We start from the raw sequence: 56,088 nt of genomic DNA on the forward strand, positions 1-56,088 counted from the left end.
GATCCACCGCCTTCGCGAGCAAGCCCGCTCCCACAGGGGGATTGCATCAACCCAAGGCTGTCAGCTCAACAGCACTTGGGCCCACCCTTGCCACCGTAACGGGCTTCTTGACGTTCGCGAAAGAACATCTCGTAGCTCATCACCGGTTTGTCCGGGTGTTTGGTTTGCATATGCTCGACGTAGGTGTCGTAGTCGGGCATGCCGACCATCAGGCGCGCGGCCTGACCGAGGTATTTACCGAGGCGACTCAGGTCATTGAACATGGTGCAATCCTCTGGTTACGCATCCGGCAGGGCCTGGAATGGCGATTCTTTATCCGTACGCTCTTTTTTGCCCCAGGCGGCGATGCCAACCTTGAGCGCGTAGAACAGGATGCTGAACACCACGAACAGGAACAGCGTCGTGAGCGTTGCGTTGGTATAGGCGTTGAAGATCACGTGCTGCATCTGCTCGACGCTTTTTGCCGGTGCCAGCACCTGACCGTTGGCCAGCGCATCGCTGTATTTCTTCGCCAGGGACAGGAAGCCGATCGCCGGGTTGGCGTCGAACAGTTTGATGAAGCCTGCCGTTGTGGTGCAGATCAGCAGCCAGGTGGCCGGCAGCAGCGTGACCCAAATGTAGCGCTGGCGCTTCATTTTGATCAGGACCACGGTGCCGAGCATCAGCGCAATACCGGCGAGCATCTGGTTGGAGATGCCGAACAATGGCCACAGGGTGTTGATGCCGCCCAGTGGATCGATCACGCCCTGATACAGCAACCAGCCCCACATCGCGACACAACCGGCAGTGGCGATCAGGTTGGCAGTCCAGGATTCGGTACGCTTGAGCGCCGGTACGAAAGAGCCGAGCAGGTCCTGCAGCATGAAACGTCCGGCACGGGTGCCGGCGTCAACAGCGGTGAGGATGAACAGCGCTTCGAACAGGATCGCGAAGTGGTACCAGAACGCCATGGTGTTTTCACCCGGCAGGACACTGTGCAGGATCTGCGCGATACCCACCGCCAGGGTCGGCGCACCACCGGCGCGAGCCAGAATGGTGGTTTCACCGATGTCATTGGCCACCGCTTGCAGCGCATCCGGTGTAATCGCGAAGCCCCAACTGGTAACGACCTGCGCGACCGAAACAACGTCACTGCCGACCACGGCTGCCGGACTGTTCATGGCGAAGTACACGCCTGGCTCGATCACCGAAGCGGCAACCATGGCCATGATCGCCACGAACGACTCCATCAGCATGCCGCCGTAACCGATGTAGCGGGCGTTGGTTTCGTTATCCAGCAGCTTCGGCGTGGTGCCCGACGAGATCAGCGCGTGGAAGCCCGATACCGCACCGCAGGCGATGGTGATGAACAGGAACGGGAACAGACCGCCCTTCCATACCGGGCCGGTGCCGTCGACAAACTGCGTCAGCGCGGGCATTTTCAACTCGGGCATGGTCACCAGAATGCCGATCGCCAGCGCAACAATGGTGCCGATCTTCAGGAACGTGGAGAGGTAGTCACGCGGCGCCAGAATCAGCCAGACCGGCAGCGACGCAGCGACAAAACCGTAACCGACCAGCATCCAGGTAATCTGCACGCCGGTGAAGGTGAACGCCTTTGCCCATACCGGATCGGCGGCAATCTGCCCACCCAGCCAGATCGAACCCAGCAGCAGCAACACGCCGACCACGGAGATCTCGCCGATGCGGCCCGGGCGGATGTAGCGCATGTAAATACCCATGAACATCGCGATCGGAATGGTCGCCATCACGGTGAAGATGCCCCACGGGCTCTCGGCCAACGCCTTGACGACGATCAGCGCCAGCACCGCGAGGATGATGATCATGATCAGGAAGCAGCCGAACAGCGCGATGGTACCGGGAATCCGGCCCATTTCTTCACGCACCATGTCGCCCAGGGAACGGCCGTTGCGTCGGGTCGACATGAACAGGACCATGAAGTCCTGCACCGCGCCCGCCAGCACCACACCGGCAATCAGCCAGAGCGTGCCGGGCAGATAGCCCATCTGCGCTGCCAATACCGGGCCGACCAGTGGCCCCGCGCCAGCGATGGCCGCGAAGTGGTGACCGAAAAGAATGTGTTTGTTGGTCGGCACATAGTCCAGACCATCGTTGTTGAGCACGGCGGGGGTGGCCCGACGCGGATCCAGTTGCATCACATGGTTGGCGATGAACAGGCTGTAGTAACGGTACGCAACCAGATAAATGGCCACGGCAGCGACCACAATCCACAAGGCGTTGATCGCCTCGCCTCGGCGCAATGCCACTACGCCCAGGGCGCACGCTCCTACGATTGCCAGCACTAGCCAGGGTAAGTGGCGTAGCAGGCTATTATTATTTTTCATTTTTTTATTCCAGCCAGGGTGGACAAGAAAGACAGCCACCCCGAGTTTAGCGCTTACGGCGCCAAAGGCCATACCCCGACATTGGTCTATTCGGCCCGCCTGCGCTGGCACGCTTGAACAATGCGGGTCTATAGTCAGCGAACCTTCGGAGGATTGCGCCATGAGCGAGCACCCAGACAATCGTCGCCGCTTTAAACGTATCGAGTTCGATGCCAAAACCGAGCTGAGGCAGGGCGAGTACATCTGGCAGGTGAAGCTGATCGACCTGTCGCTCAAAGGGTTATTGGTCGAGAGACCGGAGCCTTGGCTGGGCGATAAGCAGGAGGATTTTTTTGTCGATATCCAGTTGAGCAAAGACGTCGATATCGAGATGGAAGTGCACCTGACTCACGAAGAGAAAGGCCATCTGGGCTTTGTCTGCAAACATATCAGCCTCGAATCTATCCAGCAGCTGCGACGGTTGATCGAGCTGAATTTGGCGGATGAGGCCGAGCTGGAGCGGGAGTTAGCGGCCCTGATCGAGATCTAGCGGCGCCCCAATCCCAATTTGAAATGAACCCTGTGGTGAGGGGATTTATCCCCGTTGGGGCGCGCAGCGGCCCTGAAAAGCGGGTCTGCTGCGCAGCCCAACGGGGATAAATCCCCTCGCCACAGAGCTTCGGAGTTCACTCAAACAATGCATCGAGGGCTTGTTCGAGGCGCGTCACTGCGATGATCTGCAACCCCGCCGGCGCTTCCTTCGGGGCGTTGCCCTTGGGCACGATGGCGCGCTTGAAACCATGCTTGGCCGCTTCCTTCAAGCGCTCCTGCCCGCTCGGCACCGGGCGCACTTCGCCGGACAAGCCGACTTCGCCAAACACCAGCAAATCATGCGGCAACGGCCGGTTGCGCAAGCTCGACATCACCGCCGCCATCAACGCCAGATCGGACGCGGTTTCCAGCACCTTGACGCCACCGACCACGTTGAGAAACACATCCTGATCGTGGGTCGGAATGCCGCCATGACGGTGCAATACCGCGAGCAGCATCGCCAAACGGTTTTGATCCAGCCCCAGCGTCACCCGCCGTGGATTGGCCAGATGGCTGTCATCGACCAGTGCCTGCACTTCGACCAGCATCGGCCGGGTGCCCTCCCACGTCGCCATGACCACGCTGCCCGGGACTTCCTCCTGGGCGCGGGTGAGAAAAATCGCCGACGGGTTGGAGACTTCTTTCAGGCCTTTGTCGGTCATGCCGAATACGCCCAGTTCGTTGACCGCACCGAAACGGTTTTTCACCGCACGCAACAAGCGCAGCCGGCCATCGGACTCGCCCTCGAAATACAGCACAGTGTCGACCATGTGCTCCAACACGCGGGGACCGGCCAGCGCGCCCTCCTTGGTGACGTGGCCGACGAGGAAAATCGCCGTGCCGCTCTGCTTGGCGTAGCGCACCAGCAGCGCCGCACTCTCACGCACCTGGGACACGCCGCCCGGCGCCGATTGCAGCTGCTCGGTGAAGATCGTCTGGATCGAGTCGATCACCATCACCTTGGGTTTTTCCTGGCGGGCGGTGGCAATGATGGTTTCGATGCAGGTTTCGGTCATCACCCGCAACTGATCCTGGGGCAGCCCGAGACGGCGTGCGCGCATCGCCACTTGTTGCTGGGATTCTTCGCCGGTGACGTACAGCGCCGGCATGCTCTTGGCGAGGTTGCACAAGGTCTGTAGCAGGATGGTCGACTTGCCGATCCCCGGGTCACCGCCGATCAACACCACCGAACCATCGACCAGACCGCCGCCCAGGACACGATCCAGTTCACCGGAAGCGGTGGAAAAACGTGGAATTTCTTCGATGCTGACTTCGGCCAGCGTCTTGATCTGCGCCTGCTGCCCGGCCCAACCAGTGCGCCCGGTGGGTGCCGTGGCGCCGCCGCTTTCGATCATGGTTTCGGTCAGGGTGTTCCAGGCACCGCACTCACCGCACTGGCCGGCCCACTTGGGAAAGGTTGCGCCACACTCGGTGCAACCGTACATGCGCTTGGCCTTGGCCATCTCGATCCCCCGGCAAAAACCGCGATGATAACGCAGCCATCGCCGATCAGCGCGGCGCAGCGCTGCGGATTTCGCCGCTGGCCAGACGTGCGGCGCTGTTGCCCAGCGGATCTTCGGCATTGAGGTCGGCACCTTTGGCTTTCAGCGCGTCAAGCAGCTCCAGGCGCTTGAACAAACCTGCATACATGGCAGCGGTCTGCCCCGCGCCGTTGCGCTGGTCAGGGCTGCAATCGGTGGCCATCAAACGTCGGGCAATCTGCACCTCGCCTTTGAAGATCGCCCCCATCAGCGCCGTGTTGCCGCGCTGATCCTGGGCGCAGGCATCCGCTCCGGCAGCAAGCAAGCGCTCCACCGCTGGCGCCTGACCGTGATAGGCCGCGAGGATCAACGCGGTGTAGCCCTTGCTGTCGCGGGTGTCGAGGGGATAACCGGCCTCGATAAACGTCTCGAGCATCGGTACGTCGCCGCGCCGGGCGGCATCGAACAGATAATCCTGCAACTGCGCCTTGACCGCCTCGGGACTCTGTCCGGCCAGCGCCGACCAGGACAGGCTGCCGAGCAGCAATAACAGATAAATACGCATACGCCGTCTCCTTGAACAGAACGGGGCCCGATTCAGGCCCCGCATGGCATGGCCGCGACAATCAGTCGGTGAGTTTTGCCGCCAGTGCCTTGACCCGGCTCAGGTCGCCCTTGGCCACTTTGGTCACGCCGCTGCCGTATTCCGGATCGGCCTTATAAAGGAAGGACAGGATGATGTGCTTGCTCTCATCATCGGTGGTGGCCAGCGAGCCGCCGAAGCTGTCGATCAGGTCACGACGCTCCTGCTGGCTGAACGAGCGATACAGATCACCGGCCTGCTTGAAGTTCTGCTCGCGCTGGATCTTCGCCTGCTGGGTGCTGCCCGTCAGTGCCAGCTGGCTGTAACGTGCCGTCTCGGTCTCTTCCCGTGGTTGCAGGCGGCTCGGCTGGTAATTGACCCCGGAGCGGCTGGCCCCGAAGTTCATCGCGCCATCCTGATTGCCGTTATTAACTGCAACTTTTGCGGCATTGATCGGCAATTGCAAAGCATTGGCGCCCAAGCGGTACATTTGCGTATCGGCATAAGAGAACACCCGACCTTGCAACAAACGATCTTCTGACGGCTCGATGCCTGGAACAATATTGGCCGGTGCCATCGCCACTTGTTCGGTTTCCTGGAACACATTGGCCGGATTACGGTTCAATACCATTTGTCCAACTTTTCGTTCTGGAACACCCGGCCATATCTTGGTTGCATCCAGCGGATCAAAATCAAACTTGGACAAATCTTGTGGCTTCAATACTTGAACGTACAAGTCCCACTTCGGAAAATCGCCCTTGTTTATATGATTCACCAAGTCGTTGGTCATATGACTGTAGTCCTGACCCTGAACTTTGCTGACTTCTTTCGGCGTGAGGTTATTGATCCCCTGCAAACTCTTCCAGTGGAACTTCACGTAATGCACTTCGCCCTTGGCGTTGATCAACTTATAGGCGTGAACACCGTTACCGTCCATTTGCCGATAACTGGCTGGCGTTCCCGAGTTGGAATACAACTCGGTCAGCGTGCGCGTGGCTTCCGGCACGTGGGAGAAGAAGTCGAATCGACGCGAGTCATCGTCGAGGTTGGTGCGCGGGTCGGGCTTGAACGCATGCACCATGTCCGGAAACTTGATTGCGTCGCGGATGAAGAAGGTCGGGAAGTTGTTGCCGACCAGGTCCCAGTTACCGTCGGCGGTGTAGAACTTGGTGGCAAAACCGCGTGGGTCGCGCAGCGTTTCCGGGGAGTGGTTGCCATGCACCACCGCCGAAAAGCGCACAAACACCGGGGTGCTCTGGCCTGCGGCGAAGACCTTGGCCTTGCTCAGATCGCTCAGGTCGTTGGTCACGGTGAAGGTGCCGTGGGCACCGGTGCCGCGCGCATGCACCACGCGCTCCGGAATGCGTTCACGGTCAAATCGCTGCAGCTTCTGGATCAACTGCACATCCTGCAGCAGCACCGGGCCGTTGGCACCGGCGGTTTGCGAGTTCTGATTGTCGCCGACCGCAGCGCCGTTATCGCGCGTCAGGGGCGCGGCATGCACGGAGAACGTCAACAGGCTGGCGGTGAGTACGCCAAGGGTGCGGCGATGGGGAAAAGCCCCGAGGCCAAGAGTGGGAGTCATATCAGGTTCCTCTGGTTGTTTTGGGCGCATCCAGGTGCGCCAACCAGAGGCTAGAGGGCTGAGCCGGCAAACATAAATAGAAAGTTCGTAAGGTCATGATTGAAAAAAATAGCTACCCGATCAGCCGGTTACGGCGTATTTCGCGCGCGATTAGTGGCACTTTGCAAACTAATCGAAAATTAATGTGTCGATAAAAACGGGCATTGTAAGGAGGTGTTTCGCGCAGGACGCGTTTGGCTGATTTACACTGCTACACCAACCTCATCTGTAACAAGGAAATAACCTATGGGCGTGCTAAGTGAGTTCAAGGCCTTTGCGGTCAAAGGCAATGTGGTCGACATGGCCGTCGGTATCATCATTGGTGCCGCCTTCGGCAAGATTGTTTCGTCGTTTGTCGGTGACGTCATCATGCCGCCAATCGGCCTGCTGATCGGCGGGGTCGACTTCAGTGATTTAGCCATCACGCTCAAGGCTGCCGAGGGTAATGCGCCCGCGGTGATGCTGGCCTACGGCAAGTTCATCCAGAGCGTTCTGGACTTCGTGATCGTGGCTTTCGCGATTTTCATGGGCGTCAAAGCCATCAACCGTCTGAAACGCGAAGAGGCGGTAGCCCCAACGCTGCCGCCGGTGCCGACCAAGGAAGAGGAACTGCTGGGCGAGATTCGCGACCTGCTCAAGGCACAGAACAATCGGCCCTGAACATCGTCACAACCGCTAACGGCACCCGCGAGGTGCCGTTTTTCTACCAGTAATTTTCCACTGCAATCTGTCCGGGCCGACGGGTCAGACTCAGGCTCATGTGGCGCTTTTTCAGCAGCGCACGGGTGTCATCGATCATTTGCGGATTGCCACACAGCATGACCCGCGAATGCTCAGGGCTCAGCTCCACGCCAGCGACCCGCTCCAGCTCGCCGTTTTCGATGAGTGCCGTGATACGCCCGTTCAGCGCCCCCGCCGATGCCTCTCGCGTCACCGTGGGGATGAACTGCAATTTGTGCGCATACTCACTCAGATACTCGCGCTGCTTCAGCCCGGCGATCAACGGCTGATACGCCAGCTCCCGGGCTTCGCGTACGCTGTAGACCAGAATAATGCGCTCAAATTTTTCCCAGACTTCGAAGTCCTGCAAAATCGACAGAAACGGCGCCACCCCGGTACCTGTGGCCAATAACCAAAGGTCCCGACCATCGTTGAAGCGATCCAGGGTCAGGTAGCCGAACGCCTGACGATCCACCAGTAGCGTATCGCCCACCTGCAGCCGAGTCAGCTCACTGGTGAACTCACCGCCCGGCACCACGATGGAGAAAAACTCAAGAAACTCGTCAAATGGCGACGACACCATCGAATACGCCCGCCAGACTATGCTGCCATCAGCCTTGGTCACGCCAAGCCTGGCGAACTGTCCGGCGCGAAAACGAAAACCCGCATCGCGGGTGGTGCGCAGGGTGAACAGGCCCGGTGTCAATGGCTGCACATCGAGCAAGGTCTGAATGGTGTATTTCTCTGCACTGGCGGTCATGGGCGTCTCCTACGAAGATCTGCCTACAGTGTCCCGCAAATTGGCCGGCCTAAACACCGATGATTGGTAATGGCATTCAGTACAGCGCCTGCATCGTTTGTGATTAGCAGTGAATGGACTTTAATCCTGAGCTTAAGATGACAGGTTAAATATTAACGAAAGACTCATAACCTTTAAGCCAAACGGCAGTAGTTTCAATTGCGAAAAAATCCACAGCTACTCGCAGGAAACATCCTACACTCCGTTGCGTGCCGCTTAATGGATCCAAGATGCAACTGTAAAAAATGGAGAGTAGGTATGGAAACGTGGAAAGAATCGCAGCTGAAACTACTGTCTTATGCCAAGGGAATAGATGCCGCTTACCCGATCCTGCAGAGATTCGCCGAAAACCTCGGTTTCGACTATTGCGCAATTTCGGTCACTTCGCCCCGTCGGGAAGTACTTCTGGACACCTTGCGAATCAACAACTACCCCAAAGAGTGGAACTTGCAATATGACAAACAGAATTTTAAATGTATCGACCCAATAGTAGCTCATTGCAATCATTCAACGCTGCCCATCGTCTGGGAGCAGTCGGCTTTTTCCGGCACGCCTGAACTTTGGCAGGCATTGCAGCAACATGGCTTGCAGCATGGCTGGTCACAGGCCTTTCATCACGAAGAAAGCGGGTTGTGCAGCGTCATCAGCCTGGCCCGACACAGCTGTCCGATCAGTGCACTTGAGCTGTATGAACACTTCGGCTACATCTTTTACGCCGCCAGCCACGTCAGTGAGCTGTTTATGCGGTCGATGCCAAAATGTCCCGCCAGGCCCTGCCATCCACGCCTGTCGCCCAGGGAGCTGGAGGTCTTGCAACTGTCAGCCGTCGGCAAGACTGCCTACGAGATCGCAAAGATCCTCAACCTGAGCGAGCGTACGGTGAATTATCACGTGAAGAACCTGATGGACAAGCTCGACGCCTGCAACAAGATTTCCGCAGTCCTCAAGGCTGCCAAAGCCGGCTTCCTCTGATCCCCTGCGCCTGGCATCGAAATAAAAACTTGCGGGTATTTACCAGGAAAAAAAAGTAACATTTACGCCCTCTCCGAGTGATGACGCACACCGCTTGCATCGCAGTCCACTCGGCCAGGTTGCGCCGCGCCACAGCCTGGCTGCGCGAACCCGCCGATTATCAGAGTCCCCGCCCCATGCCTTTGCTCGATACGCCCTTCGCCCAGCTCGATTTGATCCGCCAACCCGAACAGCAGAACGAACCGCTGCAGGCGTTCGATGCGGCCGATGAATACTTGCTCAACTATCTGGCGGCGCAGCAACCGCCGGCCAGCATGCGGGTTCTGGTGCTCAACGACAGCTTCGGCGCGTTGGCGGCAAGCCTGCTGGGCAAGGTCGACGTCAGCAGCAGTGGCGATTCGTACCTGGGTTTTCTGGGGCTGGAAAAGAACCTGCAGCGCAACGGTCACGCGTTTGATGCAATCCGCCCGATTCCTGCCAGCGAGCCCTTGGTCGGGCCGTTCGACCGCGTGCTGATCCGCGTTCCGAAAACCCTGGCGCTGCTCGAAGAACAATTGATCCGCCTGCATGGCCAACTGGCCCTCGGCGCTGAAGTGATCGCGGCGGCCATGGTCAAACACCTGCCACGTGCGGCCGGCGATCTGCTGGAGCGCTATATCGGACCGGTACAAGCCTCACTGGCGGTGAAAAAGGCCCGTCTGCTGATCGCGACACCCGAAGCCAAGGCACCGGCCGTTTCGCCCTACCCTTCTACCTATCGGCTCGACGAACCGGCAATCGAACTGCGCAATCATGCCAACGTGTTTTGCCGGGACGGCCTGGACATCGGCACGCGGGCCTTTCTCGCGCATTTGCCGAAAAACCTTGGCGGCGCTCGCGTGGCCGACCTCGGCTGCGGCAACGGGGTACTGGCAATCGTCAGCGCGCTGGACAATCCTCAGGCGCACTACACGCTGGTCGACGAATCGTTCATGGCCGTGCAATCGGCCGCAGAAAACTGGCGGGCCGTGCTGGGTGATCGCGAAATGATCGTGCGGGCTGACGATGGTCTGGCCGGGCAAGCACCGCAATCGCTGGACGTGGTGTTGTGCAATCCGCCTTTTCATCAACAGCAAGTGGTTGGCGACTTCCTCGCCTGGCGCATGTTCCAGCAGGCGCGTGAGGCGCTGGTGGTGGGCGGTGCGCTGTACATCGTCGGCAACCGTCACCTGGGTTATCACAGCAAACTGGCGCGCCTGTTCCGCGGTGTCGAACAAGTCGCAGCCACGCCCAAATTCGTCATTCTCAAAGCGCGCAAGTAACTCACGGACAAAAAAAACCCTCCGCAAGGAGGGTTGCAAAGCCGTTCCCGAAGGCGCCGGGACGGGGTGTTTCAGTGCGTGGTCAAGCCGGCCGCGTTCATGAACAGGCGCATCAGGCTGGCGGCGATAAACAGCACGCCCACACTGCCGACCCAGATCAGCGCCAACCAGCCGAGCCGCTGCCACAGCGGTTTTTTTTCGGCTTCTTCAATGTCGTGCAGGGAATGTTTGCCGGTCATTGCATCGTTCTCCGTTAAGCAGAGGCGTCACTGAGGACGCCTTCGCGAGCAGGCTCGCTCCCACAAGGGAAGCCCAGCAGCAGACTAGTGATAACCGTCTTCATGGGTGACCTTGCCGCGGAACACGTAATAGCTCCAGAAGGTGTAACCCAGGATGAACGGGATGATGAACAGCGTGCCAACCAGCATGAAGCCCTGACTTTGCGGCGGTGCGGCAGCGTCCCAGATCGAGATCGACGGCGGCACGATGTTCGGCCACAGGCTGATGCCCAGGCCGCTGTAGCCGAGAAAGATCAGTACCAGCGTCAGCAGGAATGGTGTGTAGTTGGCATTGCGTGCCACAGCCCGGATCAGACCGTACAGGGTCACCAGCACCAGAATCGGCACCGGCATGAACCAGAACAGGTTCGGCATGCTGAACCAGCGTGAGGCGATTTCCGGGTGCGACAGGGGCGTCCACAGGCTGACGATGCCGATCACCGCCAACAGCACGAATGCCAGTGGCCGCGCCAGATCATGCATTTGCTCTTGCAGCTTGCCTTCGGTCTTCATGATCAGCCAGGTGCAACCGAGCAAGGCGTAGGCCACCACCAGCGCAGCGCCGCAGAACAGCGTAAACGGTGTCAGCCAGTCCAGCGAACCACCGGCGAACTGCCGATTGACCACGGGCAAACCGTCGATGAATGCACCGAGCGCCACGCCTTGAAAGAAGGTCGCCGCGATCGAGCCGCCGATGAATGCCTTGTCCCACAGATGGCGTTTTTCATCTTTGGCCTTGAAGCGAAACTCAAAAGCCACGCCGCGGAAGATCAGGCCCATCAGCATGAAGATCAGCGGCAGGTACAGCGCCGACAGCACCACCGAATAGGCCAGCGGAAACGCCCCGAACAACGCAGCGCCGCCCAGCACCAGCCAGGTTTCGTTGCCGTCCCAGACCGGGGCGACGGTGTTCATCATCACGTCGCGGTCGGTCTTGCCGGGGACGAACGGGAAGAGAATGCCGATGCCCAGGTCGAAGCCGTCCATGACCACGTACATCATGATGCCGAAGATGATGATCACGGCCCAGATCAGCGGAAGATCAATACCCATGAGTCAAATCTCCTTGGTCAAGCGAGTGTTGTCTTCGTGTTCGCCGTCGCCCGGATCGTCGGCCGCAGACAATGGACGCGCCGGTGTACGTTTCTGGCCCGGACCACCGTCCGGCGTATCGCTGCCTTCGCTGATCTTCGGCCCCTTGCGCACCAGGCGCATCATGTAACCCAGGCCCGCGCCGAACAGGGCGAAATACACCACGACGAACATGATCAGGGTGATGCTCATCTGCATGAAGCTGTGATTGGACGAGGCATCCGCCGTGCGCATCAAGCCGTAGACCACCCACGGCTGACGGCCGATTTCGGTGGTGAACCAACCGGCAAGTATCGCAATCAGGCCGGACGGCCCCATCCACAACGCCAGGTGCAGGAACGGACGCGAGGTGTAGAGCGCGTCACGCTTGCGCAGCCACAGGCTCCACAGTCCAGTGAAAATCATCAGGAAGCCAAGGCCGACCATGATCCGGAATGACCAGAACACGATGGTCGAATTCGGCCGGTCTTTGGGCGGGAATTCCTTGAGCGCCGGTACTTGTTTGTCCAGCGAGTGGGTGAGGATCAGGCTGCCGAGGTAGGGAATCTCCACGGCAAATTTGGTGCGCTCTTCTTTCATGTCCGGCCAGCCGAACAGAATCAGCGGCGTGGCTTCGTCGCCAACGTTTTCCCAGTGGCCTTCGATCGCAGCGATTTTCGCCGGCTGGTGTTTGAGCGTGTTGAGGCCATGGAAGTCGCCAATGACCGCTTGAATCGGCGCGACGATCAGCGCCATCCACATCGCCATCGACAACATGGTGCGAATCGCCGGGTTGTCCCGGCCGCGCAGCAGGTGCCAGGCCGCTGAAGAGCCGACAAAGAACGCCGTCGCGATGAACGCGGCGGTGGCCATGTGCATCAAGCGATAAGGGAATGAAGGGTTGAAGATAATGGCCAGCCAGTCGGTCGGAATGACCTGGCCGTTGACGATTTCAAAGCCCTGCGGCGTCTGCATCCAGCTGTTGGACGCCAGAATCCAGAACGTCGAAATCAGCGTGCCCACGGCCACCATCACCGTCGAGAAGAAGTGCAGGCCGCGCCCGACCTTGTTCCAGCCGAACAGCATCACCCCGAGGAAACCGGCTTCGAGGAAAAACGCCGTGAGCACCTCATAGGTCAGCAACGGTCCGGTGACCGCCCCGGCAAAATCCGAGAAGCGGCTCCAGTTGGTGCCGAACTGGTACGCCATGACCAGACCGGAGACCACGCCCATGCCGAAATTGACGGCAAAGATCTTCGACCAGAAATGGTAGAGGTCACGGTAGGTGTCGTTGCGGGTCTTCAGCCACAGGCCTTCGAGCACCGCCAGGTAACTGGCCAGGCCGATGGTGATCGCCGGGAACAGGATGTGGAACGAGATGGTAAACGCGAACTGAATTCGGGCGAGATCGAGAGCCTCTAAACCGAACATATGGCTTCCTCTGTCAGGTAGTACGGGTGGCGGACCCGGAGGCCTGCACCACTGCCCCCACGGATATGGAGTGCGGCGAATTCGGATTCGTTCTTTTTTTACAACCATCGCAACGCAGGGAGTCTGGCCAACTGGCCGTCAGATCAATTGCGCGAGCGGTCTTGATCTGGATCAAGCAACGTTAAAAGAGTAGTCCCATTTTCGCCGATGAACTGCGTGGTCGTTTGCCGCGTGACAAGTTGTCTCATTGCTTCAGTGGTGAGGGGATTTATCCCCGATCGGCTGCGCAGCAATCGTCGCTTCGAGATTTGGGGGCCGCTGCGCGACCCAACGGGGATGAATCCCCTCGCCACAGGGTCGATTGTCATCAGGAAGAGATCGGTGTCGGGCTAAGTGAATTTCCGCCCAGTAGCAACTTCCTGTTACAGACTGGTGATAATCTCGCCGTTCCTTCGCCCAAGACCTGCCTTCAGATGCCCACTCAAGCGCCGCTGCTGTTACGTCATCACCGCCCCTTCCTGGCTTTCTGGCTGGCGCGGATTTTCACCGCCAGCGGCTTTCAGATGCTCACTGTGGCGATTGGCTGGAATCTCTACCAACTGACCGGCAACGTGCTGGATCTGGGCCTGGTCGGTCTGGTCGAGTTCGCTCCACGGGTGCTGTTCATGCTGCACACCGGGCACGTCGCCGATCGCTACGACCGGCGCAAGGTCGCTGCACTCTGTCAGTCATTGCAGGCCATGATTGCCCTGGCACTGGCCATTGGCAGTGCGACCGATCACGTCACGCGCGAGTTGATCTTCATTCTCGCGTTTCTGCTCGGTGCGGCGCGATCGTTCGAGATGCCAACGACCCAGGCGTTGCTCCCAAGCATCGTTCCCAGCGCCCTGTTCCCGCGTGCCGTCGCGGCCGCACAATCGGCGCAGCAGTCGGCAACCATCGTTGCTCCGGCCCTTGGCGGTTTGCTCTACGCGTTCGGCAGCGTCTGGGTCTACGGCCCGACCGTGCTGCTGTATGTGATTGCCTGCGCGCTGATGCTCAACCTGCCGGCCCGCCAGACGCCGCTGAACAAAGGCAAAGCCACCCTCGACTCGTTGCTGGCGGGAATTCGCTTTATCCGCAGCCGCCCGGACATTCTCGGGGCGATCTCGCTGGACCTGTTTGCGGTATTGCTGGGCGGGGCGACGGCGTTGCTGCCGGTGTTCGCCAAGGACATTCTGCTGACCGGCCCGTGGGGCCTGGGCCTGTTGCGCTCGGCGCCAGCGGTGGGCGCGTTGCTGATGTCACTGTTTCTGGCGCGCTTCGCGGTGGAGCGCAATGTTGGCCGGGTGATGTTCACTGCCGTCGGCATATTCGGTGTCGCTACCATAGCGTTCGGCCTGTCGACATCATTCTGGTTCTCATTGGCGGTGCTAGTGGTCCTCGGCGCTGCGGATATGATCAGCATGGTCATCCGTGCCTCGTTCGTGCAGCTGGAAACCCCGGACGAAATGCGCGGCCGGGTCAGCGCGGTGAACGGCCTGTTCATCGGCGCTTCGAACCAACTGGGCGAATTCGAATCCGGCCTCACCGCTCACTGGTTCGGCACGGTGCCGGCGGTGGTCATGGGCGGGATCGGCACGCTGGTGGTGACGGGAACGTGGATCAAACTGTTCCCGACCCTGGCGAATCGGGACCGGATGCATGTGCCGGTGGAAGAGAAGGTCTGAGGTTTTCAGGCCATCAACTCCCCCGCCACCTTCCCCCGCAACGCCTTGCCACCAAGTTGCTCAACCAGGGTCAAGGCAAACGCCAGCGCCCCGCCCGAGCCTTGGGCGGTGATGCAGTTGCCATCGACCACCACTGGTTGATCAACAAATGTACAGCCCGATAATTGATGGCTGGCGCCGGGCAAGCAGGTCATGCGCCGCTGGCGCAGCACGCCTGCTGCTTGCAGGGCGGTGGCCGGGGCTTCGCCGATGGCGGCGAACAGTCGTCCGGCGCTGGCTTGGTCCTTGAGCAGTTGTTGAAGCGGCTGATGCGCCGCCAAATGTTGTGAACCGACGGCACCGCCGGGCAACGCGATCAGGTCGAAGGTTTGCGCCAGCACATCGACCAGCATGCCGTCGGCGGTCAGGCGTGTACCGCGGGCGCAGGTGAGCATGCGTCGGCCTTCGATGCTGGCGGCAACGACTTCGATGCCGGCGCGGCGCAGCACGTCGATCAGGGTCACGCTTTGCAGATCGTCTATGCCCTCGGCGAGGGTAACCAGTGCTCTAAAAGTCATGGGCGCTTTCCGCTGGGTGATACCTGAAGCGTAGTCAGCTTCACCCGGATCGCGCAGCGTCAGCCGTTACTTGATGTAAAGCTGGGTCGACAGGGTGTTGCGCGGCGCATTGATCGAGGTATTGCTGAAGGAAAACGTGCCTTCCTGCTTGCCGGCCAGATCGAAGGTATAAAGAGAACCGACGGTTTTGCTGCCAGGGCTGCACTCGGTCAGATTGCCGTTATCGAAGGCACACACCGGCGCTCGGGTGCCGTTGACTTCGAAACCATCCAGGGCGACCCGTGGCTGGTTCTGCCCATAGCCGATTTCCAGCACATAAACCTTGATGTTCGGCCCGTTGTGATTGCATTGAGTTTGCGGCTGGTTATCGGCAATGTCTTCCAGACCACAGGCCGGCGATTGCACTTTGATCACCTTCACTTCGCTCAACGGCGGCGCAGACGCCGCGAACGCCGGGACTGCCGCGAGCAGTGCTGCAACCAATCCAGAAACTGTCATCCCGCCGTTGCGCATGCCTGCCCACTCCGAAAAATCAGCGCGCAGTATGGCGCAGTTATTTGCTGCGTAAAACTTCGCCGACGATCGACGCCAACATCCGCCAAATTCCTCACGCTGCTGGTATGATGCGCGGCTTTTTCCGGCCCACTACAATTTTCCAGGCGCTTGCGACGGTCTGTGCTTTGCTGTTGAGGTCGATACATTTACGGCGCCACGCGCGCCACGGGGAGCAGACATGCTGGAAAGGCTGTTTCAACTCAAGGCACACAACACCAACGTGCGCACCGAGATTCTCGCGGGCGTCACGACGTTCCTGGCCATGGCCTACATTCTGTTCGTCAACCCGAGCATCCTCGGCGAGACCGGCATGGACAAGGGTGCGGTGTTCGTCGCCACCTGTCTGGCGGCCGCCATCGGCTCGACGATCATGGGCCTGATCGCCAACTACCCGATCGCCCTTGCGCCCGGCATGGGCTTGAACGCCTTCTTCACCTACACCGTGGTGCTGCACATGGGCCACACCTGGCAAGTGGCGCTGGGTGCGGTCTTCATCTCGGCGGTGTGTTTCTTCCTGCTGTCGATCTTCCGCATCCGTGAGTGGATCATCAACAGCATCCCGCTGCCGCTGCGCTCGGCGATTGCCGCCGGTATCGGCTTGTTCCTGGCGCTGATCGCTTTGCACAACGCCGGCATCGTGGTCAGCAACCCGGCCACCATGGTCGGCCTCGGCGACCTGAAACAGCCGGCGCCGATTCTTGCCACCCTCGGCTTTGCCCTGATCGTCGCCCTCGAAGCATTGAAAGTGCGCGGCGCAGTGCTGATCGGCATTCTGGCGGTGACCATCGTGTCCATTGCCATGGGCTTCACCCCGTTCGGTGGCGTGACCTCGATGCCACCGTCGCTGGCGCCGACCTTCATGCAACTGGACATCAAAGGCGCGCTCGACATCGGTCTGGTCAGCGTGATCTTCGCCTTCCTGTTCGTTGATCTGTTCGACAACTCCGGCACCCTGATCGGCGTCGCCAAGCGCGCCGGCCTGATGGGCAAGGACGGCCACATGCCGAAAATGGGCCGTGCGCTGATCGCCGACAGTACCGCCGCCATGGCCGGTTCGCTGCTGGGCACCTCGACCACCACCAGTTACATCGAATCGGCAGCGGGCGTGAGTGCCGGCGGCCGTACCGGTTTGACCGCCATTGTCGTCGCGATGCTGTTTCTGCTGGCGCTGTTCTTCTCGCCATTGGCAGCCAGCGTTCCGGCTTTCGCCACGGCGCCGGCGCTGCTGTTCGTCGCCGTGTTGATGACGTCGGGTCTGGCAGAAATAGACTGGGAAGACATCACCGTCGCCGCGCCGGTCGTTGTGACCGCGCTGGCCATGCCGTTCACTTATTCGATCGCCAACGGTATCGCCTTCGGCTTCATCGCCTGGACCGTGATCAAACTGCTCGCCGGGCGCGCCCGTGAGCTGAACCCGGCGCTGGTGATTCTGTCGATTCTGTTCGTGATCAAGCTGGGTTGGTTCAACGCATGACATTCGATTCTCAAGCCTACGCCGAACAACTCGCCGCCAAGGTCACGCGCCTGCGTGACTTGCTGGCACCGTTCGCCGCACCCGAGCCGACCGTGTTCGACTCGCCGTTGCAGAACTTTCGTCTGCGGGCCGAGTTCCGCCTGTGGCGCGAAGGCGGCGAGCGTCACTATGCGATGTTCTCTCAGGACGATAAGCGCACACCGATCCTGATCGAGCAATTCCCGATCGCCAGCCTGCGTATCAACCAGTTGATGCCGCAACTGAAGGCGGCGTGGCAGGCCAGTTCGGCGCTGAGCCACAAGCTGTTTCAGGTGGAGTTTCTGACCACGCTGGCCGGCGATGCGATGATCACGCTGTGCTATCACCGTCCGCTGGACGAGCACTGGCACACCGCGGCGAAGCAACTCGCCGCGGACCTTGGCGTCAGCATCATTGGACGCTCCAAAGGCAAGCGCGAGGTGATTGGTCAGGATTATGTGGTCGAACGGCTCGAGGTCGGCGGGCGCACCTTCAGTTATCGCCAACCGGAAGGCGCATTCACCCAGCCCAACGGCACGGTAAACCAGAAGATGCTGAACTGGGCGTACGAAGCTTTGGGCGATCGCACTGACGATCTGCTGGAGTTGTACTGCGGCAACGGCAACTTCACCCTGCCACTCGCCACCCGTGTACGCAAAGTGCTCGCTACCGAAATCAGCAAGACCTCGGTCAATGCCGCCTTGAGCAACCTCAGCGAAAACGCTGTGGATAACGTCACCCTGGTGCGCTTGTCCGCCGAAGAACTGACCGAAGCGCTCAACGAAGTGCGCCCGTTCCGGCGCCTGCACGGCATTGATCTGAAGAGCTACGAATTCGGCAGCGTCTTCGTCGACCCGCCACGCGCCGGCATGGACCCGGACACCTGCGAGCTGACCCGCCGCTTCGACAACATTCTGTACATTTCCTGCAACCCGGAAACCCTGGCGGCAAACATCGCCCAGCTTCACGACACCCACCGCATCACCCGCTGCGCGCTGTTCGACCAGTTCCCGTGGACCCACCACATGGAATCGGGTGTGCTGCTGACCCGGCGTTGATCGCGGGTAGTTGTACGAGAAAGCCGTCGTGACTGACGGCTTTTTTGTGGGAGCTAGGGCGCGATATCGGTTTTACGCGGGCGCCCGCCTTTTTTGCCATTCGCTCGTGCAGCTGCGGTTTTTGCAGCACTGCTTTGACGTCCGTTGCGCGAAGCAACGACCGAAGCCGCCATCTTCATGAGTGAAGGGCTCGCCGAAATCATACCGGCGATTGAAATATCCAGGTCTTTACCCTCATGACAAAGCGCAGTGCCGGCGAAGCCGATCGTCAGGCTTGCATAATCGGCTGCGTCAAACCCATCGAACTCCGGATACAGCTTTACCGGCAGCAAAACACCGCTGCCATCCTCGAAACGAACGACCAGCGAGGATTCTTCGAAGGTCACGGAAACAGCCTGCAAACTGCTGGCTTGTCGTGCCTCGCCAAGTTTTATGGCGTCATCGAGCATTTCCTCCGTCAAGGGGCGATGCTCGGACGGTCTTGCCTTGATGACTTTCATAAATCGATTTCAACTCCTTCCAATTTGCCGAGCAGCGTCAGAAATACCCTGTCTTCTTCTGGGTCATAGCACGCCGATCCGATTCGGTAGGTCGTTTCGGTGACCGGCTTCATCACGGGCACTTCATTTGATTCGCAGTCCCATACCTGATTGTCGAGACAAGCGGTTTGCATGCCCGACCACCAGATTCCGCGTGCGCGACGCAGATGCGCCGATAGTCCGAATGACTGACGCAGGCCTTCAAGCACGGCTTGCGGCGGCCGACGGGACAGCGGCACGACATCCCAGAGATCAACGTCGTTGTGCCAGAAGCTGAAGCGCAATCGCGCACTCCAGGCGCCCGCATCCACATGGGCGTGCGGTGGGCAGTGCTCATCTCGCAACATGATGCATATCGACAATCCCTTGTAACTGCATACCTTCATGCTAACCCATCCGTTAGGTTTATAGATTACAAAACTCGATTTTCCTTTCGAGTCCGACGACCGGTGTATGAGAACAGATCTTCCGGAAGTCACAGAAGGCTAGCGGTTTCGTGGTAATCGAGGCCGCAGAAGGAACGGAAAAAACGTAAGCAAAGCTGTCGTTACACCTTGAAAAAGATGGATCGCCATAAGTTGGCGTGCGATCACCGAACAAAAAACATTACTGCCTAAGTAGTTCAATTGACCAATGTAACCAACTAGTACATTTTATCTCCACAGGCTGAAACCCCTCGGCCCAAGCCAAAAACAATAAGTGGAGTTCTTCCCCATGCGCCCTATCGTTCTGGTGCTTAACGGCCCGAACCTGAACCTGCTCGGCACTCGCGAGCCGGCGACTTACGGTCACGAGACCCTGGCTGACATTTCTGCGCTGTGCGGTCGCGCCGCTGAAGAATTCGGTCTGAGCGTGGAGTTTCGCCAGACCAATCACGAAGGCGAGTTGCTTGACTGGATTCACGCCGCTCGCGGCCGTTGCGCCGGGATCGTGATCAACCCGGCCGCGTGGACACATACCTCGGTGGCGATTCGCGATGCGTTGGTGGCCAGCGAGTTGCCGGTCATTGAAGTGCATTTGTCCAACGTTCATGCCCGTGAGCCGTTTCGCCATCACTCGTTCGTCTCGGCGATTGCCACGGCGGTGATGTGCGGGTTCGGCAGCCACGGCTATCGACTGGCGCTGGAATACTTCAGCCAGCGACTCAAGGGGTAAGCGCATGTCCGGATGCAACGCGATACTCGCCGGGCTGATCGGCGCCGGCATTCAGGCCTCGCGAACGCCCGCGCTGCATGAGCGCGAAGGCGATGCCCAAGGCCTGCGTTATCTGTACCGGTTGATCGATCTGGATCAACTGCACCTCGACAGCAGCGCCCTGCCCGACCTGCTGCTGGCGGCCGAGCGGATGAATTACACCGGGCTGAACATCACCTTCCCGTGCAAACAGGCGATCATCCCGCTGCTCGATGAACTGTCGCCGGAAGCCCGCGGTATCGGGGCGGTAAACACCGTGGTGCTGAAGGACGGCAAGCGTGTCGGCCACAACACTGACTGCCTCGGTTTCGCTGAAGGTTTGCGCCGGGGTTTGACGGACGCCGCCCGTGAAGGCGTAGTCCAGATGGGCGCTGGTGGCGCTGGCGCGGCAGTGGCCCACGCGCTGTTGGGTGAAGGCGTACGGCAACTGACTATTTTTGATGTCGACCGCGAGCGTGCGGAAAGCCTGGTGAACAATCTCAACCAGCATTTTGGTGTGGGGCGCGCGCAGGCCGGAGGGGATTTGCCCGGCGCGCTGGCGCGGGCCGATGGCCTGGTCAACACCACGCCGATGGGCATGGCCAAGCTGCCGGGCTCACCAGTGCCGGCCGAGTTGCTGCGCAAGGAATTGTGGGTCGCGGAGATTGTGTATTTCCCGCTGGAAACCGAGTTGTTGAGTAACGCCCGCGCCCTGGGCTGCCGAACCCTGGACGGCGGCAACATGGCGGTATTTCAGGCAGTGAAGGCGTTCGAATTGTTCAGCGGCGTGGTGCCGGATGCGCAGCGGATGCTGGCACACTTTCAAAGCATGAATGGTTGAACCCTGCCGCCACCCTGTAGGAGTGAGCCTGCTCGCGATAGCATTCCGTCAGCCGATACATATTTTTCTGACACACCCTATCGCGAGCAGGCTCACTCCTACACGGGGATGGCGTCAGGCCTGCAGGTAGCGCAACACCGATTCGCAGATCATCTCGCGATGACGCTGTTTGATGGCATCGTCCGGCAGATCGATCTGAAAAATCTCACCCAGCGTATGGCGGTTCGACACGCGATAAAAGCAGAACGAGCTGATCAGCAGATGCACATCCAGCGCATCGATACCACGGCGGAACACGCCCTCGTCAGCACCTCGCTTCAAGATCGTGCCAAGGGTATCGAGAATCGTATTGTTCAGTGCCTTGATCGCATCGGAACGCTTCACGTATTCGGCGTTATGGATGTTTTCGATGCTGACGATGCGCACGAAATCGACGTTGCGATCGTGGTGATCAAAGGTGAATTCCACCAGGCGCCGAATCGCCAGCTCCGGTGGCAGTTCGTCCAGGTGCAGGCGGTTTTCCGTGCTGCGGATATCGCCGTAGAGTTTCTCCAGTACCTCGACGTACAACTGCTCCTTGCTGCCGAAGTAGTAATAGATCATGCGCTTGGAGGTGTGGATGCGCTCGGCAATCGCGTCAACGCGGGCGCCGGACAAACCTTGCTGGACGAACTCGACGATCGCCTCCTGCAGGATGTTCTCGCGGGTCTTTTCCGGGTTGTTCTTGCGACTCTTGCGCGGCTCGGCGCTGGACTCGACAGCAGCAGCGGATAGTTCTGAATTCGTTGTCATTGCGGGCTCACGGCCATCACTGCACAGGCTGGCGATTATGGGCCGCGCGGCACACCGAAGGAAGCCACGCAACCGCTGTTTGGTCCCGCGCTTACGAATTTCCTACAACTTCGCCTGACGCACCGCACCACTGCGTGATTTGGCCATCGCCGCCAGACGCACCGCGACGTTCGCCGCGCCATATCCGGCATAACCGTTTTTACGCTGAATGATCTCAAAGAAGAAACGCCCTTCGAACGGCTCGGTGTAGACGTGAAACAACTCGCCGCCCTGGGCGTCACGGTCGTAGAGCACGTTGTAATAGGCCAGCTCGCTGAGAAACTCGTCGTCGAAATCGAAGCGCGCGGCAAGGTCGTCATAGTAATTGAGCGGGATATCCAGCAGCGGCACGCCCGCCTCTTTCGCCCGACTGACTTCGGCGAAGATGTCGTCGCAATCAAAGGCGATGTGATGCACCCCCGAGCCGCGATAGCTCGACAGCGCGTGGGAGATCGCGGTATTGCGGTTCTCGGAAATATTCAATGGCAAGCGAATCGAACTGTCACGACTGCGCAGTGCGCGGCTCTTCACCAGACCATAGGGGTCGGGCAACACCACCTCGTCGTCAGCCTCGAAATCCAGCAGGCTTTTATAGAACAGCACCCAACTGTCGAGGCTGTCCGCCGGCAGGGCCATGGCCATATGGTCGATGCGCTTGAGGCCGCCTCGGGCCACTGCGTCTGGCAGCAGGTTGAAGTCGGTGCCGTAGACATCGGCGTCTTCATCGACCAGATAAATCAAACTGCCGTCCGGCGCACGCACTGCCGCCAGTTCCAGTTCATTGGGGCCGACCAGTCCGCGATAGGGCTGGCCCTTATACGCGACGGCGCGGGCCAGTGCGCTGGCGCTGTCCTTGACCCTGATCGCCGTGGCGCACAACGACGGGCCGTGGGCTTCGAAAAAACTGTGGCCGAACGAATAAGGCTCGGCGTTGAGAATCAGGTTGATATCGCCCTGGCGCAGCAGGCTCACACTCTTGGAACGATGCTGCCCGGCCGTGACGAAACCGAGGCGCTGCAGCCAAAGACTGAGTTTTGCGCCCAGCGCCTCGTCGACCGCGAATTCGAGAAACTCGATGCCGTTGTACTCACTGGCCTTGGGTGTTTCGAAGAGGATCTCGCGATTAACCACCGGCGTGGCTTCCTGCTCCAGACGCTGGCGGGTCTTCTCTTCCAGGTACAGCAGCGAACGCAAACCGTCGGCAGCATTGGCCCGCGGCGGTGCAGCCCGGAAGCCATCGTTGAAAATCTCCAGAGACAGCGGCCCGGTGTAACCACTCTGGATGATCGGCGCGAGGAATCCCGCCAGATCGAATTCGCCCTGCCCCGGGAAGCAGCGGAAATGTCGGCTCCACTCCAGCACATCCATTTGCAGAATCGGCGCGTCGGCCATTTGCACGAAGAAGATCTTGTCGCCGGGAATCTCGGCGATCGCGCCTGGATCGCCCTTGAGCGACAAGGTGTGGAAGCTGTCGAGCAGCACACCCAGGCACGGGTGATCGGCCTGACGCACAATGTCCCAGACCTGTTGATAAGTGTTGACGTGACGGCCCCAGGCCAGCGCTTCGTAACCGATGCGCAAGCCACGGGCACCGGCGCGCTCGGCCAGCAGGCGCAGATCGTCCACCAGAATTTGCTGATCGCCGATGCTGTCTGCCGCTGCGTTGCTGCATACCAGCACCAGGTCGGTGCCGAGTTCCTGCATCAGATCGAACTTGCGCTCGGCGCGCTCCAGATTGCGCGCCAGCCGGTCACGGCGGCAGCCTTCAAAGTCACGGAACGGCTGAAACAGCGTGATGGCGATGCCAAGATCGGCGCACATCTGTTTAATTTCACGGGGGCTGCCGTCGTAGTACAGAAGGTCGTTTTCGAAAATCTCCACCCCGTCGAACCCGGCGGCGGCGATGGCTTCGAGTTTTTCCGGCAGGGTGCCGCTCAAGGAAACGGTGGCAATGGAACGCTGCATCTTTCAACTCCCGGACTGCGCCGCTTTTACATAAGAGCTGCCGAAGGCTGCGATCTGTTGATCCTCAAAAGCGAAGATCGCAGCCTTCGGCAACGCCTACATCGAGTAGGTTTTTATCGTGAGGAAATTATTGGCTGCATCCCTGCGCGCAGCAAATTAAAGTGTACTACCCGGTTAGTTTTGCGTGCGATTATCGAACACAATGGCGGTTTGGCGAATTGACGATTTTTCGTCCACTGCCCAACATCGACCGCACATTGAGTCCGGATCTGAACCACCGGTCGCAGCGTGCAAGAGAAAAAGCACACCAAATAAAAAATCCAAAAACGGGTGGAACACATGATTCCTTCACAGACTTCCCGCGTGGCTCCGGCCATGAGCACTGCCACGGGTGGCATCGGCGACAAGATCCGCGGCGCCATGGCGGTCGGCAAGACCCGCTGGGGCATGCTGGCGCTGGTGTTTTTTGCCACCACTCTGAACTACATCGACCGCGCCGCCCTCGGCGTCATGCAGCCAATCCTCGCCAAGGAAATGAGCTGGACGGCGATGGATTACGCCAACATCAACTTCTGGTTTCAGGTCGGCTACGCGATCGGTTTCGTCCTGCAAGGGCGGTTGATCGACCGGGTCGGCGTCAAGCGCGTGTTCTTCTGCGCCGTGCTGCTCTGGAGCCTGGCCACCGGCGCTCATGGCTTGGCGACTTCGGCCGTCGGCTTCATGGTCTGCCGCTTTATCCTCGGTCTGACCGAAGCGGCCAACTACCCGGCCTGCGTGAAAACCACACGCCTGTGGTTTCCGGCCGGCGAACGCGCGGTGGCCACCGGCATCTTCAACGCCGGCACCAACGTCGGTGCGATGTTCACGCCGATGCTGTTGCCGCTGGTGCTTCATGTGTGGGGCTGGCAGGCAGCGTTTCTGTGCATGGCGGCATTGGGCGGGATCTGGCTGCTGTTCTGGGGCTTGAAGTACTTCAACCCGGAAGATCACCCGAGCGTGAAACAGTCGGAACTTGATTACATCCAGCAGGAAGTCGAACCGGAACAGGCCCGCGTGCCGTTTTCGAGAATCCTGCGTATGCGCGGCACCTGGGCCTTCGCCATTGCCTATTCGCTGACCGCCCCGGTGTTCTGGTTTTACCTGTACTGGCTGCCGCCGTTCCTCAATCAGCAATACAACCTGGGGATCAACGTCACGCAGATGGGCATTCCGCTGATCATTATCTACGTCACCGCCGACTTCGGCAGTGTCGGTGGCGGCATCCTGTCCTCGTTCCTGATCGGTCGCGGAATGAATTCGATCAAGGCGCGACTGCTGTCGATGTTCCTGTTCGCCTGCTGCATCATCGGCGTGGTCATGGCGGCCGGCTCGGCCAACCTGTGGGTGGCCGTGGCGGCGATTTCCCTGGCGATCGGCGCGCACCAGGCCTGGACCGCGAACATCTGGAGCCTGGTGATGGATTACACGCCCAAGCACATGATGAGCACGGTGTTCGGTTTTGGCGGGATGTGCGCGGCCATCGGCGGGATGTTCATGACCCAAATCGTCGGCCACATCCTCACTGTCACCCACAACAACTACACGGTGCTGTTCACGCTGATTCCGGCGATGTATTTCCTCGCGCTGACGTGGATGTACTTCATGGCACCGCGCAAGATTCCGACCGTTACCGAATAACCTGCCAAACCCGTCCCCTGTAGGAGTGAGCCTGCTCGCGATAGCGTTGTATCAGTCAACATCTTCAGCGACTGATACACCGTAATCGCGAGCAGGCTCACTCCTACAGGGATTTGCGTTTCTTCAGCGCCGACTCTGCTGCCACGCCGCCGCCAGGCCGCTGCAGCAGATCACCACGATGCCGATCACGGTCAACCCGCTCGGTGTGTGATCGAACAGCAACCAGCCCAACAATCCCGCAAACACGATCTGGCAATAACCGAACGGCGCCAGCAAGGCCGGTGCGGCGTGACGGAAGGCCTGGGTCAGAAACAAATGCGCAGTCATCCCGCAACTGCCCAGCGCCAGCATTAGCGCGGCATGGGGCAGCGTCGGCACTTGCCAGAAGAATGGCACCAGCGCGCTCATCACCAGGGTATTGCACAGACCTGCAAAAAAATTGCTGGTGGTCGGGCTGTCCACTTCGGCGAGCTTGCGGGTCAGCAATTGATAGAAGCAGAAAAACAGTGCCGAACAGAACGGCAGCAATACCGCCGGGGTGAACAGTTCACCGCCGGGATGGACGATGATCAGCACGCCGATGAAGCCGCAAATCACCGCGATCCACTGCCCGCGCGTCACCCGCTCCTTGAGCAGCGGCACCGACAGCGCCGTCACCAGTACCGGCGCGAGAAAGTTGACCGCCGTGGCTTCCGCCAGCGGGATGTACAGCAGCGCCGTGGTGAAGAACAGGCTGGTGCCGAGCAGGCACAGCGCCCGAACCAACTGCCACAACGGTTTTTTGGTGCGCAGGACACGCAGCCCGGACTGTGGCAGAAAAATCCCCGCCATCAACAAGGTGTGCACCAGATACCGCGCCCACACCACCATGACGATCGGATAGAAACCAGACAGGTATTTCGACAGCGCGTCGTGGCTGGAAAACAGAAATGTCGCCACGACAATCAGCAAGATCCCCTTGAAGGGCTGGTTGACACCGGAGAGCGGAGTGCTGACGGTCATGGGCAATCTCTAGGAAAAAATACGCTGGCGAACACGGTCGCGCTGGCGGCAATCGATTTGGCAAGCATAGTCGGCAGAGCTTTCAACAACCGCACAGGTCGCACTCTTCTTCGCCGGGAAACTGCCGTTGAGCACAAATGTGAGGCAAGATTCCCGCCACTTCGTCGCACGCCAAGCCTGCAACATCACTGACTGCTGTCGAAACGGCGGGTTCACGAAAACGCCTGCAGAAATTCACCCAAGGATTGAATTCGCGGCCCGGTCGACCGTCAATAACAAGCCCGCCTGACGAGGGCGCGTGTGAATGGACGGACGACCGGACTGGCGCCACACTCACACACCAGCAACACTCATCACCACCTGCCACTTCACCCGCACCAAAAGAGGATTCCCACATGCTATGGAAAAAAGGCCGACGCAGTGACAACGTCGTCGACGCGCGGGGTGATGACGCAGGCGGTGGCGGCGGCATGCGCTTCGGTGGCGGCAAAGGCCTGAGCCTGACCGCGATCGTGTTGATCGTCGGCATCGGCTGGCTCACCGGCCAGGACCCGATGCAGATCCTCGGCCAGCTCACCGGGCAGATGGAGCAACCGGCGCCCACTTCGCAAACCCGTCAGGCGCCTCCGGCCAACGACGAACAGGCCGAATTCGTCCGCTCGATCCTCGGCGACACCGAAGACACCTGGGGCCCGATCTTTCAGCAGGCCGGGCGCCAATACAAAGACCCGACGCTGGTGCTGTTCAGCAACCGGGTGAATTCGGCGTGTGGCATGGCCACGTCGGCCACCGGCCCGTTCTATTGCCCGGCCGACCAGAAGGTGTATCTGGACATGGCCTTCTTCGAGGAAATGTCGCAACGTTTCAAGGCCGCCGGAGATTTCGCCCAGGCCTACGTGATCGCGCATGAAGTCGGTCACCACGTGCAGACGCTGCTTGGCGTCTCGGCGAAAATCCAGGCTGCGCGCCAGCAAGGGCGGCAGATGGAAGGCGACGGCGGCTTGCTGGTCCGTCAGGAATTACAGGCCGACTGCCTCGCTGGCGTCTGGGCCTACAACGCACAGAAGCGCCTGAACTGGCTGGAACCCGGCGACATCGAAGAAGCCTTGAACGCCGCCAACGCCATCGGCGATGATCGTTTGCAACAACAGGGTCAGGGCCGCGTGGTACCGGACTCGTTCACCCACGGGACGTCGGCGCAAAGGGTGCGCTGGTTCAAAACCGGATTCGCACAAGGCCAGGTAAGCCAGTGCGACACCTTCGCGGCGAAAACCCTGTAAATGCATAAATGGCTTCTCGCTCTACTGATCCTCGGCAGCACGGCGCAGGCCGCCGGGGTCGACGCAATCAGCCCCGGGCGCTTGCAGTTCAAAGCCGGCGAAATGGCCGTCGGCATCGGACCGGCGCCGGAAAAAATCGAGCGCGTGGTGATCGTCATTCACGGTCGGCTGCGCAATGCCGAGACCTACCGCAAAAGCGCGGAAAGTGCCGTCGAACTGGCGGGACAGACATCGCACACACTGGTGATCGCCCCGCAGTTTCTCAACGAAAGCGATGTGCCGCTGTATTCGCTGCCGGCAACGCTGCTGCGCTGGAAAGGCAACGAATGGATGGCGGGCGGCTTGTCCACAGGGCCGAATCCGTTGAGTTCGTTTGCGGCGCTGGATGAAATCGTCGCACGGGTCAGCGATCGCAAGCAGTTTGCCGACGTGAAGCAGATCGTGATTTTCGGCCACTCCGGCGGCGCTCAGGTGGTGCAGCGTTACGCCCTGCTCGCCAAGGACCAGCCGGCGCTCAAGGCCAACGGTATTCGCATGCGCTACGTGGTCGCCAATCCTTCATCGTATGCGTACTTCAACGAACAGCGGCCGGTGGCGTTCGATCACGCGCAGTGCCCGGGCTTCAATCGCTGGAAGTATGGCCTGACCGACATGCCGGTATACGCCGGCGGGCAAACCCCGTTGCAGGTGGAAAGCGCTTACGTCAAACGTGAAGTGATTTATCTGCTGGGGCAGCAGGATGTCGATCCCGAACATCCGGCGCTGGACAAAAGCTGTGAAGCCGAGGCGCAAGGCGCTTACCGGTTGATGCGCGGGAAGCTGTATTTCGGTTATTTGCTGCGCCGCCATCCCGAGGGGATCAATCAGCGGCTGATTGAAGTGCCCGGAGTGGGGCATGACGGGGATGGGATGTTGACATCGCCTGAGGGGCAGAAGGCGTTGTTTGATCAGTAGGATTTGTGTTGCCTGAACCGGCCCCTTCGCGAGCAAGCCCGCTCCCACATGGGTGCTGTGCCTTGCACAAAATATCTGCGCACTGAAGATCCAATGTGGGAGCGGGCTTGCTCGCGAAGGCGCCCGGTCAGGCAATGAAATCTCAACCCTGAAGCATCCGCCGCAACTCCACACAATCCCTTGCATGCCAATCGGTCAATTCCGGCCACGGGTTATCCGGCAAGTTAACCAACACCGTCCGCGCCCCCGCCGCTCGCCCGCAATCAAGATCAAAGCGGTAATCGCCCACCATCACCATCTCGCTGGCCGGAACATTCCAGGCTGCTGCCAGTTTCAGCAAACCTCCGGGATGCGGTTTCGGCGGCGCTTCATCGCGCCCCAGCACATCTTCCACGGCAAAGCAGTCCGCCAGACCGATCGCTTGCAGCGTCACATGCGCCAGCTCCCGCGCATTGCGCGTGAGAATGCCGAGGCGATAACCACGCGCATGCAGATCACGCACCAGCTCCACCGCGCCGCTGGCCGGGGTCGAACCCAAGGCCAGATCGCGCTCGTGTTCCAGCAGCCAGGCGTGTTTGGCCGCGGCCTCATCCGGCGGCAATGCGGCGAGATGAGTAAGGATGTCGTCTTCGGCTGGAATCGCCAACGCCACGCGAATCGCCGCAAAATCGTGCACCGCGACCGTCAGCGTGCCGTCCATGTCGAACACCCAGTGGCGCACCTCGGCCAGGCTCATGCCCAATCCTTGCGATGGCGGATCAAGCCTTCCTGCGTGACCGAGGCAACCAGTTGTCCGGCGCGGTTGTACACGCTGCCCCGGGAAAAACCACGGGAATTGCCGGCCCACGGACTGTCCATCGCATACAGCAGCCAATCATCGGCGCGCAGATCATTGTGGAACCACAGCGCGTGGTCGAGGCTGGCGACCTGCATGTCTTTCTGCCAGACCGACTTGCCGTGGGGCAGCATCGAAGTGGTCAGCAGGCCGAAGTCCGAAGCGTACGCCAGCAGGTATTTGTGCAGCGCCGGAATATCGGCCAAGGCACCGTCAGCGCGGAACCAGACAAATTTCACTGGATCGGCCGGTTGCGGGTTGTACGGATCTTTTTCGGTGACCGGGCGCACTTCGATCGGCTTCGGGCACAACAGCTTTTCGCGCATGTGCTCGGGAATCAGGTGCGCCCGCTGCTGGGTCAGCTCCAGCTCCGAGGGCAGGTTTTCCGGACCGACCACCACCGGCATCTGGCTCTGGTGTTCGAAACCGGCTTCGTCGTACTGAAACGACGCACTGCAGGTGAAAATCGGCTGGCCCTTCTGGATCGCCGTGACCCGACGGGTGCTGAAACTGCCGCCATCGCGCACACGATCAACCGAATACACCACCGGCAACTTGGCGTCGCCCGGACGCAGAAAATAACCGTGCATCGAATGCACGTGACGCGCCTCTTCAACCGTCTGACTGGCTGCCGACAGCGACTGGCCCAGCACCTGGCCACCGAACAGCTGACGGAAACCCAAGTCCTGGCTACGGCCGCGAAACAGGTTTTCTTCGATCGGTTCCAGGGTCAGCAAATCGACCAGATCTTCCAGCACTTGGCTCATTCAGACTCTCCTCACACACAGCAATGCCGCGCAGTCTTGGCTGCGGCGGCCGATTCAGGTTATGGCCCGGGCCAATGATATGGCCGCCATTGTAAACGTCCGTGTCGGCTTATCCATGCAAGGTTTGCAGCCATTGTTCGCGGGTGATGCGGTACAGGATATGTCTGCGCAGCGGGTGATCGACGGCGAGTTTCGGATGATCGAAATCATCCTGCGGGTCGTGATGCATGCCGATCGCCTGCATGACTTTCTCCGACTGCGCATTGTTCTTGGCGGTGAAGGAAACGATTTCTTTCAGCGCCAACCGATCAAAGCCGCATCGCAGAGCCGTCCACGCCGCTTCACTGGCGTACCCCAGCCCCCAATGTTCTCTGGCCAGACGCCAGCCGATCTCCACGGCCGGGGTGAACGGCGCGTCAAAACCGACCACGCCGAGCCCGGTGAATCCGATGAATTCGCCGGTGTCCTTGCGCTCCAGCGCCCACAGGCCAAAGCCGTGCTCGGCAAAATGCCCGCGGACCCGGCCGATCAGCTCGGCACTTTGCAGCCGGCTCAACGGCGCCGGAAAATAGCGCATCACTTGCGGATCGGCGCACATCGCCGCAAATGCCGGCAAATCCTCGTCCTGCCACTGACGCATCAGCAAACGTGCGCTTTGCAGTTCCAGTATCGGCTCCATCGTGCCCCTCCATTTCCATGCCGCCAGTCTACATCGCTGGTAGGATCCTTCATTCTTTCCTACGTCCTGCACGAAATAAGTCATGCCGCTGCCGCTGATCTACCACGAAGACTACAGCCCCGAGTTCCCGGCGGATCACCGCTTCCCCATGGACAAGTTTCGCCTTTTGCGCGATCACCTGATCGACAGCGGCCTGACCCGCGATGCCGACCTGCTGCGCCCGCGAGTCTGCCCCAACGACATCCTCGCCCTCGCGCATGACCGCCGCTATATCGAACGCTACATGAGCGGCGAGTTGTCCCGCGAAGACCAACGGCGTCTCGGCTTGCCATGGAACGAGGCTCTGGCGCGGCGCACGGTGCGGGCGGTCGGCGGTTCGATTCTGGCGGCGGAAAAAGCCCTGGAACATGGCCTGGCCTGCCATCTGGCGGGCGGTACTCACCACGCCCACTACGATTATCCGGCCGGCTTCTGCATCTTCAATGACCTGGCGATCATCAGCCATTACCTGCTGCAAAGCGGTCGGGTGAATCGCGTGCTGATCTTCGATTGCGACGTGCATCAGGGCGACGGCACCGCGCGGATTCTTCATGACACCCCAGAGGCGATTACCGTTTCCCTGCATTGCGAAAAGAATTTTCCTGCGCGCAAAGCCGAAAGTGACTGGGACATTCCACTGCCCAAAGGCATGGGCGATGCCGACTATCTGAAGGTCGTGGACGACACGCTCAATTACCTGTTGCCGTTGTATCAACCGGATCTGGTGCTGTACGACGCCGGCGTCGATGTGCACAAGGACGACGCCCTCGGTTATCTGCAATTGACCGACGCGGGCGTCGCCGCCCGCGATGAAAGCGTGATGCGCCATTGCCTGGGTCGCGACATTCCGGTGATGGGCGTGATCGGCGGCGGCTACAGCAAGGACCGCCACGCCCTCGCCCGCCGCCACGGCATCCTTCATCACAGCGCACAGCGCGTATGGGATTCACACGGCTGTCATTGAAACGTGCTGCGTTACCCACAATCGCTGTGGAACTGCCTGTGGATAACCTGAGTGAAAGGCACTGCGGGCCTTGGTGGCTGTGGCTTTCAGAAGACTGGTTAATAATTGGCCACTGCGCAGTCCCTGTAGGAGTGAGCCTGCTCGCGATTGCGGTTGATCAGCCAGCATCAATGTTGAATGTGATTCCGCTATCGCGAGCAGGCTCACTCCTACAGGGGTTTTGCGCTGTTAGAATGCGCGCCTGTCCCGCCATACCGCAGCGCACGCCCATGACCCAGAACTCCGTCCCCATCAATGCTCACGTCGCCATCATCGGCGGTGGCCCTGCCGGCCTGATGGCCGCTGAAGTGCTGAGCCAGGCCGGCGTGCGCGTCGATCTCTACGACGGCATGCCCTCGGTCGGGCGCAAATTCCTGCTGGCCGGGGTCGGCGGCATGAACATCACTCACTCCGAAGCCTACCCGGCGTTTCTCTCGCGCTACGCCGACCGTGCGCCGCAGATCGCCCCGCTATTACGGGCGTTTGATGCCGATGCGCTGTGTCGATGGATTCACGAACTGGGTATCGAAACCTTCATCGGCAGCTCCGGCCGCGTATTCCCCACCGACATGAAAGCCGCCCCGCTGTTGCGCGCCTGGCTCAAGCGCCTGCGCGACAGCGGCGTGGTGATCCACACCCGCCATCGCTGGCTCGGCTGGGATGGGCAAGGCGCGCTGCGCGTCGACACGCCACAAGGCGAAATAGCCGTCGAACCCGATGCCACCCTGCTCGCCCTCGGCGGCGGCAGTTGGTCGCGCCTGGGTTCGGATGGCGCATGGATGCTGGCGCTGGAGCAACGCGGTGTGGACCTGGCGCCATTGCAACCGAGCAATTGCGGCTTCGAAGTGCAGGCCTGGAGCGAGCTGATGGTGAATAAATTCGCCGGCGCGCCGCTGAAAAACATCGCCATTGGATTGAACGACGATGTGCCGCGCTTGGGCGAATGCGTCATCACCGCGACCGGGCTGGAAGGCAGTCTGATCTACGCACTGTCGGCGCCGATTCGTGAGGCAATCAATCGCGAGGGGGCAGCGGTTATCCACATTGATCTGCTGCCCGGCCGGCCTGTGGATAAATTACAGGCAGCGCTGAGCAAGCCACGCGGCTCGCGCTCGATGGCCAAGCATCTGCACAGTCAGGTGGGAATTGATGGGGTGAAAGCGGCGTTGTTGCGTGAATTGACCGATGCCCAGACCTTCGCCGATCCGGCGCTCTTGGCGCGAGCAATCAAGGCGTTGCCGGTGACCTTGGTGAAAACCCGTCCGCTGGATGAGGCGATCAGCAGTGCCGGTGGCGTTAAGTTCGAGGCGATGGATGAGCGCTTGATGCTCAAGGCGATGCCGGGGGTGTTTTGCGCAGGCGAGATGCTTGACTGGGAAGCGCCGACAGGAGGCTATTTGTTGACCGGGTGTTTTGCCAGTGGGCGGGCTGCCGGTTTTGCAATGCTGGAATGGTTGCAGCGTAAGGGCTGAAGACCGTGCGTTACCAGATCGCGAGCAGGCTCACTCCTACAGGTAACGCATAGGACCTTGTAGTAGTGAGCCTGCTCGCGATAGCAATCTGACAGGCGCAGCGATGTTTAAGGCTTGCGCTTGCGTGGGCCAGTGTTGAACACCGGCACCTTGCGCACAGGCTTGATCGCCGGTTCTGGCGCTTGCGTGTCGCCGCTGTCGACCCACTTGCCCAGGTTGCGCTTACCGCCGCCACCGCCCGACGCTTTCGGCTTCTTCGGTTTCTTTGGCTTTTTGATCACCTGACCGCTGGCATCGGTGTCCGGCACGCGGTGTTCAGGCTCGAAGTCCGGTTCGTTCTGGCGTTTCAAGGTCTGGCGAGTCAGCATTTCAATCGCCGACAGCATGTTCACTTCATCGGCGCACACCAGCGAGATCGCCTCGCCCGTAGCGCCCGCACGGCCAGTACGACCGATGCGGTGAATGTAGTCCTCGGCCACGATTGGCAGGTCGAAGTTGACCACCAGCGGCAGGTCTTCGATGTCCAGACCACGGGCGGCGACGTCGGTCGCCACCAGAATCTGCACTTCGCTGAGTTTGAAACGGTCCAGCGCGCGCTGGCGGGTCGCCTGTGGTTTGTCGCCATGGATACCGTCAGCGTTCACGCCCAGGCCCTGGAGTTTTTCCACCAGTGCATCGACGCCATTACGGGTCTTGGCGAACACCAGCACCTGCTTCCACTTGTTCTTGCGCATCAGGTGCACGAACAGTTCGGCCTTGCGCTTCTTGTCCACCGTCACAATCCACTGTTTGACCGTGTTGGCGGCAACGTTGCGCGGGCTGACTTCGACGCTCAGCGGGTCGTTGAGCATCTGCCCGGCGAGCAGGCGGATGTCATCGGAGAAGGTTGCGGAGAACAATAGCGTCTGGCGCTTTTTCGGCAGCATGCGGTAAATATTCGCCAGTTCTTCGGAGAAGCCCAGGTCGAGCATGCGATCGGCTTCATCCAGCACCAGCGTTTGCAACTGATCGAGTTTGAGCGCGTTCTGGCGGAACAGGTCGATCAAGCGACCGGGCGTGGCGACAAGCACATCGACGCCGCCGCGCAGCTTCATCATCTGCGGGTTGATGCTGACACCGCCGTACACCGCATAAGTGCGCAGCGGCAGGTTTTCGGCGTACTGGCGCACAGACTCATGAACCTGCTCGGCCAGCTCGCGGGTCGGCACCAGAATCAGCGCACGCGCCGAGTTGGCGCTGACTTTCGGCCCTTCCATGGCCAGCAACTGCAACAGCGGCAAAGCGAAACCGGCGGTCTTGCCAGTGCCGGTCTGGGCCGCGGCCATCAGGTCACGACCGGCCAGCACCGCCGGAATGGCTTGCGCCTGCACCGGCGTCGGGGTCTGGTAGCCGAGCGTCTCGAGGGAGCGCAGCAAGGGTTCGATCAGGCCAAGGGAGGCGAAAGTCATGGGAGTACCGTAGGAAAAAATGACGCGGGGATGCAATGCCGCGCAGTTTACCCTAATTCGTACGCGCTTCCGTCGGAACGGCTTTCTCCTCCACTGCCGAAGGCTGCGCCGGCCGCCGCCACTGCGGCAGGCTGATCAGCAGCACGGCGCTGATGATCACCAGCATTGCCAGCGCCTCCTCTATGCCAATCGTCTCGCCGACAAACACGATGCCCAGCAGCACCGCCACCGCCGGGTTGACGTAGGCATAACTGGTCGCCGCCGCCGGACGCACGTGCTTGAGCAAATACATATAGGCATTGAAAGCGATGATCGAACCAAAAACGATCAGATACGCCAGCGCCAGCCAGCCTTCGAGCGGTGGCATGGCGTGCAACTGCTCGCCACTCACGACGCTGCCGATCAACAGCACCACGCCACCGACGAGCATTTCCACGGCACTGGCCATTGCCCCCGCCGGCAACGGCAGGTGCCGGCTCCACACTGAACCGAGCGCCCAGCTCGCGGCCGCGAGAATCAGCAACGTCGCCCCCAGCGGACTCGATTGCAGGTTGGACCCCATGTTGAGCATCGCGATGCCAATGATCCCCAGTACTACCCCGGCCCATTCCAGTCGCGTGTTCCGTGCGCCCCAGAAATAGCCGCACAACAACGTGAACAGCGGCACCGTCGCCACGGCCAGCGCAGCGACGCCGGACGCCACGCCCGTATGCTCGGCGACACTGACCGCACCATTGCCAAAGCTGAGCAGCAGAATCCCGATGATCCCCGCCGCTTTCCACTGCGCCCAGGTCGGCGCCGGCGCACCGCGCCAGCGCAGAAAGCCGTACATCAGGCTGCCAGCGATGACGAAGCGTACCCCGGCCAGCAGCAGCGGTGGCCAGTGCTCCACGCCGATGCGAATCACCAGATAGGTCGATCCCCAAATCACATACAGCGCAAAAAACGCGGCAATCAACGGCAGGGAAAAACGGCGCAAGGCAGGCATGGGCAACTCGACAGTCAGATTTCTGTGGACGGATTATTCTAGAAAGGCCGCCGCGCAAAAATAAGTTACAAAACCTGTTTATCTGGCCGGTACACTTTTGAAATCACGGAGATCACCGGAATAAACCGCGATTTCGAAAGTCTGGCATTTTCAAGAGGTGCGCCTTGGATAAATACGACCGCATGCTGCTCAGCGCCCTGTTGGAAAACGGTCGCGCGTCCTACGCCGATCTGGCGCGCAAAGTGAATCTCTCCGCCCCCGCCGTCGCCGAGCGCGTGGCCAAGCTTGAGGCGTCCGGGGTGATCACCGGGTATCAGGCGAAAATCGACCTGGCGAAAATCGGCCTGCCGATCCAGTGCGTGATCGAATTGCGCCTGAACCAGCATGGCAACCAGAAGACCTACGACGAACTGATCAAAATCCCGCAAATCACCGAATGCCACCGGGTCACGGGCGACCCGTGCGTGATCATGCAGGCGGCAGTGGGTTCGATGCCGGAACTCGAGGAGTTGATCAATCGGGTGGCGACGTTTGGTTTCAGCAAGACATCAATCGTGCTGTCGAGCGCCGTCGAAAAGCGCGTGCCGCTCGGCCATATCGAAAGCAACGGCAAATAATCAGGCACCCCGAAGTCCAAATGTGAGAGCGGGCTTGCTCGCGAAGAGGCCGTATCAGACAACAACGCTTTGAATGACACACCGCATTCGCGAGCAAGCCCGCTCCCACAGGGGCCTTGTGTCGGGGTCAGGGGTCAGGGGTCAGGGATCAGCGATAGCGCTGCAAATGCTCGCCAACTTTCGCCGCAGGGACTTTCTGCAATTTGCACAGCAGATCGTGGTTGAGTTCACGCACGCCGTGCTTGCTGCGCAACTCATCGGCCAGATGCGCCATCAGATTGGCCGCCATCTCGGCATCGGCCATGGCGCGGTGAGCCTGGCCGGTGTGCGGCAGACGCGCGAAGGTGGTCAGCGTGCCGAGCTTGTGATTCGGCGCCGCCGGCATCAGCCGCCGCGCCAGCAACAGCGAGCAGGCAAAATTCTGCAGACGTGTGCGTTTGATCCGCCCCAGTTCGAAATCCCAGAACTTCTGGTCGAACGAAGCGTTGTGCGCCAGCAATGGCGTGCAGCCGACAAACTCATTGACCTCTTCCATCACGCGCTCGGCCGGCGGCGCGGTGCGCAGCATGGCGTTGCTGATACCGGTCAGTTGTTCGATGAACGCGGGGACGCGCACGCCGGCATTCATCAGGCTCTGGTAACGCTCGACGATGCGGCCGTTTTCCAGCATGACCACGGCGATTTCCGTGGCGCGGCAACTGCTGTTCGGCGACAGGCCGGTGGTTTCAAAGTCGATGACTGCAATGCGTTCCAAACCGGGTTCAACTCCGTTCAAATCAATTCTTGAGCAACAGTGCGCCTTCGATCGGCACATAACGGCTGGCGGCGCGAATCAGCGAGTTGGCCGTCAGGCCGGGCACGCCATAAGCGACCGCTTGCACGCCGTGTTTGTTGATGATGCGTTCGAGCAGCATGTCGAAATCGCCATCACCGGAGGCCAGGACGATTTCGTCGACGTGGTCGGCGGCGTCCATGATATCGAGAGTGATGCCCACGTCCCAGTCGCCCTTGGCCGAGCCGTCGCTGCGCTGGATGTAGGGCTTGAGCTTCACGGTGAAGCCGAGATTGCGCAGGATCTGCTGAAACTGCTGCTGCTTGCTGTCGCCCCGGTCGATTGCGTAGGCATAGGCCTCGACGATTTGCCCGTCCTTGCTGATGTCCGCCCACAGCGCGGCGTAGTTGAAGTGGCAACCATAGGCCTGACGCACGGTGTAGTAGAGGTTCTGCACATCGGCGAACACTGCGATTTTTTTCACCGGAGTTCCTGGGCGCACGAGCGCACGAAGCGGGATCAGGCGATCGGGCCTGAAAAAGGCGCTCAGTATGCCAGCCCGAAGGAAGGTTCCGCGAATAATCGGCCACAGGCGCAAAGGTGCTGCTGACGAGTGGTGAGTGTGGCGAGGGGATTCATCCCCGCTGGGCTGCGCAGCAGCCCCGCTTTTCCTGATTAAAGCGAGGACTGCTGCGCAGTCCAACGGGGATAAATCCCCTCGCCACAGTGTCTATGTCAGCCTTCAGAGGATATGTCAGCCTTCAAAGGCTGTGTCAGACGAAGGAATCGTCATCATCGAAGAACGATGAATTGTCAGCGCTGTAATCGGCGTCGGTAAACCCGGCCTGATCGTTGCCGGAGAAGCCGTTGTCCGCCACACGCTGCTCATCGCCCCAGCCGTTATTGCTCTGGTCGGCCACCTGCGCCGGTTCTTCCTTGATCACCTCGACGATTTCCTCAGGCGCCTGGTTGTGATGGAACAGGCTGCTGATGCCCTGCGCCAGCATTACACCGCCGGCCACGCCCGCGGCGGTTTTCAGCGCGCCGCCGAGGAAGCTGTTGCCCGCTGCCGGGGCTGCCTGCTGCGCATAGTTGGGCGGCGCGGCGCCGAAGTTCTGTTGAGGGGCCGGCGCCTGGAAGCTCTGCTGCGGCGCCGGCTCACGCCAACCGCCAGTGGACGCCGGGGCATTTTGCGTCGACGCCGGACGCGAACTGCCGCCGCCAAAGATACTCGACAGGAAACCACCCGCCCCGCTCGGTGCAGGCGCGCTGCCCAGGGCCTTCGCCGCTTGCAAATCGGCCTGCAAACGCTGGACTTGCTCGGTCAGTTGCTTGTTCTGTTCGTCGAGGCTCTTGAGCGCTGCCTCTTGCACCAGAATCGCCTGGGTCATGAAATAGCCTGCCGCCGGCTGGCGGGTCAGGTGTTCCTTGATCCGCGCCTCGGCCTGGGCGTCGCGCGGGGCTGCCTCCGTTTCGGCCTGTTGCAGCCGGGAAAACAGTCCATCGATCAGGGTTTGCTCTTCGCTGTTCATGGCGACCTCGTAGATTGCCGGGGATAACGTTGCCCTCGTCCACATTGGCCGAGGTGCCTCCCTGTAATGGAGACGGTGACAAAACGTTTCAATGACCTTTACCGAATGTTTACGTTTGTGTCGCGCCAGTCATCATCGGTTAAAGTGAGTCACTGTTTTCGACCTGCGATACCGACTGATGAATGCCCTCGAAGTACTGCGCGATTCTTTGTATTTTTTCAAACGCCATCTGGGCAGCATCGTGCAGTTGTGCCTGCCGCTGGTGATCGTCGAGGCGTTCCTGCAACAGGCGGTCGATCACGCCACCGGACCCGAGAGCTTCTCGGGGATCAGTATCATCGTCGGCCTGCTGGTGTATCCGCTGTACACCGCCGCGCTGATTCTGTTTCTCGATGCGCGCAGCCGCGGTGAGTCGCCGCGCAACCGCGACCTGCTGGCGATGGCCGCGACCTTGTGGCCGCGCTTCGCCGTGCTCACCGCGCTCAACACCTTGCTGATCCTGCTGGGGCTGTCGCTGTATTTCCTGCCCGGGCTGATGCTGATGGTCATGCTCGCCTTTGGCGAATACCTGCTGGTGCTGCGTGGCCTCGGGCCGCTGCAGGCGATGAAGGAAAGCCTGCGCCTGACCCGTGGGCATTTCTGGCGCATTCTGCTGTGCATCCTCTGTGTGATGACGCCCTTGTGGTTGCTCAAGGGCGCCACCCTGGCGGTGTACCCGGAGCCGCAAAACCCGCTGGTCGCCGTGCTGATCGACAGTGCCCACAGTTTCCTGCAACTGTTCACCAGCGTGGTGCTGTTCCGCCTGTTCATGCTGATCAGCCAATTGCCTGAGAAAAATGACGGAGCGGTCTGACCGCTCGCCGCTTGGGCTTCGCGGTTGCCGTCAGGTATGCTCGGGGCCACTTTCTGTAACGCTATAAGCCGAGCCATGACCCGTCTGCTGCGCTACACCCTGTTGCTCGTTGTGCTCGCCATCGTCTTGCTCGGCGTACTGACGTTCAGCCTGACCTGGCGCCCCGCCGCCCGCGAAACCCTGCCAGTCAGTTGCAGCGCCACGGCGCCGACACTGGTGCCGGGGCAAGCGCTGAAAGTCATGACCTGGAACGTGCAGTTTCTCGCCGGCAAGCGTTACGTGTTCTGGCATGACCTGGCCCAGGGCGACGATGAAGCGCCAACCCTGGAAGACATGGCGTTCAGCCTCGACGAAGTGGCCCGGGTGATTCGCGACGAGCAGCCCGACGTGGTGTTGTTGCAGGAACTCGACGACGGCGCCAAGGCCAGCGATTACCAGAACCAGCTCAAACTGTTGCAGGACCGACTCGCCGATCTGTATCCGTGCAGCGTCAGTGCATTCGACTGGAAGGCCGATTTTGTCCCGCAGCCCCACCTCTACGGCAGCGTTGGCCGGCAACTGGTCACGTTGAGCCGCTATCGCATCGAACACGCCGAACGCCTGCAATTGTCGGTGGCGCCAGGCAATTTCATCAGCCGCCAGTTCCAGCCGCGCAATGCCCTGCTGGCGAGCAAACTGCCGCTCAGCGATGGCGGGCAACTGACCGTTTTCAATACCCATCTGGAGCGCGCCCGGCAGCCGGACGACACTTTGCGCAGGCAAGTGAGCGCCGTGGCCAAGGTGCTCGACAAATATGAAAGCCAGGGTCTGCCATGGCTGATCGGCGGCGACTTTAATCTGCTGCCCCTCGGCCAGTACCGCCGCCTGCCCGCCGAGCAGCGCACGCCTTACGCCGCCGACAGCGAACTGCACCTGCTGTGGGATAAATATCCAATGATCCCGACCAACAGCGAAGCCAGCGGTATCGACCGCGCCCGGTGGCTGACCCACTACCCCAACGATCCTGGCCTCAACGGCCCGGATCGCACGGTGGATTATCTGTTTTACAGTCCCAGGATCAAACGGCTCCAGGCGCGGGTCCGGCAGGACGACACCTTGCGGATCTCCGACCACCTGCCGGTGATCGCACGGTTTCTGCTGCCGGCGGCGCCCTGACCCCAAACAGTACTCAACGGCCCGACCGCCTCGAATTCAAGACATGGAAAAGCATGAAGATCTTATTGGTATGCAAGGACATCGGTGGCTATGCGCGCAAGCTGGCAGAGCACCTGAGTAGCGATCATGAGGTTTGCTTCATCGATACCGCTGCGCTGGCCAAACCTTTCGATCGCGCGCCGAAGATCTTGCGGCGCCCGCTCAATCGCTGGTCGCAGTTGCGCCAGTTCAGCAAGGCCGTGATGACTGGCGGGCGCTTCGACATCGCCCTGATCATCAATCCGGCGCAAATCGACCCGAAGCAACTGGCGACAGGGCTTAACGCTTGCGAGCGCAAGATCGCCTATCTCTACGACAGTTTCAGTCGCTGGCCCATGAGCCGTGAAGCGTTGGCGGTGTACGACGAAGTGTTCTCCTTCGACCCGCAGAATGCCGAGCAATACGGTCTGAAAACACTGCACAACTTTATTTACGACGACTACGTCGAGGATGGCGATGCCGGCGAATATGCCGCCTTTGTGGTGATGGCCGGGAAAGATCGCGTGCCCGCGCTGGAAGGTCTGGCCAGAGCATTCGATCAGTTAGGCGTGACCAACTACAAATTTCTCGTGCAATGCAAACCGATTCCCGGCGCGCATCCGGGCATCACCTTTTTCGAGCAAAGAATGTCACTGGAATCGGTCGGCGATCTGGTGAAACGCTCGCGGATCATTCTGGACATTTCCAAGCCCGGCCAGGCCGGTTTGAGCTTCCGGTTTTTCGAAGCCATGGCCGCGCGCAAGAAAGTCATTACCACCAATAAGCATGTGCTCGATTACGACTTCTACAACCCGGCGAACATACTGGTGATCGATGAGACGGAGCCGGTGATTCCGGCTTCGTTCATCTCTGCGCCGTATGTCGACATCCCCGAGCCGATCTACCGCAAATACACCTTGCAAGGCTGGGTCGATACCGTTCTCGCATCGAGATAGTCGTCGTTCGCTTCAGAGCCCCGGCGGAACGTAGCCCGGAACATAGCGAACGTTGGCACACTTGCCGTGCAATATCCGCCCGTCTTCGATCAGGAACCGGGCGATTTTCTTCTGCTGATTGATCTTCGCCTGCAACTTGCAGGTAGAACTGTGCCCGACCTGTTGGTAGTGCTCGGTGTACACCATGCCATTGCCGGTATGGTTCATCGAAGTGCCGGCCGCTTCGGTGGTGGTCCAGCTCGCGGACTTGTACCAGGTCAGCACGGCCAAGGGTTCGCCGTTCGGAGCGGTTTCCTTTTGCATCGAATCGGGTGTGCCGAACAGGTCCAGCGCTTCCTGAAGGTCGCGTCCTTCCCAGCGGCTTTGCGCAATGCTGGAACAACCGGTCAAGAGCAACCCCGCCAACAGGGTTGTCAGCGATAAGCGTGTGTAAGTCATTGGATGCCCCGGCTTATTTTTTCAGTTCGAGCAGGCTGTCGATGTTGTCCATCATCTGGCTCTTTTGCTGAATCGGCGCGAGCTTGAAGAACATCTGCTGCAGCATCTGGATCATCTGCAGATATTCCATCTTGCCCACGGCGGCCATGTCGTTTTTGGCGCGACTGCCCGGCGCACAGGCAAACTTCAGCGCTTGCTGGACCCAAAACTCTTTCGGGGTCTGCCATTGATTGGCAACTTTCAGATGACGCAGGGTGTAAGCGAGACGCTCGATGGACTGGCCATTGATAAACCGTACCTTGCCCGTAGAGCACTGGGCTTCGATGTTGTAAACGTCGATCATCGGTTTGCCGGGTTCTTCATACACCAGCGTCACGGCAACCATGGTCGCGCCTTTGGTTTTTTCCGAAGGCACCACCGACATCGCATCGGCGACGTACATGATGTTTTTCTGGGCAACGCCGTTGCCGTAGATAATCCACCAGTCGCCAATCGGGTTGGGCTCTTCGGCAGTTGCCGAACCGGAGGCGAGCAGCAGCGCAGCCGACAAGAAGATCGACTTCTTGAACTTGAAGAAAGATGACATGGGCAGTTCCGTTCCTTGGGCACAAGTTGCCAGGCAGCAACACTTGTTGTGGGTCAGGCCGCGATTTTGGGAGCCTGAACAAACAAGGGCAATTAGCACGGATGGGCTAATGGCACGTGGCTATTGCTGTTCAGGTTCCCCTTGGTTTCGCCCGCGCCGTCGCTTCGGCCACCAATGGATCGTCCGGCCAGTAATGCTTCGGATAGCGCCCCTTCAGATCCTTCTTCACCTCGGCGTAGGTGCTGCGCCAGAAGTTCGCCAGATCCTGCGTCACCTGCACCGGTCGCCGTGCCGGTGACAACAGGTGCAGCTTGACGACCTGCCGGCCGCCGGCGATGCGCGGCGTGTCGGCCAGGCCGAACAACTCCTGCAAGCGCACCGCGAGGATCGGCGGATACTCGCTGTAGTCCAGGCGAATCGACGACCCCGACGGCACGCTCAAATGATGCGGTGCCAGCTCATCAAGCTTCTGCGGCAGCGGCCAGGGCAGCAGGTTGCGCACAATGCTCGATAAATCCAGCTGGGAAAAATGGCTGAGCCGCGAGACTTTGCCCAGATACGGCAGCAGCCAGTCTTCGAGGGTGTCGAGCAGCGTCGCGTCGCTGACATCCGGCCACTGACTGTCGTTCTGCGTATGCAGATCCAGCTGGCGCAACAGCGCCACCCGCGCCTGCCACTGCCGCAACTCCGGCGTCCACGGCAATAACTCCAGGCCCTTGCGCCGCACCAGATTGACCAGCGCCTGACTGCGCGCATTTTCATCCAGCCCGGTCAACGGCTCACGGCTGAGAATCAGCTCGCCGACCTTGCGCTGGCGCTCGGCGCGCAGCACGCCTTCGCGCTCGTCCCAGTCCAGTTGATCGACGTTGCGCACCTGTTCTGCCAGCACTGAATCGAACAGCGCCGGATCAAAATCCGCGGCCAGATAAATCCGCTCTTCGCGCTGCCCCTGGCGGCTGCCGAGGTCGGCGATGACGATCCACGGTTCTTTCATCAGGCTGTCCGCTTCGGCGAACAGCGCCGCGCGTCCGTTGGCCAGACGATATTCGGCGCCACCGGCACGTCGCTGCTGGGCGACGCGATCCGGATAGGCCAGCGCCAGCAACGCGCCGAGCCAGCGCGGATGATGGGGATCGCTGACCGGCTCGCTCGTTTTGCCACGCAGGTACCCGCGATACTGCCGCGCCAATTGCCGGGCGCGTTGCACCCCGCCCTGCGTGCCACGACCGGCGCGTTCCTCGCCCGAGAGCAAGACCAGGCGACTATGCAAATCCGCGCCAGCGCCGCGCAAGATATCGCGCTCGCCGAGCAACGCGGCGACATCGCACGCCATGTTCGCCAATCCCAGCGCCTGACCGCGCAACAGCAGATGGGCGATGCGGGGATGGGCCGGCAACTCGGCCATCGCCTGGCCGTGGCCCGTCAGCGTTTCACCGTGCAAGGCGCCGAGGCGCTGCAACAAATCCTGCGCCTGGGCATAAGCCGCTGCCGGCGGCACGTCCAGCCAGACCAGTTCGGCCGGCGTGACGCCCCAGCGCCCCAGTTGCAAGGCAAGGCTGGCGAGGTCTGCCGAGAGTATTTCCGCACTGCCATGCGCGGCCAGTTGTTCGTGCTGATCCTGCGACCACAAGCGATAGCAGACGCCCGGTTCCAGGCGCCCGGCCCGCCCGGCTCGCTGCGTGGCACTGGCTCTGGAAATCCGTTGAGTGTCGAGGCGTGTCATGCCGCTGCCCGGATCAAATCGCGGCACCCGCGCCAGCCCCGCATCGATCACCACACGCACGCCGTTGATGGTCAGGCTGGTCTCGGCAATGTTGGTCGCCAGCACCACTTTGCGCTGGCCGGGCGGCGCCGGATCGATGGCCGCGCGTTGCGCATTCAGGTCCAGCTCGCCGTGCAACGGGCACAGCAAGACGTCTTTGCGCTCGCCGATGGCGTCCGCCAGTTGCTGATGCACACGACGGATTTCCGCCTGCCCCGGCAGGAACACTAGTAGGCTGCCGGTCTCATCGTGCAGCGCTTCGAGTACCGTTTGTGTAACGCGCTGATCGATGTATTCGCCGGGCTGAAACGGTCGGCCCCAGCGCATCGTCACCGGGTACATGCGCCCTTCGCTGCGCAGGATCGGCGCATCGTCAAGCAAGCCGGCCAGACGCTCGCCTTCGAGGGTGGCCGACATCAGCAAAATCTTCAGCGGTTGTTCAGCGCGAAACAGCTCGCGACCGTTCAGACTGAGCGCCAGCGCCAGATCGGCGTCGAGGCTGCGTTCGTGAAATTCATCGAAGATCAGCAGGCCCACGCCCTCCAGCGCCGGGTCATCCTGCAAACGCCGGGTCAGAATGCCTTCGGTAACCACTTCGATACGTGTCTTGGGGCCGACCTTGCTGTCCAGGCGAATGCGATAACCGACGGTTTCACCGACCTTCTCGCCCAGTTCACTGGCCAGACGTTCCGCTGCCGCGCGAGCCGCCAGACGCCGCGGCTCAAGCATGACGATGGTCTGCCCGGCCAGCCATGCTTCTTCGAGCAAGGCCAGCGGCACGCGGGTGGTTTTACCGGCGCCGGGTGGGGCTTCGAGTACGGCTTCGTGGCGTGCCGCGAGGGCTTCACGCAGGGCGGGTAAAACATCGTCGATCGGCAAAGAAATCATGCTGGCTCCCCAGGGCGTGCCCACAGTAAATTGCGAGTCGCGTTAAAGCTGTGAGCGTGCCAGGCAAGGCGCGGGACGCAGGTAAGGGTCGTTTCCTTGCCAAGTCCCGCAACGCAGCATGGCGCGTTCACAGCTTTAGCCCGCAGGGCCGAACCCCGATGGAGTTCATAAGCCTTCACGCGGTGTCGATCTGGAGAAAACAACTTCAATCCTCAAGGTATTTCGGTAGGGGTGAGACGAGGCCGCAATTTACTGTGGGCACGCCCTGCCATCGGCGAGTATAACGGCGAACTGCCGGGCGTTCGTCAGGGTCTTAACTTCACACGACGAAGCTTCGTTCTCAGATGACTCAGGAGACATTTCCATGCGCTTACCCTCTCGCCTGATCGGCGGTGTTCTGGTCGCTTCCCTGCTCACGCAGATCACTGCATGCGGTTCGATTTTCTACCCGGACCGTCGCGGCCAGATCGACGGCAAGATCGACCCGGCGATTGCCGCGCTCGATGCCGTCGGCCTGCTGTTTTACATCATCCCGGGGCTGATCGCGTTTGCCGTCGATTTCGCCACTGGCGCAATCTATTTCGAACCGGGGCACACCGCGCAGATCGACCCGGCCAAGCTCAAGCCAGCCATCGGCCCGGACGGTCAGGTCGATAATCACAAGTTGCAGACAATTCTCGAGAGCGAGCTGGGCCGAGCTGCCGTTGAAATAAATAAGGCGCTGGATGATCCACGCCTGATTCAACACAAGGGCAGCACCCAGCAACTGGCGATGTTCGGCCTGCAACCGGCCGCCTGAAAAAGGAAGTTCAATGACATCCAGCCCCGAACACGCCCGCCTGCTGCGGCTGGCGACCCGCGCCTCGGTCGCAGTCGCCTGCACGCTGATTGTCGCCAAGGCGATTGCCTGGTGGCTCAGCGGTTCGGTGAGCATGCTCGCCGGCCTCACCGACTCGGCGCTGGATGGCGTCAGCTCGCTGCTCAATCTGCTCGCGGTGCATTACGCCTTGCGGCCGGCGGATGACGATCACCGTTATGGCCACGGCAAGGCCGAATCGCTGGCGGGCATGGCGCAGGCTTTGTTCATCGGTGGCAGTGCGCTGCTGATCGCGTTTCAGGCCTATGAACGTCTGAAAACACCGGAGCCGATTGGCGCGCCATGGCTGAGCATCGGCGTCATCGTTTTTTCGCTGCTGCTGACCGCCGCGTTGCTGATGTTGCAACACCGGGTGATCAAGCAGACCGGCTCCAACGCCGTGCGTGCCGATTCGTTGCATTACCGCTCGGACATGTTGCTCAACGGCAGCATCCTGATTGCGCTGGTGCTGGCCGGGTTTGGTTTTGCGCAACTGGATGCGTGGTTCGGCCTGGGAATCGCCGCGTACATCCTCTGGAGCGCAGTCCAGATCGCTCGGGAAAGTTTTTCAGTGTTGATGGATGAGGAACTGCCGGCGGATGTCAGTCAGCACATGCTCGAACTGGCGTGCAATGTGCCAGGGGTGCTGGGCGCGCATGACTTGCGCACGCGCATCTCCGGTAATCACTGGTTCGTGCAGTTGCATCTGGAACTGCCGGGCGAACTGACGCTGTCAGTCGCCCATGGCATCAGCGATCAAGCGGCGGCGGCGATTCACACGTCTTACCCCAAGGCCGAGGTGCTGGTCCACGCCGATCCTGTAAAAGCAGCTACAAGCGACAAGCCTCAAGTTGCAAGCTTGTAGCTGAAAACTTGCAGCTAGCAGCTACTTCTATCTGACTTGATACCCGCGACTGCTCAGGCAATTGCCCTGCGCCTGGCGGTACGCCTGGACCACTTCGGGCGCCGGTTGGTAGGTCGCGGTGCGCGGGTCGAAACCGCTTTGTTGCACGGCGTACTGGTAGCACTGGTAACCGTCCTGCTGCACCTGCTGTGGCGACTGGCCGTTGGCCGGATACGCCTCGACGTCATAGCCTTGAGATTGTGGCGGCGGCTGCACCGGCGGTTCGACCACCACGTAATCCTGCGTGGCTTGCTGATAGGCGTAATAGGAGCCGGCGGCGAGAAATAACAGCGAACCGCCGATCCACACCTCACGGGCATAATCGGGCAAATACTGGATACGGATCCCGCGCGGCGGCTGCACGACGATGTAGCGCGGGCCTTGCGGGCGATACCAGTAGCCGCCGGAATAGAAGTAATCCTGGCCGCGATACGGCACGCGGTAATCGCGATCCGGGAAGCGCTCGATCACCTGCCCCGGGCGATATTGCGGGCCTGGTCCCCAGCCATTGCCATGCCCGTTCGGGCGCCCCGGCCAGCGGTCGTCATCGGGCCGAGGCCGGGTCTGCCACTGCTGATTGTGGTAACCGTTTTGCGGGCGCTCGTCGCGGTAGTAGCCCGGACGCGGTTCCTCGGTCTGGCGCACGGTATCGGGCCGCGGCTGAATCGGCAAATTGTTGTTCGGTTGCCGGGGCGGCTCTGGCCGATTGTCAGGACGGTCGCGGTTCTGCCACTGCCCGTCGCTCTGATGAGACTGGCCGTTGTGCTCGAACTGACGACTGTTGTCGCCACGAATGATCTCGTTGTTCTGCCCGCGCGGCGGCTGCTCGCCGCCACGGCCCTGACCGATGCCCTGATGTTCCTGGCCACGGCCATTGCTGTCGGGGCCACGATTCTGCGGCTCATCGGCAAGCGCTTGCGCACTGACACTCACACACAGCAAACCAACACCGGCCAGACGCCAGATACGCGAATTCATGCTTTTCCTCACGGCGCGAGAGCCTGTCATTGGGAGGGCCTGTTGCTAAGACTCAAAACCGGTACACCGGGTTCTGCAACAGGTTATCAGTCGCGCAACTTATTTATTGAGGCGACAAGATGAAATCGCAGGCAAGAAAAAAGGGAGACCCGTCGGCCTCCCTTCTGGAGTACTTCGTCCTGGCTCGACGCTTTTGACGTCGGCTCACCTCACGCCGTCTTCTGGACAGTGTGCAGCTCGGGGGCCGGCACAACCCCGGTGGGGGTGGCGGCCGCGGCGGGCCGGATTGGGCGGGCCGCGTGGACTGTGTTACCGAGCAGTGATTCTGGTGATAAGAATAGGCCGGACGCCGCGACAGATGATTGCGAAGATTGCTCAAATAAACACCACTTGCGCAATTTTTAACCCTGGATAGATAATCTGCCGCAATAGTTACAGCCAAGGACAGATTGATGAGCAAACTCGACCGTTACGACTTGAGCATTTTGGCGGAATTGCAACGCGACGCCCGCATCTCCAACCAGGAGCTGGCCGAGCGCATCGGTCTGTCCCCCTCGCCTTGCTCGCGTCGGGTCAAGCAACTGGAAGACGACGGCTACATTTCGCGGCAGGTCGCGCTGCTTGATCGAAAAATGCTCGGGCTGAGCCTGACCGCGTATGTGCTGATCGGCATGGACCGGCATACACCGGAGCGCTTCGAAAATTTCGAGGCAGCCATTCGTACGTTGCCGCAGGTGCTGGAGTGCAGCCTGGTGACCGGGGTGGACGCCGATTACCAGTTGAAGGTGGTGGTGCCGGACATGGACCATTATCAGAAGTTATTGCTGGGGCATTTGACCCGCATTGACGGGGTGACGAGCGTGCGGTCGAGTTTTGTGTTGAACCAAGTGCTGAACAGCACCGAGTTGCCGCTGACTCATCTGCGCAGCTGAAACCGCTTTCGCGAGCAAGCCCGCTCCCACAGGGAAATGCATTGCAAATGTGAGAGCAGGCTTGCTCCCACAGAGGAATGCATTCCAAATGTGGGAGCGGGCTTGCTCGCGAAGGGGCCGGCACAGGCGACCCAGATCAATGCCACCCCCACCGACCATGACGTATACTCGCCGCCGCCCTTTCAGCCCTGCCCCCGCGCCGGAGATCGCCGATGGATCCAGCACTGCTCGAAGAATGGATGATGACCGGTCTGGTCAGCATCCTGATCATTTTCATGGGTTTCATCGTCTGGGATCTGGCGAAGAAGTCCAAGGCCGGACGGTTCGGCTCGTTCATTCTGTTTTTCGTCCTGGGCCTGGGCGTGGCCGCGTTCATCATCAAGAGTGTGGTGATCGGCCTGATCGAGTCCGGCGCTCTATAAACGCGCCGGCGCTTCTTTCCACTGGCCCTGATCGAGGCCCTCGATGGTCCAGTCGCCGATCCTGACCCGCACCAGACGCAACGTCGGCAGCCCGACCGCCGCCGTCATGCGCCGCACCTGACGGTTGCGCCCCTCGCGAATCACCAGTTCCAGCCAGCTCGTCGGCACGCTTTTGCGAAAGCGTACCGGCGGGTTGCGCGGCCACAATTGTGGTTCATCCAGCTGCCGCGCTTCGGCGGGCAAAGTCATGCCGTCATTCAGTTCGACACCCTCACGCAAGCGCTGCAACTGCTCGGCCGTCGGCTCGCCTTCCACCTGCACCCAGTATGTCTTCGCCAGTTTATGTTTCGGATCGGCAATCCGCGCCTGCAACTGGCCATCGTTGGTCAGCAGCAGCAACCCTTCGCTGTCGCGATCCAGACGCCCGGCCGGATAGATGCCCGGCACATCGATGTAATCCTTGAGCGTCGCCCGCCCGTCACCGTCGCTGAACTGCGTCAGCACATCGAACGGCTTGTTGAACAGGATCAGCCTGGGCTCGGCCGGCGGCGCTTTCGCGACACGGCGTGGCGAAGAGGATGGCGGCTTCACACCGGGACGGCGCGAAGGAGGACGCGGGGGACGAGACATGGACAAAACAACATCTGGCGATCAGGGCTGACAATGCTAGTGCCCCGACCGCCAAATGACCACGATTAACCGTTAACGGAACGGCGGCTCGTCGAAGCTGCGCAGTTTGCGCGAGTGCAGCGAGTTGAGCTCGGTGCGCAGCAGATCCACCGCTTCGATGCCGATCTTCAAATGCTGGCTGACCGCGCGTTCATAGAACGCGTTGGCCGAGCCGGGCAGTTTGATTTCGCTGTGCAGCGGCTTGTCCGAGACGCAAAGCAGCGTGCCGTATGGCACCCGCAGGCGATAACCTTGCGCTGCAATCGTGCCACTTTCCATGTCCACGGCGACCGCGCGGGACAGGTTGATCAGTGGTCGCTCCTGAGCCCAGCGCAACTCCCAGTTACGGTCGTCGTAGGTCAGCACGGTGCCGGTGCGCAGGCGTTTCTTCAGGTCGTCGCCCTTCTCGCCAGTGACGTTCGCAGCCGCCTGTTGCAGCGCCATTTGCACTTCGGCCAGTGCCGGGATCGGAATGTTCGGCGGCACCACACGATCGAGAATGCCGTCACGGCGCATGTAGGCGTGGGCCAGCACGTAGTCGCCGATGGTCTGCGACTGACGCAGGCCGCCGCAGTGGCCGATCATCAGCCAGCAATGCGGACGCAGCACGGCCAGATGGTCAGTGATGTTCTTGGCGTTGGACGGACCGACACCGATGTTGACCAGCGTCACGCCGTGGCCATCGCTGGCGATCAGGTGATACGCCGGCATCTGGTACCGGTGCCAGACCACACCGGCGGCAATCGCCGACGCCTCGCCGTGATCCATGCCCTTCTCGATGATCACGTTGCCCGGCAAGACCATGCGCACGAAACGCGGGTCGCGGCGCAATTGTTCCAGGCCATGGACGATGAACTGGTCGACGTAGCGGTGGTAGTTCGTCAGCAAAATCCACGGTTGCACATGACGCCAGTCGCTGCCGGTGTAATGCACCAAGCGGCGCAGCGAGAAATCCACCCGCGCGGCATCGAACAGCGCCAGCGGCAGCGGATCGGTGTTCTCCCAGTCGTAGAGGCCGTCGGCAATGCCGTCGGTAGCAGCGGACAGGTCGGTACTCGGGAACACCCGCGCCAGCACCGCGGCGGTAACGCCGGAACCGGCCAGTTCATCGCCCTGCTCGACCACATACGGATACGGAATGTTCTGCTGGCTGACGCCGACTTCGACGGTCACGGTGAAGTCGTGCATCAGCGGTGTCAGTTGTTCGAGCAGGTATTTGCGAAACGCCGCCGGGTGGGTGACGGTGACGCTGTAAGTGCCCGGCAATTGTACTTTGGCGTAAGCGCGGGTGGTCTGCGGGACTTCGCCCTGGCAATGGTAGGTCAGACGCAGCTCGGGATAACGAAACAGGGCACGCTGTGCAGCGTCGGGTTCGACGCGATCCTTGAGGTAACGCTTGAGCGCCGAGTTCAGCGCCGTGGTGGCCCGCTCATGCAGCTCGGCGAGACGATCCACGGCTTGTTCGGCGGTTTGAACGACAATAAACGCTTCGGTCACGATCAGCTTCCTGTGTTCTGACTTGCAGAGCTTCATCTTGCCTGCATCGTGATCTCACGGGAACAGTGGCATGTTGGCAACCCCACAAATATGTCGGTCGCATACAGACCCTGTAGGAGTGAGCCTGCTCGCGATAGCGGTCTATCAGTCGATATTGCATTGACTGTCACACCGCTATCGCGAGCAGGCTCACTCCTACAGGGGATTTGTGTGCATTCAGAAAAGCTGTGGGGTTGAGCGGGCGACGATGGCTTCGACATTCAGCCCGCGCGGCAACGCGCCGTAGACGCGGCCGCCACCGCCGAGACGACTGGCAATAAAGGCATCACTGACCACCGAGTTGCCAGCCTCCAGCAGCAATTTGGCCTGCAAGCCCAGGGCAATGTCTTCGGTCAACTGCCGCGCCCGATATTGAATGTCGCTGGTGTCCTTGAACTGCGCCTGCAATTGCTGGATATGCGCCGCCAGACGCTTGTCACCGTGCCCGTCACCCAATTCGCTGAACAACACGTCCAGCACACCCGGTTCTTTCGACAGCGCGCGGAGCACGTCCAGACACTGCACATTTCCAGAGCCTTCCCACGTCGAGTTCACCGGCGCTTCGCGGTACAGGCGCGGCAGGATGCTGTCCTCGACATAGCCGGCACCGCCCATGCATTCCGCCGCTTCGTTGATCATTCCCGGCGCCCGCTTGCAGATCCAGTATTTGCCCACCGCCGTCACCAGCCGCGCGAATTGCGCTTCGTGGCGATCGTCCAGATGATCCAGCGCCTTACCCATGCGCAGGCTCAGCGCCAGCGCGGCCTCGCTCTCGAGCGCCAGATCGGCCAGGACGTTCTGCATCAATGGCTGTTCGCTGAGCAATTTTCCGCCAACCATACGGTGTGCACAGTGATGGCTGGCCTGGGTCAGCGCCTGACGCATCAGCGAGCTGGAACCGACCATGCAATCGAAGCGAGTCATCGCGACCATTTCAATGATCGTCGGCACGCCGCGCCCTTCTTCGCCAACCATCCATGCCAGCGCGCCACGAAACTCCACTTCACTGGAGGCGTTGGACCGATTGCCGAGTTTGTTTTTCAGGCGCTGGATGTAGAACTGATTGCGTGTGTCGTCCGGGCGATGACGCGGCAGCAGGAAGCAACTCAAACCCTTGTCAGTTTGCGCCAGGGTGAGAAACGCATCGCACATCGGCGCCGAACAGAACCACTTGTGTCCGACCAGCTCATACGCCTGGCCCGGGCCGCTGGCGCCGACCGGATACGCCTTGGTGGTGTTGGCGCGCACGTCGGTGCCGCCCTGTTTTTCGGTCATCGCCATGCCGATGGTCACACCGGCCTTGTGCGCCATGCCGACGTTGCGCGGATCGTATTCAGTAGCAAGGACTTTCGGCAGCCACTGTTCGGCCAGCTCTGGCTGCAAGCGCAAGGCCGGCACGCTGGCGAAGGTCATGGTCAGCGGGCAACCGCTGCCGGCCTCGGCCTGACTGTGCAGATAGGTCATCGACGCGCGGGCGACATGCGCGCCTTCCTGCGGATGAGCCCACGGCAGCGAGGTCAGGCCATGTTCGATCGCGGTGCGCATCAGCTCATGGTAAGCCGGGTGAAATTCGACCAGATCGATACGATGACCGTAGCGGTCATGGCTGGCGAACACCGGTTTGTTCTGGTTGGCGAGGAACCCGGCTTCCATCAGCGGGCCGCCGGCGAGTGCGCCGTAGGCGTCGATCCGCGACTCGGCCCAACCGCCGCCGAACCGCCGCGACCACTCCTGCAAAGGCAGGTCGATGCGGTACAGGTTGGTGCCGTCCAGCGTCGGTGGCTGGTTGGTGACTTCGTGGGTTTCGGCGAACTGATGCAGGTTCATGGCAGGGCTCCTTGTTCAGCAATGCCACCAGTTAAGCACTGGTGCTTTTTTGAACAAAGTGTCATATGCGCCGTTTTTGCGGCGCTTTTACCCCCTCAGCAGCTAAGCACCCGACGCTCCAGCGCAGCCTGCAAATCCTCGAATTTCACCGGTTTATGCAGATAATCGATGGCCGCGCCAGGAGCGCAGGGTTCACGGTCAGCCGTCAACGCCAGCATGAACACCGGCACATCGGCGCAGCCGGGCAAGGCGTGAATCTGGCAGCACAACGACGCGCCTTCGTGGCGGGACATCTGGCAATCGATCAACACTGCATCGAAGGTCTCGCGCTGCAGGCAGTCCAGCGCCGCCACGCCGTTGTCGGCGCTGCGTACGCGAAAGCCGAGCTTGAGCAACATGCCGCGCATCACCAGTTGATTGACGCTGTTGTCGTCGACCAGCAGCACCGTGCAGTCCTGCGGTGCCCGTGCGCAATCACGCGTCGGTGCTGGCGCTGTCTCGACCAGCGGCAGCGCAAATTCGACGTCCAGTTGAAAGCGACTGCCGCTGCCCGGCTCGGAACGGTGCGTAAGCTTGCCACCGAGCAATTCCACCAACTGCCGGCAGATCGCCAGGCCGACGCCCAGCCCGCCGTACTCGCGGGTCATAGAGCCGTCGAGCTGGAAAAAACGCTGATACAGCGTCGCCTCACCCAGATCGGAGAAACCGATGCCGCTGTCGATCACCGCGAACGACAGCGCCAGATGATTGCCGATCGAGGGCTTGCCGGTCACCCGCAACGCCAGCCCGCCGACCCGCGTGAATTTGATCGCGTTATCGAGCAGGCACTCCAGGCATTGCGCCAGTTTTGCGCTGTCGCCGAGCAGGCGATCCGGCAGAGTCGGCAGCACCTCGACCTTGAAGTCCAGCGACTTGCTCGCCGCGTTGCCCGCGAACTGCGTGCGTAGTGCTTCAATCACACCGCGCAGGCTGAAACTGGCCGACGTCGCTGTCAGCTTGCCGGCCTGCAATTCGGTGAGGGTGAGAATGCCGTTGACCATACGCATCATGTCCCGCGCGGAACCGGCGGCGGTCTGTTGATACTGCTCAAGTTCTGCGTCCATCTCGACGGTTTGCATCAGCTCCAGCGAACCGATCACACCGTTCATCGGCGTGCGCAGCTCGTGGGTCAGGGTCGCGAGGAATTCGTCCTTGAGCTTGTTGCTGTGGGCCAGTTGCTGGTTGAGCACTTCAAGTTTCTGCCCGGCGTCGTACAGGGTCTGCGCCTGTTGCTCGCGCATCGCGTTGATGCGGTCGGCCAACGCCAGCGACAGCAGCGCCACTTCGATGGCCGAGCCGATCTGGCTGGCGTACATGGTCAGGAACACGTTGGGCAGTAGACCGAGCACCATCAATGTGTTGACGATGCCGCCGAGCAGAAACGCCGACCAGGCGATGATGAAATAACGGGCCACGCGCAAGCCCCGCCACCAGGCCAGCAGACCGGCGGCGAAAATAACGATGGTAAAGGTCAGCGCCAGCGTCGTCGCCAGGCGCAACGCCAGTGCGTAACTGGCCATCAGCGACAGACCGACCACCAGCGCGCCAAACGCAATCAGGGCTATCAGCAATCGGTCGAGCCAGCGGCTGTGGGTCTTGGTCTGCAGGAAACTGCGCGCGAACTGACTGCCGAACAAGCCTGCGCAACCGATGAAGAACGGCGTCGCAGCGTTCGCCCACCACGGGTTGTCGGGCCAGAAATACTCCACCGCCGCGCCGTTCACCGACAGCTGATAAAGGCCGAACGAAGCAATGTAGAAAATGTAATAGAGGTAGCTGGTGTCGCGCACGCTCAAGAAGATGAACAGGTTATAGACCAGCATCCCCAGCAGCACGCCATAAATGATGCCCAGCACATACAGGCGCACCGGCTGGTCTTCGAGGTACGCGGTACTCGACCACAACGTTACCGGTGCCTGAATCGAGCCTTCACTGGCCAGTCGCAGGTACACGGTCTGCTGTTGATCCGCCTTGAACGCAAGGTCGAACAGGTAGTTGTTCTGGCGGATCTCACGGCTGGCGAAGGGCAAGGCGTCGCCGGTCTGGCGGACCAGACGATAATTGCCCTGGGCATCGGCCAGGTACAGGTCGAGATGGTCGAGCGGTGGATACGCCAGCTCCAGCAGCCAGGTGCGCTGGGCGGCGGGATTGCTCGGGCGATAATGCAGGTCGATTTTCAGCCAGAACGCCGAACGCGAATAACCGGCGTTGAGCGTGGCTTTATCGTGCGGTTTGAACTGGCCGGCGGCGGCTTGCGCGCGAACATCGGCAATGCTCGCCTGACCGCTGGGGTCTTCGAACACTTGCAG

General features: G+C 60.7%; 54 protein-coding genes (1 of these 54 only partly in view). 22 read left to right on the plus strand and 32 right to left on the minus strand.

Features of this window, described 5'->3' with window-relative positions:
• Window positions 1-65: 65 nt before the first annotated feature.
• Together HU765_RS06480 and HU765_RS06485 are read right to left on the minus strand one after the other, a co-directional pair.
• Window positions 66-263, minus strand: coding sequence for a YbdD/YjiX family protein (locus HU765_RS06480; protein ID WP_003228401.1), 198 nt, complete (start codon window positions 261-263; stop codon window positions 66-68).
• A gap of 15 nt (window positions 264-278) precedes the next feature.
• On the minus strand, window positions 279-2,345 hold the full coding sequence (locus HU765_RS06485; RefSeq protein WP_186546850.1) for a carbon starvation CstA family protein: 2,067 nt from the start codon (window positions 2,343-2,345) through the stop codon (window positions 279-281).
• 160 nt (window positions 2,346-2,505) lie between these two features.
• Here HU765_RS06485 and HU765_RS06490 point away from each other — a divergent pair, with 160 nt between their 5' ends.
• Window positions 2,506-2,874: a PilZ domain-containing protein gene (locus HU765_RS06490; RefSeq protein ID WP_186546849.1), complete on the plus strand. Its 369-nt coding sequence runs from the start codon at window positions 2,506-2,508 to the stop codon at window positions 2,872-2,874.
• Between the two features lie 136 nt (window positions 2,875-3,010).
• Here the strand turns inward: HU765_RS06490 and radA are convergent, their stop codons facing one another.
• The 3 genes from radA to katB form a co-directional block, all read right to left on the minus strand.
• Window positions 3,011-4,378 (minus strand): DNA repair protein RadA, encoded by a 1,368-nt coding sequence (gene radA, locus HU765_RS06495; protein WP_003228407.1) that lies wholly within the window; start codon window positions 4,376-4,378, stop codon window positions 3,011-3,013.
• A gap of 46 nt (window positions 4,379-4,424) precedes the next feature.
• Window positions 4,425-4,961, minus strand: coding sequence for an ankyrin repeat domain-containing protein (locus HU765_RS06500; RefSeq protein WP_186546848.1), 537 nt, complete (start codon window positions 4,959-4,961; stop codon window positions 4,425-4,427).
• Window positions 4,962-5,022: 61 nt separating this feature from the next.
• A complete protein-coding gene (gene katB / locus HU765_RS06505) occupies window positions 5,023-6,564 on the minus strand; it encodes a catalase KatB (protein ID WP_186619454.1) in 1,542 nt (513 codons plus the stop codon).
• 285 nt (window positions 6,565-6,849) lie between these two features.
• Between katB and mscL the strand changes: the two genes are divergently transcribed.
• Window positions 6,850-7,263: a large-conductance mechanosensitive channel protein MscL gene (mscL, locus tag HU765_RS06510; protein WP_186546846.1), complete on the plus strand. Its 414-nt coding sequence runs from the start codon at window positions 6,850-6,852 to the stop codon at window positions 7,261-7,263.
• A gap of 43 nt (window positions 7,264-7,306) precedes the next feature.
• Here mscL and HU765_RS06515 read toward each other — a convergent pair whose 3' ends face one another.
• Complete coding sequence (locus HU765_RS06515) at window positions 7,307-8,083, minus strand: ferredoxin--NADP reductase (RefSeq protein WP_186619455.1); 777 nt, start codon at window positions 8,081-8,083, stop codon at window positions 7,307-7,309.
• Between the two features lie 297 nt (window positions 8,084-8,380).
• Here HU765_RS06515 and HU765_RS06520 point away from each other — a divergent pair, with 297 nt between their 5' ends.
• Together HU765_RS06520 and HU765_RS06525 are read left to right on the plus strand one after the other, a co-directional pair.
• Window positions 8,381-9,094: an autoinducer binding domain-containing protein gene (locus HU765_RS06520; protein WP_186619456.1), complete on the plus strand. Its 714-nt coding sequence runs from the start codon at window positions 8,381-8,383 to the stop codon at window positions 9,092-9,094.
• 176 nt (window positions 9,095-9,270) lie between these two features.
• Window positions 9,271-10,395 (plus strand): class I SAM-dependent methyltransferase, encoded by a 1,125-nt coding sequence (locus HU765_RS06525; RefSeq protein WP_186619457.1) that lies wholly within the window; start codon window positions 9,271-9,273, stop codon window positions 10,393-10,395.
• 71 nt (window positions 10,396-10,466) lie between these two features.
• On the opposite strand, the gene HU765_RS06530 is transcribed toward HU765_RS06525, so the two are convergent.
• The 3 genes from HU765_RS06530 to HU765_RS06540 all read right to left on the minus strand — a co-directional run bounded on the left by HU765_RS06530 (window position 10,467) and on the right by HU765_RS06540 (window position 13,175).
• Window positions 10,467-10,634: a DUF2474 domain-containing protein gene (locus HU765_RS06530; protein ID WP_095048725.1), complete on the minus strand. Its 168-nt coding sequence runs from the start codon at window positions 10,632-10,634 to the stop codon at window positions 10,467-10,469.
• 84 nt (window positions 10,635-10,718) lie between these two features.
• Window positions 10,719-11,726, minus strand: coding sequence for a cytochrome d ubiquinol oxidase subunit II (gene cydB, locus HU765_RS06535; protein WP_016773089.1), 1,008 nt, complete (start codon window positions 11,724-11,726; stop codon window positions 10,719-10,721).
• Window positions 11,727-11,729: 3 nt separating this feature from the next.
• Window positions 11,730-13,175, minus strand: coding sequence for a cytochrome ubiquinol oxidase subunit I (locus tag HU765_RS06540; RefSeq protein ID WP_186619458.1), 1,446 nt, complete (start codon window positions 13,173-13,175; stop codon window positions 11,730-11,732).
• Window positions 13,176-13,648: 473 nt separating this feature from the next.
• Between HU765_RS06540 and HU765_RS06545 the strand changes: the two genes are divergently transcribed.
• Entirely contained in the window at window positions 13,649-14,884 is a 1,236-nt protein-coding gene (locus tag HU765_RS06545) for an MFS transporter (RefSeq protein WP_186546841.1), read from the plus strand.
• A gap of 5 nt (window positions 14,885-14,889) precedes the next feature.
• Here the strand turns inward: HU765_RS06545 and HU765_RS06550 are convergent, their stop codons facing one another.
• Both HU765_RS06550 and HU765_RS06555 read right to left on the minus strand, forming a co-directional pair.
• Window positions 14,890-15,441, minus strand: a complete 552-nt coding sequence (locus HU765_RS06550; RefSeq protein ID WP_186619459.1) for a DJ-1 family glyoxalase III — start codon at window positions 15,439-15,441, stop codon at window positions 14,890-14,892.
• Between the two features lie 66 nt (window positions 15,442-15,507).
• Window positions 15,508-15,954, minus strand: coding sequence for a DUF4879 domain-containing protein (locus HU765_RS06555; RefSeq protein WP_186619460.1), 447 nt, complete (start codon window positions 15,952-15,954; stop codon window positions 15,508-15,510).
• Between the two features lie 220 nt (window positions 15,955-16,174).
• Here HU765_RS06555 and HU765_RS06560 point away from each other — a divergent pair, with 220 nt between their 5' ends.
• Complete coding sequence (locus HU765_RS06560) at window positions 16,175-17,470, plus strand: NCS2 family permease (protein WP_186546838.1); 1,296 nt, start codon at window positions 16,175-16,177, stop codon at window positions 17,468-17,470.
• Entirely contained in the window at window positions 17,467-18,546 is a 1,080-nt protein-coding gene (gene trmA / locus HU765_RS06565) for a tRNA (uridine(54)-C5)-methyltransferase TrmA (RefSeq protein WP_186619461.1), read from the plus strand. The genes HU765_RS06560 and trmA overlap by 4 nt, the downstream gene beginning before the upstream one ends.
• Window positions 18,547-18,599: 53 nt before the next feature.
• On the opposite strand, the gene HU765_RS06570 is transcribed toward trmA, so the two are convergent.
• Together HU765_RS06570 and HU765_RS06575 are read right to left on the minus strand one after the other, a co-directional pair.
• On the minus strand, window positions 18,600-19,046 hold the full coding sequence (locus HU765_RS06570; RefSeq protein ID WP_186619462.1) for a DUF2442 domain-containing protein: 447 nt from the start codon (window positions 19,044-19,046) through the stop codon (window positions 18,600-18,602).
• Window positions 19,043-19,471, minus strand: coding sequence for a DUF4160 domain-containing protein (locus HU765_RS06575; protein WP_186619463.1), 429 nt, complete (start codon window positions 19,469-19,471; stop codon window positions 19,043-19,045). The genes HU765_RS06570 and HU765_RS06575 overlap by 4 nt, the downstream gene beginning before the upstream one ends.
• A 328-nt stretch (window positions 19,472-19,799) precedes the next feature.
• Here HU765_RS06575 and aroQ point away from each other — a divergent pair, with 328 nt between their 5' ends.
• Together aroQ and HU765_RS06585 are read left to right on the plus strand one after the other, a co-directional pair.
• Window positions 19,800-20,240: a type II 3-dehydroquinate dehydratase gene (gene aroQ / locus HU765_RS06580; RefSeq protein ID WP_186619464.1), complete on the plus strand. Its 441-nt coding sequence runs from the start codon at window positions 19,800-19,802 to the stop codon at window positions 20,238-20,240.
• A 4-nt stretch (window positions 20,241-20,244) separates the two neighbouring features.
• Window positions 20,245-21,099 carry a shikimate dehydrogenase gene (locus tag HU765_RS06585; protein WP_186619465.1) on the plus strand — a complete coding sequence of 285 codons (855 nt, stop codon included), beginning with the start codon at window positions 20,245-20,247 and terminating at the stop codon, window positions 21,097-21,099.
• A gap of 114 nt (window positions 21,100-21,213) precedes the next feature.
• On the opposite strand, the gene HU765_RS06590 is transcribed toward HU765_RS06585, so the two are convergent.
• Together HU765_RS06590 and quiC are read right to left on the minus strand one after the other, a co-directional pair.
• A complete protein-coding gene (locus HU765_RS06590; protein WP_186619466.1) occupies window positions 21,214-21,891 on the minus strand; it encodes a TetR/AcrR family transcriptional regulator in 678 nt (225 codons plus the stop codon).
• Between the two features lie 102 nt (window positions 21,892-21,993).
• On the minus strand, window positions 21,994-23,895 hold the full coding sequence (gene quiC / locus HU765_RS06595; RefSeq protein ID WP_186619467.1) for a 3-dehydroshikimate dehydratase QuiC: 1,902 nt from the start codon (window positions 23,893-23,895) through the stop codon (window positions 21,994-21,996).
• A 339-nt stretch (window positions 23,896-24,234) separates the two neighbouring features.
• On the opposite strand from quiC, the gene HU765_RS06600 reads away from it, so the two are divergent.
• Window positions 24,235-25,572, plus strand: a complete 1,338-nt coding sequence (locus tag HU765_RS06600) for an MFS transporter (RefSeq protein WP_186619468.1) — start codon at window positions 24,235-24,237, stop codon at window positions 25,570-25,572.
• A gap of 123 nt (window positions 25,573-25,695) precedes the next feature.
• Here HU765_RS06600 and HU765_RS06605 read toward each other — a convergent pair whose 3' ends face one another.
• Complete coding sequence (locus tag HU765_RS06605; protein WP_186619469.1) at window positions 25,696-26,574, minus strand: DMT family transporter; 879 nt, start codon at window positions 26,572-26,574, stop codon at window positions 25,696-25,698.
• Window positions 26,575-26,969: 395 nt separating this feature from the next.
• On the opposite strand from HU765_RS06605, the gene HU765_RS06610 reads away from it, so the two are divergent.
• Both HU765_RS06610 and HU765_RS06615 read left to right on the plus strand, forming a co-directional pair.
• Window positions 26,970-27,854, plus strand: coding sequence for a neutral zinc metallopeptidase (locus tag HU765_RS06610; RefSeq protein ID WP_186546830.1), 885 nt, complete (start codon window positions 26,970-26,972; stop codon window positions 27,852-27,854).
• The gene (locus HU765_RS06615; RefSeq protein ID WP_186619470.1) at window positions 27,855-28,808 is read left to right on the plus strand and encodes an alpha/beta hydrolase; all 954 of its coding nucleotides are present in this window, start codon (window positions 27,855-27,857) and stop codon (window positions 28,806-28,808) included.
• A gap of 142 nt (window positions 28,809-28,950) precedes the next feature.
• Here HU765_RS06615 and HU765_RS06620 read toward each other — a convergent pair whose 3' ends face one another.
• The 3 genes from HU765_RS06620 to HU765_RS06630 all read right to left on the minus strand — a co-directional run bounded on the left by HU765_RS06620 (window position 28,951) and on the right by HU765_RS06630 (window position 31,089).
• On the minus strand, window positions 28,951-29,544 hold the full coding sequence (locus HU765_RS06620) for an HAD family hydrolase (protein ID WP_186619471.1): 594 nt from the start codon (window positions 29,542-29,544) through the stop codon (window positions 28,951-28,953).
• Window positions 29,541-30,410 carry an acyl-CoA thioesterase II gene (gene tesB, locus HU765_RS06625; protein ID WP_186546827.1) on the minus strand — a complete coding sequence of 290 codons (870 nt, stop codon included), beginning with the start codon at window positions 30,408-30,410 and terminating at the stop codon, window positions 29,541-29,543. The genes HU765_RS06620 and tesB overlap by 4 nt, the downstream gene beginning before the upstream one ends.
• Before the next feature lie 109 nt (window positions 30,411-30,519).
• Window positions 30,520-31,089, minus strand: a complete 570-nt coding sequence (locus HU765_RS06630; protein WP_186619472.1) for a GNAT family N-acetyltransferase — start codon at window positions 31,087-31,089, stop codon at window positions 30,520-30,522.
• An 82-nt stretch (window positions 31,090-31,171) separates the two neighbouring features.
• On the opposite strand from HU765_RS06630, the gene HU765_RS06635 reads away from it, so the two are divergent.
• Window positions 31,172-32,092, plus strand: coding sequence for a histone deacetylase (locus HU765_RS06635; protein ID WP_186619473.1), 921 nt, complete (start codon window positions 31,172-31,174; stop codon window positions 32,090-32,092).
• A 269-nt stretch (window positions 32,093-32,361) separates the two neighbouring features.
• On the plus strand, window positions 32,362-33,603 hold the full coding sequence (locus HU765_RS06640) for a TIGR03862 family flavoprotein (protein WP_186619474.1): 1,242 nt from the start codon (window positions 32,362-32,364) through the stop codon (window positions 33,601-33,603).
• A gap of 107 nt (window positions 33,604-33,710) precedes the next feature.
• Here the strand turns inward: HU765_RS06640 and HU765_RS06645 are convergent, their stop codons facing one another.
• Window positions 33,711-35,051 (minus strand): DEAD/DEAH box helicase, encoded by a 1,341-nt coding sequence (locus HU765_RS06645; protein WP_186619475.1) that lies wholly within the window; start codon window positions 35,049-35,051, stop codon window positions 33,711-33,713.
• A gap of 52 nt (window positions 35,052-35,103) precedes the next feature.
• Window positions 35,104-36,039 (minus strand): drug/metabolite exporter YedA, encoded by a 936-nt coding sequence (gene yedA / locus HU765_RS06650; protein ID WP_186619476.1) that lies wholly within the window; start codon window positions 36,037-36,039, stop codon window positions 35,104-35,106.
• A 164-nt stretch (window positions 36,040-36,203) separates the two neighbouring features.
• Here yedA and HU765_RS06655 point away from each other — a divergent pair, with 164 nt between their 5' ends.
• Window positions 36,204-36,656, plus strand: a complete 453-nt coding sequence (locus HU765_RS06655; RefSeq protein WP_186546821.1) for an Lrp/AsnC family transcriptional regulator — start codon at window positions 36,204-36,206, stop codon at window positions 36,654-36,656.
• 148 nt (window positions 36,657-36,804) lie between these two features.
• Here the strand turns inward: HU765_RS06655 and HU765_RS06660 are convergent, their stop codons facing one another.
• The 3 genes from HU765_RS06660 to HU765_RS06670 form a co-directional block, all read right to left on the minus strand.
• Entirely contained in the window at window positions 36,805-37,410 is a 606-nt protein-coding gene (locus HU765_RS06660; RefSeq protein ID WP_186619477.1) for a 3'-5' exonuclease, read from the minus strand.
• A gap of 22 nt (window positions 37,411-37,432) precedes the next feature.
• The gene (locus HU765_RS06665; protein ID WP_003228475.1) at window positions 37,433-37,912 is read right to left on the minus strand and encodes an NYN domain-containing protein; all 480 of its coding nucleotides are present in this window, start codon (window positions 37,910-37,912) and stop codon (window positions 37,433-37,435) included.
• A gap of 289 nt (window positions 37,913-38,201) precedes the next feature.
• Window positions 38,202-38,960, minus strand: a complete 759-nt coding sequence (locus tag HU765_RS06670) for a DUF2076 domain-containing protein (protein ID WP_186619478.1) — start codon at window positions 38,958-38,960, stop codon at window positions 38,202-38,204.
• A 178-nt stretch (window positions 38,961-39,138) separates the two neighbouring features.
• On the opposite strand from HU765_RS06670, the gene HU765_RS06675 reads away from it, so the two are divergent.
• From HU765_RS06675 to HU765_RS06685, 3 genes are all read left to right on the plus strand, one after another.
• Window positions 39,139-39,813 (plus strand): YciC family protein, encoded by a 675-nt coding sequence (locus tag HU765_RS06675; RefSeq protein WP_186546818.1) that lies wholly within the window; start codon window positions 39,139-39,141, stop codon window positions 39,811-39,813.
• A 75-nt stretch (window positions 39,814-39,888) separates the two neighbouring features.
• Complete coding sequence (locus HU765_RS06680) at window positions 39,889-40,968, plus strand: endonuclease/exonuclease/phosphatase family protein (protein ID WP_186619479.1); 1,080 nt, start codon at window positions 39,889-39,891, stop codon at window positions 40,966-40,968.
• Window positions 40,969-41,021: 53 nt separating this feature from the next.
• Window positions 41,022-41,942, plus strand: coding sequence for a hypothetical protein (locus HU765_RS06685; protein WP_186619480.1), 921 nt, complete (start codon window positions 41,022-41,024; stop codon window positions 41,940-41,942).
• Window positions 41,943-41,954: 12 nt separating this feature from the next.
• Here the strand turns inward: HU765_RS06685 and HU765_RS06690 are convergent, their stop codons facing one another.
• The 3 genes from HU765_RS06690 to hrpB all read right to left on the minus strand — a co-directional run bounded on the left by HU765_RS06690 (window position 41,955) and on the right by hrpB (window position 45,616).
• Entirely contained in the window at window positions 41,955-42,380 is a 426-nt protein-coding gene (locus HU765_RS06690) for a hypothetical protein (protein ID WP_186619481.1), read from the minus strand.
• Window positions 42,381-42,393: 13 nt separating this feature from the next.
• Window positions 42,394-42,966: a hypothetical protein gene (locus HU765_RS06695; protein ID WP_186619482.1), complete on the minus strand. Its 573-nt coding sequence runs from the start codon at window positions 42,964-42,966 to the stop codon at window positions 42,394-42,396.
• Between the two features lie 130 nt (window positions 42,967-43,096).
• Entirely contained in the window at window positions 43,097-45,616 is a 2,520-nt protein-coding gene (gene hrpB / locus HU765_RS06700) for an ATP-dependent helicase HrpB (protein WP_186619483.1), read from the minus strand.
• 364 nt (window positions 45,617-45,980) lie between these two features.
• Here hrpB and HU765_RS06705 point away from each other — a divergent pair, with 364 nt between their 5' ends.
• Together HU765_RS06705 and HU765_RS06710 are read left to right on the plus strand one after the other, a co-directional pair.
• Complete coding sequence (locus tag HU765_RS06705) at window positions 45,981-46,415, plus strand: polyribonucleotide nucleotidyltransferase (protein WP_186619484.1); 435 nt, start codon at window positions 45,981-45,983, stop codon at window positions 46,413-46,415.
• Window positions 46,416-46,428: 13 nt separating this feature from the next.
• Window positions 46,429-47,337: a cation diffusion facilitator family transporter gene (locus tag HU765_RS06710; protein WP_186619485.1), complete on the plus strand. Its 909-nt coding sequence runs from the start codon at window positions 46,429-46,431 to the stop codon at window positions 47,335-47,337.
• A 27-nt stretch (window positions 47,338-47,364) separates the two neighbouring features.
• On the opposite strand, the gene HU765_RS06715 is transcribed toward HU765_RS06710, so the two are convergent.
• Window positions 47,365-48,354 carry a DUF6515 family protein gene (locus HU765_RS06715; protein ID WP_186619486.1) on the minus strand — a complete coding sequence of 330 codons (990 nt, stop codon included), beginning with the start codon at window positions 48,352-48,354 and terminating at the stop codon, window positions 47,365-47,367.
• Between the two features lie 452 nt (window positions 48,355-48,806).
• Here HU765_RS06715 and HU765_RS06720 point away from each other — a divergent pair, with 452 nt between their 5' ends.
• Window positions 48,807-49,286, plus strand: coding sequence for an Lrp/AsnC family transcriptional regulator (locus tag HU765_RS06720; protein ID WP_042561225.1), 480 nt, complete (start codon window positions 48,807-48,809; stop codon window positions 49,284-49,286).
• A gap of 212 nt (window positions 49,287-49,498) precedes the next feature.
• Window positions 49,499-49,708, plus strand: a complete 210-nt coding sequence (locus HU765_RS06725) for a DUF2788 domain-containing protein (protein ID WP_007909655.1) — start codon at window positions 49,499-49,501, stop codon at window positions 49,706-49,708.
• Here HU765_RS06725 and HU765_RS06730 read toward each other — a convergent pair.
• The 4 genes from HU765_RS06730 to HU765_RS06745 all read right to left on the minus strand — a co-directional run.
• Complete coding sequence (locus HU765_RS06730) at window positions 49,703-50,338, minus strand: pseudouridine synthase (RefSeq protein WP_238344657.1); 636 nt, start codon at window positions 50,336-50,338, stop codon at window positions 49,703-49,705. The genes HU765_RS06725 and HU765_RS06730 overlap by 6 nt on opposite strands.
• A gap of 72 nt (window positions 50,339-50,410) precedes the next feature.
• A complete protein-coding gene (amn, locus tag HU765_RS06735) occupies window positions 50,411-51,910 on the minus strand; it encodes an AMP nucleosidase (RefSeq protein ID WP_163019592.1) in 1,500 nt (499 codons plus the stop codon).
• A gap of 180 nt (window positions 51,911-52,090) precedes the next feature.
• Window positions 52,091-53,740, minus strand: a complete 1,650-nt coding sequence (locus HU765_RS06740) for an acyl-CoA dehydrogenase family protein (protein ID WP_186619487.1) — start codon at window positions 53,738-53,740, stop codon at window positions 52,091-52,093.
• A gap of 95 nt (window positions 53,741-53,835) precedes the next feature.
• Window positions 53,836-56,088, minus strand: partial view of a hybrid sensor histidine kinase/response regulator gene (locus HU765_RS06745; RefSeq protein WP_186619488.1) — the 3' portion only. The gene runs 96 nt beyond the window's last position; the window shows 2,253 of its 2,349 coding nt (coding positions 97-2,349); its start codon lies beyond the right edge, outside the window — the gene reads right to left on this strand; the stop codon is at window positions 53,836-53,838.

This window comes from Pseudomonas sp. SWRI81 (assembly GCF_014268545.1).
Classification (GTDB): domain Bacteria; phylum Pseudomonadota; class Gammaproteobacteria; order Pseudomonadales; family Pseudomonadaceae; genus Aquipseudomonas; species Aquipseudomonas hamedanensis.

Coding starts and splice junctions, on each gene's coding strand:
- HU765_RS06480 (WP_003228401.1), bottom strand. CDS start 263: ATGTTCAATGACCTGAGTCGCCTCGGTAAATACCTCGGTCAGGCCGCG.
- HU765_RS06485 (WP_186546850.1), bottom strand. CDS start 2,345: ATGAAAAATAATAATAGCCTGCTACGCCACTTACCCTGGCTAGTGCTG.
- HU765_RS06490 (WP_186546849.1), top strand. CDS start 2,506: ATGAGCGAGCACCCAGACAATCGTCGCCGCTTTAAACGTATCGAGTTC.
- radA (WP_003228407.1), bottom strand. CDS start 4,378: ATGGCCAAGGCCAAGCGCATGTACGGTTGCACCGAGTGTGGCGCAACC.
- HU765_RS06500 (WP_186546848.1), bottom strand. CDS start 4,961: ATGCGTATTTATCTGTTATTGCTGCTCGGCAGCCTGTCCTGGTCGGCG.
- katB (WP_186619454.1), bottom strand. CDS start 6,564: ATGACTCCCACTCTTGGCCTCGGGGCTTTTCCCCATCGCCGCACCCTT.
- mscL (WP_186546846.1), top strand. CDS start 6,850: ATGGGCGTGCTAAGTGAGTTCAAGGCCTTTGCGGTCAAAGGCAATGTG.
- HU765_RS06515 (WP_186619455.1), bottom strand. CDS start 8,083: ATGACCGCCAGTGCAGAGAAATACACCATTCAGACCTTGCTCGATGTG.
- HU765_RS06520 (WP_186619456.1), top strand. CDS start 8,381: ATGGAAACGTGGAAAGAATCGCAGCTGAAACTACTGTCTTATGCCAAG.
- HU765_RS06525 (WP_186619457.1), top strand. CDS start 9,271: ATGCCTTTGCTCGATACGCCCTTCGCCCAGCTCGATTTGATCCGCCAA.
- HU765_RS06530 (WP_095048725.1), bottom strand. CDS start 10,634: ATGACCGGCAAACATTCCCTGCACGACATTGAAGAAGCCGAAAAAAAA.
- cydB (WP_016773089.1), bottom strand. CDS start 11,726: ATGGGTATTGATCTTCCGCTGATCTGGGCCGTGATCATCATCTTCGGC.
- HU765_RS06540 (WP_186619458.1), bottom strand. CDS start 13,175: ATGTTCGGTTTAGAGGCTCTCGATCTCGCCCGAATTCAGTTCGCGTTT.
- HU765_RS06545 (WP_186546841.1), top strand. CDS start 13,649: ATGCCCACTCAAGCGCCGCTGCTGTTACGTCATCACCGCCCCTTCCTG.
- HU765_RS06550 (WP_186619459.1), bottom strand. CDS start 15,441: ATGACTTTTAGAGCACTGGTTACCCTCGCCGAGGGCATAGACGATCTG.
- HU765_RS06555 (WP_186619460.1), bottom strand. CDS start 15,954: ATGCGCAACGGCGGGATGACAGTTTCTGGATTGGTTGCAGCACTGCTC.
- HU765_RS06560 (WP_186546838.1), top strand. CDS start 16,175: ATGCTGGAAAGGCTGTTTCAACTCAAGGCACACAACACCAACGTGCGC.
- trmA (WP_186619461.1), top strand. CDS start 17,467: ATGACATTCGATTCTCAAGCCTACGCCGAACAACTCGCCGCCAAGGTC.
- HU765_RS06570 (WP_186619462.1), bottom strand. CDS start 19,046: ATGAAAGTCATCAAGGCAAGACCGTCCGAGCATCGCCCCTTGACGGAG.
- HU765_RS06575 (WP_186619463.1), bottom strand. CDS start 19,471: ATGAAGGTATGCAGTTACAAGGGATTGTCGATATGCATCATGTTGCGA.
- aroQ (WP_186619464.1), top strand. CDS start 19,800: ATGCGCCCTATCGTTCTGGTGCTTAACGGCCCGAACCTGAACCTGCTC.
- HU765_RS06585 (WP_186619465.1), top strand. CDS start 20,245: ATGTCCGGATGCAACGCGATACTCGCCGGGCTGATCGGCGCCGGCATT.
- HU765_RS06590 (WP_186619466.1), bottom strand. CDS start 21,891: ATGACAACGAATTCAGAACTATCCGCTGCTGCTGTCGAGTCCAGCGCC.
- quiC (WP_186619467.1), bottom strand. CDS start 23,895: ATGCAGCGTTCCATTGCCACCGTTTCCTTGAGCGGCACCCTGCCGGAA.
- HU765_RS06600 (WP_186619468.1), top strand. CDS start 24,235: ATGATTCCTTCACAGACTTCCCGCGTGGCTCCGGCCATGAGCACTGCC.
- HU765_RS06605 (WP_186619469.1), bottom strand. CDS start 26,574: ATGACCGTCAGCACTCCGCTCTCCGGTGTCAACCAGCCCTTCAAGGGG.
- HU765_RS06610 (WP_186546830.1), top strand. CDS start 26,970: ATGCTATGGAAAAAAGGCCGACGCAGTGACAACGTCGTCGACGCGCGG.
- HU765_RS06615 (WP_186619470.1), top strand. CDS start 27,855: ATGCATAAATGGCTTCTCGCTCTACTGATCCTCGGCAGCACGGCGCAG.
- HU765_RS06620 (WP_186619471.1), bottom strand. CDS start 29,544: ATGAGCCTGGCCGAGGTGCGCCACTGGGTGTTCGACATGGACGGCACG.
- tesB (WP_186546827.1), bottom strand. CDS start 30,410: ATGAGCCAAGTGCTGGAAGATCTGGTCGATTTGCTGACCCTGGAACCG.
- HU765_RS06630 (WP_186619472.1), bottom strand. CDS start 31,089: ATGGAGCCGATACTGGAACTGCAAAGCGCACGTTTGCTGATGCGTCAG.
- HU765_RS06635 (WP_186619473.1), top strand. CDS start 31,172: ATGCCGCTGCCGCTGATCTACCACGAAGACTACAGCCCCGAGTTCCCG.
- HU765_RS06640 (WP_186619474.1), top strand. CDS start 32,362: ATGACCCAGAACTCCGTCCCCATCAATGCTCACGTCGCCATCATCGGC.
- HU765_RS06645 (WP_186619475.1), bottom strand. CDS start 35,051: ATGACTTTCGCCTCCCTTGGCCTGATCGAACCCTTGCTGCGCTCCCTC.
- yedA (WP_186619476.1), bottom strand. CDS start 36,039: ATGCCTGCCTTGCGCCGTTTTTCCCTGCCGTTGATTGCCGCGTTTTTT.
- HU765_RS06670 (WP_186619478.1), bottom strand. CDS start 38,960: ATGAACAGCGAAGAGCAAACCCTGATCGATGGACTGTTTTCCCGGCTG.
- HU765_RS06675 (WP_186546818.1), top strand. CDS start 39,139: ATGAATGCCCTCGAAGTACTGCGCGATTCTTTGTATTTTTTCAAACGC.
- HU765_RS06680 (WP_186619479.1), top strand. CDS start 39,889: ATGACCCGTCTGCTGCGCTACACCCTGTTGCTCGTTGTGCTCGCCATC.
- HU765_RS06685 (WP_186619480.1), top strand. CDS start 41,022: ATGAAGATCTTATTGGTATGCAAGGACATCGGTGGCTATGCGCGCAAG.
- HU765_RS06690 (WP_186619481.1), bottom strand. CDS start 42,380: ATGACTTACACACGCTTATCGCTGACAACCCTGTTGGCGGGGTTGCTC.
- HU765_RS06695 (WP_186619482.1), bottom strand. CDS start 42,966: ATGTCATCTTTCTTCAAGTTCAAGAAGTCGATCTTCTTGTCGGCTGCG.
- hrpB (WP_186619483.1), bottom strand. CDS start 45,616: ATGATTTCTTTGCCGATCGACGATGTTTTACCCGCCCTGCGTGAAGCC.
- HU765_RS06705 (WP_186619484.1), top strand. CDS start 45,981: ATGCGCTTACCCTCTCGCCTGATCGGCGGTGTTCTGGTCGCTTCCCTG.
- HU765_RS06710 (WP_186619485.1), top strand. CDS start 46,429: ATGACATCCAGCCCCGAACACGCCCGCCTGCTGCGGCTGGCGACCCGC.
- HU765_RS06715 (WP_186619486.1), bottom strand. CDS start 48,354: ATGAATTCGCGTATCTGGCGTCTGGCCGGTGTTGGTTTGCTGTGTGTG.
- HU765_RS06720 (WP_042561225.1), top strand. CDS start 48,807: ATGAGCAAACTCGACCGTTACGACTTGAGCATTTTGGCGGAATTGCAA.
- HU765_RS06725 (WP_007909655.1), top strand. CDS start 49,499: ATGGATCCAGCACTGCTCGAAGAATGGATGATGACCGGTCTGGTCAGC.
- HU765_RS06730 (WP_238344657.1), bottom strand. CDS start 50,338: ATGTCTCGTCCCCCGCGTCCTCCTTCGCGCCGTCCCGGTGTGAAGCCG.
- amn (WP_163019592.1), bottom strand. CDS start 51,910: ATGAAGCTCTGCAAGTCAGAACACAGGAAGCTGATCGTGACCGAAGCG.
- HU765_RS06740 (WP_186619487.1), bottom strand. CDS start 53,740: ATGAACCTGCATCAGTTCGCCGAAACCCACGAAGTCACCAACCAGCCA.